This is a genomic window from Sunxiuqinia dokdonensis, from assembly GCF_001270965.1.
Taxonomy (GTDB): domain Bacteria; phylum Bacteroidota; class Bacteroidia; order Bacteroidales; family Prolixibacteraceae; genus Sunxiuqinia; species Sunxiuqinia dokdonensis.
This window is the reverse complement of record NZ_LGIA01000145.1, coordinates 1-42,532: the sequence shown is the minus strand read 5'-3', so window position 1 is coordinate 42,532 and position 42,532 is coordinate 1. Positions and strand designations below refer to the sequence as shown.

The window sequence follows — 42,532 nt, the reverse complement described above, 5'->3', positions numbered from 1 at the left end:
GACCAAAGCGTTATCTGCAATTCTCTTTTCTCCATTTTCGTGATAAAGAATTCCATTTCTTTCGAGGAAGTACAGAAATAAGAAAGCAGCAATTCTTTTATTTCCATCTGAAAATGAATGGTTTTTTGTCACCAAATAAAGAAGGTTTGCAGCTTTTTCTTCAATACTTGGATATAAATCTTTTCCGTCGAAAGTTTGGTAAATTGTTGAAACTGAACTTTTAAATGAATTGTCTTTTTCGCGACCAAACAATTCACTGTTCCCATATTTTTGTTTTACCAGTCGAATTTGTTTAATTGCTTCGTCGTAAGTGAGTTGGTATTTTTCTTTTCCTGAGGTTCCCTCAATTTTTAAAGTTTGGTAGTCATATTGGTCTAGAATGTCGAGCGCAAAAGCATAATCCGAAATTATTTTTAGTAATCCAATACTTTCTCCACTTGATAATTCCTTTTGGTTTACAATATTCCCTAAAATTTTTACGGATTCCTTTAATTCCCGTAATTGCTCATTTTGTTTGGACAACCGTTTTTCATTTATTGAAAATCCTTTTATTAAAAAGTCTTTTAAAATTTTGTTTGCCCAGATTCTAAACTCGGTTCCTCTTTTTGAATTTACTCGATATCCGACTGCAATTATTATGTCAAGATTGTAGTATTTGATTTTTCGTTTAATTTCTCTGTCACCTTCTTTTTGAACTTGTGCAATTTTTGCACAAGTTGACTTTTCCTCAAGTTCTTGGGTTTTATAAATATTCGAAATGTGTCGGTTAATAGAAGTCCTGTCGGTTTCAAACAATGATTCAAGTTGATATTGATTTAACCAAACTGTCTCATTTTCAAGCTGAACTTCAATTTCAGTCTTTCCGTCTTTGGTCGTAAATATTTGAATTTCGGAATTATTCATATTTGATTTTTCTCAAATATAGCCAATCTTTAAGTGACTTTTTTGTCTTTTTCCATAATGCACGTTAACGGTCACTTGTAAGTTGTCGGGCGGGATTTCTAAGAGAAATCCTGTCAGACCTGCAGAAGGCAACACTGGTCGGACTTGTCAGACCGCTAAAACCCCCGCCTGCCATATACAATTTATTAGGCAAAGTACTTTATTACCATAGTTTCAATTCTTTTATTTCATTAAAATCGGAATAATCAACATTCTTAGTATATCCATCACTTGAGAATCCCTCTACGTATTTTTCATTTGTTTCCTTTATCCTGAATCCAACCTTACCATCTTTTTCTTCTGACGACAACTCAACTTTGAATCCTAAAATTCGAGAGTAGCCAGTTTCGAAGATATCAAGCCAATGGCGATGTGTCGATTCATCCAATGTAGCTACCCAAGAGAGCAACCACCAAATTCGTTCGTGAGCATGTTCCCATGGTTCTAATGCACAATGAGTCCAAAAACATTTCATTTTCTTCGCTCGTGATTCACGACCAAGTTGTACAATATATTGGAGTGCTAACTTTCCAGTTGAAACATCATTGTTTTTTACTCCTGTACATCCTAAATAACCCAACTCTTCCAAACATCTATAAAGAAAATCTGAATCGTTTACAACGACAGCCTTTGAACCTAATTCCTTAATGTATCCAGATAGGAATGGTAAATGGACCATGAAAAAATCATTCTCCTTTTTAGGAGGAGGATTAATAATCCCATTCTGAACTAAATATCTACATGTTGAAGTAAAAATCATGGCACCCGAGATATTCCCATTTTCAACAATTTTCATTGAAAATTTAAACTGTGACCCAAGAAGATTTCTGACTAATTCATGAGTCTGAAGGAACTTTTCAGAAGATTTCTTAAAAAAGATTGTTGCTGTTTCGATTAACTTATTTTGAAAGTCTGTTTTTTCATTTGTTCCGATAGCCTTGTTAAAAATTGAGCTAAGATTATTCTCAATGTGCTGATATAATTTGAATCGACTATCTTTTTTCTCTTTGAGTTCATAGTCTAAATATTTTTCGATGAGCTCAAAAAAGCTTTCAATTGCTTGAATAAAAACACTTATATCACCATTTTCTAATGATAGTATGCAAATGTTTCTAATCCTGAAAAATGGGTCATTCTTTACAGAAATTGTTGCAAATTTTGAGCTTCCAAAATCATGCATTGGTGTTTCTGTTGGAATAGTTGAATCATACTTTTTTAGGAAAAGTTGTTTTTCTTGATTGGCTTTATCAAAGCGTCTTAAAAATCGTTTTAGTTTTCTTTCCTTGTTATTTCTGTTTATTAAGAATATAGGATTTATAGTATCATAGGATATTTGCCATAATAAAATACTGCTATACGCAAGTATCGGGATTGCGATAAAACTAACTGTTGGCACATAAGTTTCATTTATTGCTAAGGTGATTAGTGGAGCAAGAGAAACAAACAAAGTTATTATCGAAAAGGTAAGTTGTTGCCCAGATATCTTATTCTGTAACTGTTTATACTTATTGTTTTGAAGTTGCAAAAATGAAAAGTTAATTGCAAAAATAGCGATTGTTATACTCGCAGTTATAAAAGCTCGATTATAGGTTTGGAAATTGCCATCTTGAATAATAAAATATAAAGCTCCTGATAAAATCAAGAAAGGGAGCATCAGTATTATTTTCAATATTATCCTCATATTTTAGTCATTAGTTCGGTTCATTAGTATTTTCCCCAACGTCTCTGTATATTAACCAACTAAATATATTCCGCTATTATACTCGACGATAATTTTCTGGTTTTCTGGTTTTAATGTCGGGGTTTAAAATTGATTAAGGTCTATCATCTGGTAAATTTTTGAATTGAAATTTGCTTGCTAAAAGTAAGGATTTATTGTTTTAAAGACCGCATTTGATCGAACGGATTTCGGTAATAGGCCTTTAGTTCCTGAAATTCGGAATTTGAAATGAACCCCCGGCCATCACCCAAATAGACCGGGGGTTTTTTAATTAAGATGGTTCTATGATTCCCAGAATTTCGAGCAACTGCGGACGTTCTTGCAGCGCAAGGCGGGCAATGGCCTTAAAATCGGAGTACCACTCATGCAATACGTCCACCGCTTCGTCGCGGGCCTTGGTAGCGTCCTGCGATTCGCCGGTTTCCTTCGTATAAATGGCCAGTTGATTTTCCACTTCCTCTACCAGTGCCAATCCGGCCTGTAGTTTCTCCGTGGTCACACCAAACTCGCTCACTTTAGTCATGGCTGCTTCGTCGGCCATCAGGTTAACGTAAAACATCCGCGCCTGGCTAATCCTGCCAGAGTAGCTTTGTTTACGCCTGCCGCCGATCTGCAGCTTGGTCCACATGCCCGGTTCGTTTTTAAAGGTAATTCGGGCAATTGTTACGTAGGTCATGTAAATATGATGAGCTTCCGACCATTTTCGTTGGAGCTCATTGCTGGCACCATCCTGTTCGCCTGCCTCTTTCACCTGCAGCGCCTGCAGATTTTGAGCGTGGGTCAAAATGGCTTTGCCGGCGGTCAACTTCTCGGACGTATAGCCGAACGGACTCATCAGTCCGGACACATCCGGGTGGCTCAACGCATTGTTGATGCCAGTGTTCGCTTTCAATAATAATTCATCAATCTCTTTGTTCATGATGTTTTTATTTAAGTTAGAGGGTGATCAGAAACAAGAATTTTCTCCCACCACTCCTTAAGCAAAGCCTCATTTTTCAGCGTTCCCAAAATCCGGCAAGGCCCCCCGGTTTTGATTTTGCCCATACCGGCTGGAATTGGAAGCTACCACCCGGAACTGCTCTATACCATCCGGAACTGCTCCATACCATCTGGAACTGCAAGCTACCGCCTGGAACTGCCCCATACCATCCAGAACTGCTCCATACCGGCTGGAATTACTCCATACCGGCTGGATTTGCAAGCTACCGCCTGGAAAAGCGACAATACCGGCCAGAATTGGAAAATTCCGCCTGGTTTTGCGACACGACCGCTCAGAATTACGAGCTACCATCCAGAATTGCGACAATACCGCCTGGAATTGGAAAATTCCGTCTGGAATTGTGACACGACCGCCTGGAATTGCAACAAGACCGTACTTCTTCCATTTCCGGCAGGTATGCACCGATTCGGGCGACGGCTTGCAGCGCTGCCCCGTGGTTTGCGCTGTTCTTCTGGGGCCTTCACCGTGTTCCCGGTCATCCGCCCGTTCTGGCTTCCTTGTTTTTTGCCAACTGTTCCGTTGCATCCAGATGTTTGATTTAATTTTTTGGTTTGACCACAGCAGCTACAATATGTTGAGCAATTGCACACGGTTGCCATCAATCCGTCTGCACCGCTCGATGCCACCTCCCCGCCCCATCCTTTGTTCTTTCGATCTGCGCTGCTCACTTGGCAATGCCTGCCCAAGGGTATCAATTCGTTCCGCTTGGTCTGCCAAAACAGGCATTCTATCAAGTCCTCCTATTGAATGGTCTCTTTCCCCGGCCGGGAATCGATTGTTCAGAATTGCAATGGTTAAACAAAACTATCATTTTAATGGTACTGACCTATGAAATAGCTTAAAAAAGTGGGTAGCCCTATTGTATTTGGAATGAGTTTAAATAATAACGCAGATGGTCGTAAACAGCAACGAGCCAGGCTGGACCGGGATTTGTTTTTCCAGCGTACAAAGCCCGACGAGCAAATGCCAACACGGGCGCACAAGCCGGGCAGCAGGAGTTTGTCGATTATCGAATCCTTTGGTTGAATCAGGAATTTCTGTTTCAAACGGGCAGGTCTGCCTGGTGGATTTCGGCGAGCATGATACACTAGCCTGCATCGGCTGTGGTTAGACCATAGGAAGAAGAGCAGATTCAACAGGCCATGCCAGATTGATTATTTGATAAAATATTCGGAATTTTGTTTGTGATTCAACCATTCCTAATAACCGAATGTTTCCAATCTGGCTACTTACCAACAAATAGAACCAAATTGATGAATGCTGAAAAATACTCCCCTCCTTCAACAGAAGTAAAATCGATAGCAGTGCTTCCTTTTGTGAATATGAGTGCCGATGTTGAAAACGAATATTTTAGCGATGGAATAACGGAAGAAATAATCAATGCATTAACACGTATTGAAGGTTTGAAAGTAATTGCGCGCACTTCGTCGTTCTCGTTTAAGGGGAAAAATATCGATGTGCGCGAGATTGGCCGTCAGCTGGTTGTTTCGGCTGTGTTAGAAGGCAGCGTGAGGAAAGTTCAAAACCGGGTGCGTATAACCGCTCAGTTAATTAATGCGGCAGACGGCACACATTTTTGGTCAAAAAACTTTGACCGTAACCTGGAAGATATTTTCGAACTTCAGGATGAAATCAGTCTGCTGATTGCCAACCAGATTCGCGAAAACTTCGGCCACTTTAATATCCAGGAACATTTGGTGGGCAAACCAACCAAAAACATGCAAGCCTATGAGTTGTACCTGAAGGGGCATTTTTACCAGCTAAAATGGGACGCTGATTCCATCCGTGAAGCCACAAAATACTACGAAGCCTCGGTAGCACTTGATCCCGGGTTTGCTCGAGCATATTACGGACTGGTGCAGAGTTACGGTTTGTTGGCGGCCTGGGGCTACATGCCCGCAGAGGAGGGTTTTTCCAAAGCCACTCATAATTTTATGATTGCTGCCGATATCGATAAGTCTTTACCCGAATACGGAATGTCGTTTGTTGGCCGTACTTTTTGGAAGAATTGGGATTTTCAGCCTACCTACACGCAGTTGTGCGAAACACTCGAACTTTATCCAAAATATACCGATGCCCTGGAAGCGATGGCCGAGCTTTTCCTGGCGCATGGCTATTGGCCGCAGGCCGAAGAGTATATTCGAAGAGCGATGGACGTGGATCCGCTTTCGGCGAACCATTATTATACACTGGCGAACATTAATTATTACCAACGGAAATTTGAGCTTGCCTTGGAGCTGGTGGAAAAAGCCTTATACATCAATCCTGAATTTGTGTTGGCCTACGAACTGAAAACCCTGTGCCTGATTTGGCTCAACCAAAAGGATATTTTTGAAGCGTTTATTTCCGATCATGAAAATGCGGCTACCAAACGTTTGCTTTTCAAGGTAATTAATGGCAGTAAGAAAGTTTTACCTTCAGCAACAATAGAAGAATGGCGAGAGGTGGCAAAAGACGAACGCCAGATGGTTCCCTATGAATTGTTTATTCTTGCCAATGCCAATCACAAAGAAGAAGCTTTTGAGCTGCTGAAAGAATATATTGAACAGAAAAGGGGGCAAATTATCAACTTCCGGCAAGATCCCTCGTTGGAGCCTTTGCGCGAATTTGATGGATTTGCCAAGCTTCATTGTTCCAATTTCGAATATCAGGAAGTGGAGAAAGTATCAACCGATAAAACGGCAGATTCAAAACCCAGCCGATCGGAGCTTGATGTTCAGATGAAAAAACTGATGGATTTTATTGATGCTGAAAAACCATTTCTCGATGCGCAGCTTAACCTCAGTCGTTTGGCCGGAAGTGTACAGTTGCACCCAAACCGGCTTTCTTTCCTGATTAACGAAAAAACGGGCATGAATTTTAACGAGTTTGTCAACCAATTCAGATTGGCACATTTTAAAGAAATTGCTGTTGATGATAAAAACGCTCATATAACTATTTTAGGATTGGCCTACGAAAGTGGTTTTAATTCGAAGACAGTTTTTAATGCTTACTTCAAAAAGATTGAAAATACCACTCCCGGGATCTGGTTAAAGCAGGCCAGGCAGTAATCTTTTTTAGCTTCTCTTTTTCTCGCAGTTCGAAACCTCATCCAAGTTCGGATTCTCACCAATACGTCCCGAATTACAATTTCGGACGATCTACTCTTTTTTGTGCTGCATCTTTGCATCATCAATGAAATAATCTAAAACTCTTTAAAATGAAAAATTCTATAGAACCACGGATGTTAGGAAAATTTCTACTAATTCTTGTTTTAACATCAAGCACATTTGGTGCTTTTGCACAAAAAAAGCCAACCTCGGGCAAAGAGACAGAAGTAGCTCATAAGTACAGTGTAAGCTTACCTTATTTTATTATAACAGATCCTATTGAAGGGGGCTGGAACGATCGAACAAGTACACAAATGATAGAGCTTCATGTAAAGCGTAACCTGGATAATAAGAATATCATAGGATTGAAGCTTGCCTCCTGGCGATTGTTTCAACCTATGGGAATTCTATGGTGGGATGGTCTTTTGGATAAGTTAGAAACAGAAAGTGAATTTTATCCGGGGCATGTACGAGAATCAGGAATTGGTATAACGTACCAACGTATGCTATGGAAAGGGCTATTTGCAACGATTGAAGTTTTACCGCAATTTCAAACCTACATGGATCTTGACGGTAATAAGCTTGGAAATGGTTTTAAAGTTTATAATTCCTTTCACGTAGGCTACCATTTCGAATTTGGCAAGAAAAAACGATTTTTCATAGAACCTCAGGTCCATTCGCAATTTTGGGCGTTCGAAACTAAAGCACCGGAAGGTTTCAAAGAATTGGATGACAAATGGAGAAACTATTTCCTTCTTGAGCCAAATATATATATCGGAATAAATTTCTAAAACAGCGATTGTAAGTTCTCAATAAACAATTTTTATTGAATGAAAACAAGAATCAGGAAAAACAACATGTTCAGAAGAGTAAAAAGAATGTCTTACTCAGCAGTATTTTTATTCGCTGTTTTATTAGCGGGAAATGCAAGTGCCCAAAGCCATGAAAAAAATGAATCAGAACGATGGATAAGTCCTGCCAAAACAGCAATCAATGTTTGTCCGGGAGGAGTTGCTTTCGGGTTTTACTCGGCCAACATCGAGCATCTGTTTGGCGAAAATCATGGGCTTGTATTACGAGGCGATTTGGAAACCATTCCGAAAACCTATTCCGACGCAAAAATCGATGCCAGTGGAAAAGCTATGATCCTGAATTACCGCTATCACATTGGCGGAGGTTTAAATTCGTTTTATGCCGGTGCTTTTGCACGCTATCGAAAAATAAAAGGCGACGGAACTTTGGAATCGGGCGATTTCGATTTCAAACTGCCCGAATGTACCGTTGGTTTGAATGTGGGAAAACGCTGGATTTGGAAGAGTGGATTTACCTTGAACTTTGCGCTTGGTTATGGTTATGCTTATGATGAGCTGAAAGTGAATAAGTCGAGCCAGGCTGCGATTGATGCAATCGATGTGTTCCGCGATGATTATGCTTTTATGAATGGTTTCCTGGGAGAATTCTCGATTGGCTATACTTTTTAAAAATAAACTTGCCCTGGGTTTCTGAAAAGGGAATTTTCGGGGAAAAAATTCATCAACAATGAAAACAATAAGTCCAAAACACCAATTAATTGCAAAAGCAGGTTCAGTTTACCTGACATTGATATTAACCGGTATTTTTGCCCACTTTTTTGTTCGGGCAGGGATTATCGAACCCGGAAATGCAGCAGCTACCGCTCAAAATATTCTGAATAGAGATTTCTTTTTCAGACTGGGGCTGGTTTCTGATCTGATGTTTATAGTGAGTTTTATTTTTCTTGGTTTGATTTTTTACCGAATGTTTCAAACAACCAATAAACACTACGCTCGCGCATTGCTTGCAGTAGTTCTGGTTTCAGGCGCCATGATGGGGGTTAATGTACTGAATCAGTTTGCCGCTCAGTTTGTTTTAGGTGGAAACGAATATTTAGCGGTGTTTTCAGAACAGCAGTTGCAAGCGCTGTCGTTATTTTTCCTCGATTTACACACGCACGGAGTACACATTGGGCACTTGTTTTATGGACTTTGGTTGTTCGCTTTAGGCTATTTGGTAATGAAATCGGACTTGTTCCCGGGCGTTTGGGCGAAAATTTTCGGTGGTTTGTTAATTGCCGGGGCCGTTGGTTACGAGATCGATTTTCTGAGCTATTTCCTTTTTCCCGCTTACTTCGGAGCAATATCAGAATTTGCTACCATTCCTGCCAATTTGGGCGAACTCTCACTTTGTATCTGGCTGATTTTTAAAGGAGCAATCCGAAAAGACAAACACAGAGTAGTTTATACCGCAATTAACTCAGAAAAATAACATGAAACAGCTTTATTTGGCAACAGTTATTCTTTTTGTGCTTTTATTTCTAAGCGGATGTTCTTCTGACCTAAACAGGGATAAAGCCCGCAAGAGAACGGAAAAGCTATTTCTAAAAGAACTGGCAAAAGACGATGTACACAACGCATTTTTGCAGGTTTACTCGCCTTCGCAGAAAATCGACTGGAATTTTGTTGGTGGACAATTTCAAAACGGGGAAGCTGTTACGGCAGTCAACCCGTTTTATACCGCCAGCATTGGAAAAACTTTTACAGCCACGGCTATTGCTGTTTTGGCAGAAGAAGGCCGTTTAAAGCTCAACGATAAAATCGCACTATTTCTTCCCGATTCAGTTATGGAGAACTTGCATGTTTTTGAAGGAAAAGATTATTCGAACGAAATTACCATTGCCCAATTGTTGCAGCACACATCGGGTTTGCCCGATTATTTTGAAGGTGAAACCATTGATGGCAGTAAAAACGTGATGGAGCTTTTGTTCGCCAATCCCGAAAAGTTCTGGAATCCGAACGAAACAGTTCGCTTTGCTAAAGAAAAGATGCAGCCCTTGTTTGTGCCTGATACCAATTATAACTATACCGATACCGAGTATGTTTTGCTGGGTTTGATTATTGAAAAGCTCAGTGAAGTTTCATTGCACGAATTTTTCAGGACGCATTTTTTTGAGCCGCTTGGCATGAAAAACAGCTTCATGTTTTTACGTTCCGAACCAGCAGCTGAAACAGCTAGAATGGCCGAAGTCTATGCAGGAGAAACAGAAGTTAGCAGCATGAAAAGCCTGAGTGCCGACTGGGCGGGTGGAGGTTTGGTTTCTACCGCCGGTGATTTGAATAGATTTCAGCAGGCTTTGTTTACGGGAGAAATTATTTCAGAAGCAACATTAGAAGAAATGCAAAACTGGATTCCCGAAACCCGTGGGATGGAATACGGCTATGGCCTGCGAAAAATTTCGTTCAAAAAACTATTTCCCGTTTTACCCGACTTAGCAGTGGTTGGCCACTCCGGAATCACCGGCTCGTTTATGTATTATTGCCCGGAACTGGATGTTTTTCTGGCGGGTACACTCAATCAAACAGAGCAGGTGAAAAACTCGGCTGTGCTAATGGCGAAAGTGCTTTCGTTTATAAATGACTTGGGAAGAATAGAAAAACGAAACTAAAAACAATTACAATGAATAGACTTTTCTATCTGCTTGCTTTAGTCATGTTTGCCAAAATAGCAGATGCAACAGCAATAGACACAACTCAGATCGTTGAAATCGGCGGAATAAAACAATACCTAAGAATAAACGGAAATGATTTGAACAAGCCGATTTTACTTTATTTGCACGGCGGGCCTGGTGCCGCGGTTTCGGCACATAAAGATTTTGTTACCGGAAAACTTGAAGACCACTTTGTCGTGGTTCACTGGGACCAACGCGGTTCAGGGGAAACACAGCGCTTAAACACTCCGGCAATTCCGCCAACTTTAGCTCAAATGAAAAAAGATGCTGAAGAAGTTATGTACTACCTTTTGAGTCATTTTAAACGCGATAAACTGATGGTGTTGGGCAACTCCTGGGGAACGGTTTTAGGTTTTCATCTGGCACAGAAATATCCCCGCAAAATAAGCGCGTATATTGCTTTGAGCCCGGTTGTTAGCAACCTAAGAAGCCAGCAGGCAACCTTGCAGATTCTTAAAAACCACTTTCAGCTAGAAGGAAATACAAAGGCGGTTCAGCAGCTTTCGGAAGTAAAAATTCCGTACGATGATGTAAAACAGATGCTTGTTCAATACCGTTGGGAAACCGCGTTTGGCGGCGAAGAAATGTCGGAGGAACAGTTTGAGCAGTTGCTTTCATTCTTCAAAGGCTGGGGAAAAATGTGGATGCCACTTTACCAGGAACTTTATTCAATTGATCTCAAAGAAACGGTAACAGCTATTGATTGTCCGGTGTATTTTATTTTGGGTGAAAACGATTACACCACATATTTCAAACTCACCGAAGAATATTTCGGGCAGCTAAAAGCACCTTCAAAAAGACTTTCCCGGATTGAGGGAGTGGGGCACAATATTCCGGCTTTTGCAGCAACACAAATGCAGGATATCGTAATCCAGAATATAGCGTCGGAAATAAAACAGTAAAAAAGTGGAATTGCCTGCTAAAATCAGAAAACACAAAGCCATGAACACTTTTTTTAACGGCCTCGATACGCGGAAGGAAATGATCAGAATGTACTATCAAAAACTGGACAAACTACCCATTAGTTACGAACAGAAAATGATTGAAACCACTTTCGGAGATACCAACCTTGTAATTACCGGACCAGAGGGGAAACCACCCCTTGTTTTGCTGCACGACACTAATAGTTGTGCTCCGCTCGCGCTCGAATCAATGGTAGAACTTACATATCATTTCAGGGTTTATGCCATTGATGTGTTGGGACAACCCAACCTCAGCGAAGAATTAAGGTTAAACATGAAGGACAACACCTATGGAAAATGGATGTACGAAATTCTTTCAAGATTTGGGCTTCAAAACACCTCTTTGGTTGGAATTTCCAGGGGCGGCTTTATAGCATTGAAGACTTTAATATTTGACGAAAAACGAATTGCCCGAACGTTTTTAATTACTCCCGAAGGAATTGTAAACGGAAACCCACTTCAGCTTTTTATGAAAGTAATTCTTCCGCTGAAAATGTACCGGGCAACGAAGAGTACGAAGTACCTAAACTGGTTTCTGGAAGAATTTTACACCGAAGAAAATGAATTTTCAAAAGCATTTTTATCCAATGTGTATTTGCACTACAAAATAGATTTGTCAAAAGCTCCTTTAATCAGAAAGAAGGAAGCCCTGCAAATAAAAACACCTGTACACATTATTGCCGCAGAAAAAGATTTACTGTTCCCCGGAAAGAAATTAATTAAACGTGCCAATACGATTTTTCCATTGCTAAGCGAAGTGGTTTTGCTCCGCAATTCGAAGCACATATTATCAAAACAAGACAACAGAAAAACAACAGAATTAATTCGTAACAGTATCTGGCTTTAATCCCTTGACAAAAACAATTTTAATCATGAAAAAAAGACTTTACACACTTATCCTTTTTCTCTCTGTATTAACGCTTTTTTCTGCATGTAGCGACGATGAAAATCCGCTGCCAAACCCCGGAGATTATACCGATGCACTTACCTTTTTTGAAGACATTGACTTTAACGGCTCGGTATTGATCTCGAAAAACGGCGATGATATATTGCGACGAGGTTTTGGAGAAGCCAACAAAAGTGGCGGGGTTTTAAATAATGCGGATACAAAGTTCAGGATTGGATCGGTAAGTAAAACACTAACCGGAATGGGCGTTGTTCAGTTAAAACGCGATGGACTAATAACAGGGTTCGACCAGCCGTTAAGCGATTTAGATGCTGACTTTCCGCATGGAGAAGAGATTACGATCCGGCATTTGTTGAGCCACCAGTCTGGAGTTCCGGATTATTTACCTTTTGTAGAAACCAAAGCTAAAAGTGGCGAGCAGATTTCTCCTGAAGATATTTATACTTTGATAAAAACTTATTTGTCGGATACTGATTTGGATTTTGAACCCGGAAGTTCGATGGCGTATTCAAACACTAATTTTCTGATTGCGGCTTTGCTTATCGAAGAGTTATCGGGCGAAACTTACGAAGACTACATAAAAGCGAATGTGCTGACTCCGCTGGACATGACCGACACCGAAATGGGAACTGACGAAATATCGGGCGAGCAGTATGCACAAGGATACAACGGCAATGCAAATGTTTCGGCGTATCCGATAGAAATTACTTTAGGGGCGGGTTGTTGGACCAGTACCGTTGGCGACCTCGAAAAATGGTGCAAAGCAGCCATGGGCGACGAATGGTTTTCTGCCGATGAAAAAGAGCTTATCTTTGGAGGAGAGGTGCCTGCAGAGAGTACAGTTTTTGGACTGGCCTGGTTCAAAAGTAAAATTAGTGGAAAGACGTTTCTCTGGCACGGTGGCGATATCGATGGCTTTGCATCGCTTATTGGTTTTGTTCCAGAAAGTAGTGGAGTGGTAATTGCCTTAAGTAATCAGCAAGATGATACCGCGGCAAAACGAAATTCGATTATAGAAACCATTGTAACGAAAGAATTGTAAATCGATGTTTTTATATCTTAACACACAAATTAATGATTCGATAGATGAATATCCCGGATAAAAATAAAACCTTTCCACTAGCGCACCACAACAAGTTGTGTTTTCTGAAGAACATGATTACAAATCCCAACATTATTGTAGGCGATTACACCTATTACGATGATTTTGATGACGTTCATAATTTCGAAAAGAATGTAAAGTATCATTTCGATTTTGTAGGAGATAAACTAATTATCGGAAAATTTTGCATGATAGCTTCCGGCGCTACTTTTATTATGAATGGCGGCAACCATTTAACCGATTCCATCTCGTCGTATCCATTTTCAATTTTTGGTGGCGACTGGGCCAATGCCATGGAAGGGAAAAGCTTTCCATTTAAAGGCGATACGGTTGTTGGTAATGATGTTTGGATTGGGCACAACGCCGTGATAATGCCCGGAGTGAAAATCGGAGATGGAGCTATAATTGCAACAAATTCAACAGTAACAAAAGATGTCGAACCATATACAATTGTTGGAGGCAATCCTGCCAAGCCAATTCGAAAACGTTTTTCTGCTGAGCAAATTGAGATACTTCTGCAATTAAAATGGTGGAACTGGGATATTGAGAAAATTACCCGATCGGCACAAATTCTTACTGGAAATGATGTAGCAGCACTTCGTCGGTTAAAAAACGAGTAGAAAATGAAGACAATTTTGATGACGTTAATGATCCTGCTTTCGGTTGCAGGAGTTTCGCAAGAATTGAGCAGAGAAGCCTGGCTCGAAGATTTGGCGGCATATAAAGGCGGCCTGGAAGAAAAGCATATTGATGTGTACAACCAGATAAAAAGGGCGGAATTCGAGGCTGAGTTGGAAAGAATAAAAGCTGCTGTTGGAGAAAAAACGGATTTCGAAACCGTGATCGATCTAATGCGGCTTACCCGCAAGATAGGCGATGGGCATACCGCTGTTTCAACCCGGAATCTTGATCTGCATAATTTTCCGCTGGAACTGCAAAATTTTGACGGGAGTTGGCGGGTTGTAGCAATTTCAGAAAGCCACAAACATATACTCGGTCAGAAGGTGGTTGAAATCAATGGCCTGCCGATTGATTCTGTTGCTGAAAAAATTGGTGAAGTAGCTCAGTTTGTAGAGAACGAATATTCGCAGGTAGTTAGAACAGCACAATATCTTACAAATGCCGGATTGTTGCATGGTTTGGGAATCGCTCATCAAAATGCAGCTACTGTTTTTACTTTTCAATATGACAACGGAAAGCGAATCAGAGAAGAATTGCGTCCGCTAAGTTGGGAAGACTATGATAAAACAGCATTCAGCAAAATAGAAATTGGTGTTCCTGAAATTTCGGCTCCTGAAAATCCGGCAATCGAAAATTTTTGGTATGCTCCTATAGTTGAAACCAACGGTCTTTATATTCATTTTGAAAGTTACCCCAAATTTGAAGACATGATGACTGTTGCAGAAGAGATGGTAGCTTACATTTATCAGCAGAATATTCAAAAATTAGTGATCGACTTAAGAAATAACGGTGGCGGCGATTTGTATGTTGGGTTGGTGTTGGCCAATGCGCTGAATATTGCCGATCCGATAGACTGGAAGTCGGGCGTTTACGTTTTGTGCGATAAGGTAACATTTTCGGCAGGGGCCAGCAATACTGCCTTGTTTCGCGAGCTGCTGAATGCAACAGTTGTTGGCGAACCCACAGGATCAAACCCCACTGGTTACCAGGACATGGATACTTTTGAGCTACCCAACTCAAAACTGGTGATTTGTTATTCGAAGCGCCTGTTTCGTATTCAGGAAACCACAACCTCCGGCGTTCAGCCCGATGTTCCTTTAAAATACGAATGGGAAAGTTTTTTAAAGGGAAATGACAATATGCTGGAGTGGGTAATCGAAGAAATAAATTTTAAATAGGACGTAACGGCATTCTGATTGGTGATAAGACACGCGTAGGCAGGTACTTTTTTTGATTTGAAGACATTGAAAAATGTTGCTCAATGCAATAGGTCTGCGTATTGCCGCTACAAACAGCCTACCCCGATAGCATCGGGGTCCGGCAGCGCCCCCTTCCAGAAATTCTCCGGGGCAAGTTGTTATCGCAGCACTCAGACGAGGCGAGTTTGGGAGTTGAACACCAAACGTTGCCACTTCAGGTGCATCAGTTTTTAATCAACGATTACATGCATGCGTAATTCAAAATTACGCCAGCCTGAATAATTATTTTGAATCTTATCAGCCAACTGACAAACAGAACTTGATCCGGCAGCTGCCGGATGGAATTTGTTTTTTTGGATTTTGGAGTTTGTTCTTTTTTTTGGAATTTGAAATTTGATCTATCAGCTTCCCGGTTTTTCTTACCTTTGAAAGCATTTTTAAAATTGCACAACATGACAACCCTATTCTGGATTATTCTGGGTATCCTGATCTTGGATTTTGTGGTTGAACGGGTACTCGATTACCTGAACACCACACGCTGGACAAGCCAGCTACCCGACGAAGTAAAAGGCATTTACGACGAAGATAAATACCGCCGCCAGCAAGCTTACTCGAAAACCAACCACCGCTTTGGCATGCTCACCAGCTCGTTCAGCTTTGTGCTGATTGTGCTAATGCTTTTCTTCGAAGGCTTTGCCCTGGTTAACCAGTGGGCGCTTTCCGTGTCGGCCAGCCCGGTGTGGTCGGCTCTAGTTTTCTTCGGAATTTTGCTGCTGGCCTCCGATCTGCTCAGCACGCCATTCGACTTGTACAGCACTTTTGTGATTGAAGAAAGATACGGATTCAACAAAACCACCCCCAAAACCTATGTGCTCGACAAGCTGAAAGGCTGGTTGCTGGGTGCACTGATTGGCGGCGGTTTGCTGGCGTTGATCATTTTCATTTACCTGAAAACGGGCGAATGGTTCTGGCTGTACGTGTGGCTGGTGGTCAGCGGCTTTTCCATTTTCATGGCCATGTTTTACTCCTCGCTCATCGTACCGCTGTTCAACAAGCAAACGCCGCTGGAAGACGGTGAGCTGAAGCAGGCCATCCAAAGCTTTGCCTCCAAGGTGGGCTTCAAGCTCGACAATATTTATGTGATTGACGGCAGCAAACGCTCCACCAAAGCCAACGCCTATTTCTCGGGATTGGGCCCGAAAAAACGCATTGTCCTTTACGACACGCTGATCAAGGACATGGAAATACCGGAACTGGTAGCGGTGCTGGCACACGAAATCGGGCATTACAAGAAAAAACATGTCTTGTGGAGTTTGCTCATCGGCATCATCCAAACCGGGCTGATGTTGTACATTTTCTCCCTGCTGATTGACAGTCCGGCCCTTTCGGCAGCCCTGGGCGTCAGCGAACCCAGCTTCCACATCGGGCTGATTGCCTTTGGCATCTTGTACTCGCCGCTGTCCTCCGTGATCGGCATCGGCATGAATCTTTTTTCGCGTAAGAATGAGTACGAAGCTGACGCTTTTGCCGCGCAACATTACAATGGCCAGCCCCTGGCCTCGGCCCTGAAAAAACTCTCGGTGAAAAACCTCAGCAACCTGCGCCCCCACCCGGCCTATGTGTTTGTGCACTATTCGCACCCACCGCTGCTGGAGCGCCTGGCGGCGATGAGAGGGTGAGATGGAGAGAGAGAGAGAGAGAGAGAGAGAGAGAGTGGGAAGATGGGATGATGAGAAAGTGGGAAATAGAGATGGGGAGAGGGTGAGATTTAAAAAAGACAATAACCATTCAATAATAAAACTATGGAACGAATCAAAACGCATCGGGAACTAAAGGTTTATAAGAAATCCTTCGAAGTAGCCATGAAGATTTTTGTTTTATCAAGATCTTTCCCTAAAGATGAAACTTACTCGCTGACAGATCAGATCCGAAGATCATCGCGTTCAGTTTCCAGCAATATTTCAGAAGCTTTTCGCCGAAGAAAATACCCAAAATCATTTGTCAACAAATTAAATGAAAGCGAAGCGGAAGCGGCCGAGACTCAAAATTGGCTCGATTTTGCAGTAGCATGTCAATATATCTCACAGGATCAGTATAAAGAATTCGATGAGGAATACGAAAACATTATTGGAATGTTGGTGAACATGCAACGATCTCCTGAAAAATGGAGCATCTGAATGAGAGAGGGTGAGAGAGAGAGAGAGAGAGAGATGGAGAGATGGAGAGATGTTGAAAAGCCAATGATCTCGTGTTCTCACACTCCCACACTCCCACTCTCTCATATTCTCACATTCTCACCCTCTCACACTCTCAAATCATGAAGGCAGAAATTATCACCATAGGCGACGAAATATTAATCGGTCAAATCGTTGACACGAACTCAGCATGGATGGGCGAACAGCTCAACCTGCACGGCATTGAAGTTTTTCAAATCACCTCGGTACACGACCAGCACGAGCACATTTTGGAAGCGCTGGCCAACGCCGAAAAACACGCCGACCTGGTGCTCATCACCGGCGGACTGGGCCCAACCAAGGACGACATCACCAAAAAAGTACTGTGCGATTACTTTGATTGCGAATTGGTGCTGAATGAGCAGGTGCTGGCGAATGTGACCGAGCGGCTGACCAAACGCAAGGTCAGCATGAACCAGCTCAACAAGGACCAGGCGCTGGTTCCATCGAAATGCACCGTTTTAAACAATTCAACCGGAACAGCCCCCGGCATGTGGTTCGAAAAGAACGACACGCTCTTTGTTTCCATGCCCGGCGTGCCTTTCGAAATGAAAAGCATCATGAGCGAGGAAGTGCTGCCCCGCCTGGCGAAAAGCGGGAAAGCCAAATCCATCTACCACCAAACGGTGTTGGTTTACGGCATTCCTGAATCCATGCTGGCCGAAAAGATTGAAGCCTGGGAGACCGCCCTGCCCGACTTTATCAAGCTGGCGTATTTGCCCAGCCAACTCATGATTCGCCTGCGCTTAAGCGCGTACGGCGAGCAAATGGAAAGCTTGCAAGAGGAAGTCAGCCGGCAAATTGATCAACTCAAGCTGCTCATTCCCGAGCATATTTTTGGCTACAACGGCGATTCGCTGGCGGGTGTCACCGGTCGTTTGCTGGTCAAAGCCGGCGCCACACTGGGCATTGCCGAAAGTTGCACCGGCGGCATGATTGCCCACATGTTTACCGCCAACGCCGGAAGCTCAGTCTATCTGAAGGGCGGAGTTGTGGCTTATTCCAACGAAGTAAAAATGGCGATCCTGGGCGTGAAATCCGAAACGCTGGAAGCCCATGGTGCCGTGAGCAAGGAAGTGGCCCTGGAAATGGCGCAGGGCGTTCAACAAGCGCTGCATACCGACTACGCCGTGGCTACCACCGGCATTGCGGGGCCTGATGGTGGCACTGACGAAAAACCGGTCGGCACGGTTTGGATTGCGGTAATCAGTAAACAGAACATCAAACTGGAACGTTATACCTTCGCACACAACCGCGAACGTAATATTATGCGGTCCTCACAAGCGACCATTAACCTGCTGCGCCAATTATTGTTGACAGAAAATCCGCATTTGGCATGATTCTTTCATAACTTAGAGGAACAAAAAAATAGACGGAAAATAAGGCCCGGTGGTAAGTAAATCGGGCCATTTGACTGTAATAAGTAGAGGACACGAGTTGAATTTTAAAAAAAAGTCTGATCCAATGAAAAAAGTACTGATTACCATAGGGACCATCCTGGTCCTGTTAATGGCAGCGATGATTGTTTTACCGGTTGTTTTCAAAGGCCCGCTGCTAAACAAGGTGAAAACAACGATCAATGACAATGTGAACGCGAAAGTTGAATTTGCCGATTTCAAGCTCAACCTGTGGAGAAGTTTTCCCAACGTGATGATGGAACTGAAAGGTTTAACCGTAGTTGGCCTGGGTGAGTTTGAAAACGACACGCTGGTGTCCATGCAATCGCTGGCGACTGATATTTCCCTCAGCGATTTGTTCAAGGGAGAAGATTTTACCATTCAAAGCCTGCGATTGAGCCAGGCACAGGTCAACTTGCTTTCGAACAGCTCGGAACAAGTGAACTGGGACATTGCCAAAGAAAGTACAGCAACACAGGAGGATGAGTCGGGCGAAAGCATGGCCATTTCGCTTCAGGATATCGAAGTGCGCGATTTAAGCCTGATTTACAAAGACGCGGCAACCGCAACGGTTGTGGCCTTGCTGAATTCGAACCTGGATGCCAGCGGACGGATGGAGGGCACCATTACCCACTTTGATCTCGATGCCGAAATTGGCGAATTCAAACTCGAATACGATTCCACCCAATACATTGCGAATACGGTGCTGAAGGTGAACAGCCAGCTGATGGCCGACTACAACAAAATGGTTTTTGAGTTTGGCGAATCGACCCTGCACCTGAATGAGCTGCCGCTGGATTTGAGCGGACGTTTTGAAATGCCATCCGACAGCATGTATTTCGACTTGCAGTTTAAGCAGCCGCAAAGCGATTTTGCAACCTTGCTGGCCCTGGTACCGCAAAGCTATCAATCGTATTTGGAAGACATTGAAACCACCGGCGAAGCTGGTTTCGAAGGGAATGTGAAAGGCTGGTTCTACGAAGAAACCTATCCGGAAATCAACACGCGAATCTATGTGAACAATGCGACCCTGCAATATGCCGGATCGCCCGAAAAGATCGAACAAATATCGCTGGATGGACAAATTACCAAACCCGAGGGCGATTTCGACCTGCTAACCGTGAATGTCTCGAACGCCCACATTCAGATTCGTGAAAATCCGGTGGATGCGCGTCTGACCCTCACCCACCCGATGAGTGACCCGCAGTTTGACGCCTATTTTAACGGGAAAATTGATTTCACACAACTGGCTGAGATCATTCCAATGGACAGCATCGAACTGCAAGGATTTATGGATGGAAACCTGTCCGTTAAAGGCAGAATGTCGGCTATAGAAAACGAAGATTACGAAAAGATTGCCTCGTCGGGTGCCTTCAACTTCCGCAATTTCAAAGTGAAGACACCGCAAATCACCCAAGCTGTTGAGATTAATTCCGGCGCTGTAAAAGTGGACAATACCGCCATTACGCTGACTTCGTTTGACGGAAAGACCGGACAAAGTGATTTTCAGCTGAAAGGAAAACTGTCGAACTACCTCCCTTACTTTTTGATGGATAAAACGTTGAAAGGTGATTTTACGCTCAACTCAAACTACCTGAACTTTAACGAGCTGGCCAACCTGATGGCTGAAGACACCGTGGCCACAACAGCCACTGACAGCGTGATTGCCTTCCAGGTTCCGGCCAACCTGAACCTGGCTTTCAACTCGAAAATTAACCGGGCCAGCTTCGACAAAATGGACATCAAAAACATCGTTGGTTCTATTGTGGTGAAAGACCGCATGCTTGAACTGAAGCAACTGAACATGGATATTTTGCAAGGAAAACTGGCCATAGACGGCTCGTATAAAAGTAACGATGCCAACCAGCCACTTTTCGATTTTGATATTGACCTGAGCACCGTTCAAATTCCGGCTTTCTATCGTTCTTTTGGATTGGTGCAGCAGTACCTCCCCATTGCAGCGCGCAGCCAGGGCGAGATTTCGACCAAGCTGAAATTTAACGGGCAACTGAGCGAAACACTCGACATCATTCCGTCGAGCCTGGACGGCAGTGGCTTGTTCAACACCCAAAATCTACAGATTGTTGATTCGCCAACTTTCGATCAAATCAAAAATTTCATCAAAAAGGAAAAATTGCAAAATGTGCGGGTCGATGACTTCACGGCTCATTTTAGCCTGAATGACGGCAATGTGGAAATGAAGCCTTTCCAGACGAAAATAGCCGACCAGGAAGTGTCCATTTACGGAAACCTTTCGGTAGCCCAAATGCTGGATCTGAAGATGGATTTCAAAGTCAATCGCGAAGACATCAGCGATGATATTAACAGTGCGCTCGGATTTTTACCCGGATCGCAAAACATCACGGTCCTACCAATTACCGTGGGCATATCAGGCAATTTAAAAGAGCCCAAAGTGTCGATGGACATGAGCGAAGCCAAAAAGCAAATTCAGGACGAAGTGAAGAAGTCCACCAAGGAAGAACTGGATAAGTCGATCAAAAACGTGGGAGACAAGTTGAAGAAACTGTTTAATTAAACAAACAAGCTTTATACAAATACCTAAATCACAATTACGAATGAAGAACTCAATTTTACTGCTGACCATGGCAGCGCTGATGGCCTGTGGCCAAACGAAAGAGAAACAAAATGAGCAAACCGCGGAAGCCGAAACCTCGGGCAACCCCATTTCCGAAGAATGGTACGCTGATCCGGAAGTGGCCATTCTGGATGGAAAATATTGGATTTTCCCGACTTACTCGGCCCGATACGAAGACCAGGTGTTCCTGGATGCCTTTTCGTCGGATGATTTGGTGAACTGGACCAAACACAAACGCGTGATTGATACCACCACCGTCAAGTGGGTGAACAAAGCCATGTGGGCGCCCTCAATCATTGAAAAGGATGGCAATTACTACCTGTTTTTTGCCGGCAACGACATTCAAAATGAAAGTGGCCCAATGTACGATGCCAGCCTGGGTGACAAAAACAAGCAGGGAGGTATTGGCGTATGTGTGGCCAAAAATCCCGAAGGACCGTACGTCGATCTGCTCGGCCGCCCGCTGATTCAGGAGTTTTACAACGGAGCCCAACCCATCGATCAGTACGTGTTTAAAGCCTTGGATGGCAAGTATTACATCGTTTACGGCGGCTGGGGCCATTGCAACATCGGACAAATCAGCGATGATTTTACCCACCTGATTCCATTTGAAGATGGCGATATGGTGAAGGAGATTACCCCTGAAGGTTATGTGGAAGGTCCTACTTTTTTTATCCGCGACGGAAAGTATTATTTCATGTGGTCGGAAGGCGGCTGGGGCAATTCGACCTACAAAGTGGCCTATGCCATTGCTGACAGTCCGTTTGGGCCGTTTGAGCGCCTCGCAACCGTTCTGGAACAAGATCCGGACATTGCTACCGGCGCGGGTCACCACTCGGTGATGAATATTCCAGGAACCGACGACTGGTACATCATTTACCATCGCCGTCCCATTCCGAATCAGGATCGCGATCATCGCGTGGTCTGTATCGACCGCATGTATTTTAACGAAGATGGAACGATTAAACCCATAAAAATGACTTTCGAAGGCGTTGAAAAGCGCCACCTGCCCAATTAGAAATGAACTTCAAACAAAGGATTTTAACCCGTATCCACCATTTTCGCGCGGTTAAAATCCTTTTTTTCTGCTTTTTTCTTTCCATATGCATGCGCGCTTATTCTTGTTTTAACTAGCTTTGCGCCGCAATAAAATAACAAATACATGGACGAAGGCCCGAGTCATATAAAAATGAATTATTAACCTCGCTGTAGGGGCCCGTCGCCTCCTGCAGTTAATGAAAGGAGGCAAAATCATGCTAAAAATTTTTAAGAGCTTTGGTGGTTATGTTGAAACACCAAAAGCAGCGGAAGGCTGCTGGATCAACGTGGTTCAACCCACACCGGAGGAAACCGATCGTTTACAAACCGAATTTGACGTTCCGGCAGACATCATTCAGGACATTTTGGACGTTGACGAACGCCCGCGTTATGAAGTGGACGATGACTGGTCACTCATTATTTTACGTATCCCGGTGGAAAGCCCAAACAATGGCGTACCCTATTATACCGTGCCGCTTGGCATTTTTCGAGTCAGTAACATCACAATCACCATCTGCTCGACCATCAACGAGGTTTTGCCATTTGAAAAGCCGGCGCTTTTCCGCGGTCAAAACCATTTGATTCATGATGAGCTGAGTTTCACCATTAAATTATTCCTCAAATCGGGCAGCATCTACCTGAGCTACCTGAAACAAATTAACCAGCAAACCGCTCGCATTGAGGAAGAGCTTGAAAAATCGATTCGAAATAAAGAGCTCAACAAACTTTTGAAGATGGAAAAATGCCTGGTGTTTTTCATTACGTCACTGAAGGCCAATGAAATTGTATTGGCCAAAATTCGGAATGCCCTCAAGAAAACCATGACAGAATTGAATGAGGATTTGTTGGAGGATGCCATCATTGAGAACAAGCAGGCCCTGGAAATGTCACAGATTTACTCCGACATTCAAAGTGGCATGATGGATGCCTTTGCCTCGGTCATTTCCAATAACCTGAACGTGGTGATGAAGCAGCTGGCTTCCATTTCCATTATCCTGATGATCCCGACTTTGATTGCGAGTTTGTACGGCATGAACGTTCCGAATAATTTGGAAGATAAGAGCTGGGCGTTTTTCGCCATTGTTGTTTTCTCGGGCCTAATGTCGGTTACCGGAATTATTATCTTCCGCAAGAAAGACTTGTTCTAGCCAAAGCAACCGGAAGCGAACTGCCGAGGCTGGAGCTTATTCCAGTCTGGGCAGTTCGTTCGGTTTACAGCGAACCCCGCATAATCAACCTGCTCGGGAGCGTTTCAAAGATTTTTTGCTTGCTTTCAACGAAGTGGGCAGCTTGTTGTCCCATCGCTTCAAAATCAACTGAAATCACGGTAATGCCGTTGCCCACAATCTCTTTCATCGGCGAATCGTTGTAGGAAATAATTCCAACATCTTCGCCTGGCAACAAGCCTTTCTTTTTGCACTGTTTGATGATATGGACCAAATCGTCGTCTTTAATCACCAGGTAAGCCTGACCTTTTTTGATGCTTTTGTTTTTGATTGTTGAAACAAGCCCGTGCCTGAATTGCTGCTGTTCACAAAACTGCTTAAATACCTCCATGGTAATTTTCGGATGCGGGGTGGATTCCGGGAACACCAGGTTAAATTCATCGTAGTTTGCAATCCGGTGGCTCCCCTCCTTCAGGCAATCAAGAAAAGCCTGCTCAAAATCCTGAACAATGTAGGCTATATCGGGGCTGCCGGGTTTACCCATATCCAAAACAAGCAGTTTGTTGGGGTCGATTTTCTTCAACACAGGCTCCATGCCTTCGTTACGAATATTCATGACCACATACATGCTGTAACGCCCGAGGCTATTCAATACCAGCTGCTCAAAAACAGCCGGGTTGTAATGATGGAAAAGCAAATCAACCGAATAATTTTCGGGCAAGCTGTTTCGAAAACTTCCGTAAAGCTGCTCTTTAAATGCGCTGAAGTCGTCGAGCAGCACCATCACTTTAAATGATTCATTGCTCACAAAATATCCCTTTGTTGGGGTTGAAGCAATGACGCTGCGTTGTTTGAGCGTGGTGTAGGCTTTGAAAATGGTATCGCGCGACAAGCCACTGCTTTTGCTCAACTTATTGACGGAGGGCAGAAAGTCTCCTTCCTTCAGAGTCCCATTGCTGATGGCCTCATTGATGGCATGAATGAGTTGCTGCAACTTGGTTTGAGAAGACGAATTGTCCAGTTCAAAAGTAAATTCCATAGTCCTTATTTTTTATTGCTCCCCGCTTTTCTTTCCAACCATAAACCACATCAGCCAAGGTCTATTCCCTGTGTACTTTCAAAGTGCGGTAGCCGTAAATGGCAATGGCCACAAAACAAATAAAGGGCAAAATAAAGGAGAAATTAACTGCCGGTAACCAGCCAATGGTTCCCTGATCGATGATTAAACCTTGCAATGGCGGCATGAGTGCGCCTCCAACAATGGCCATCACCAGGCCGGCAGCACCAATGGTTGAGTCTTCACCCAGCCCTTCAAGCGCGATTCCGTAAATGGTTGGAAACATCAGCGACATAAAAGCGGAAGTTGCGATCAGTAAATACAGTCCGGGCATTCCTTCAATCAAAATAACACCTGTTGTGGTCAGCACGCCACCCAAGGCAAACATCGTGAGCATCAGTCGGGCATTGAGGTACTTCATCAAAAAAGTACTTACAAATCGACTTCCAATAAAAATGGCCATGGCCACAATATTGTAGCGCTGGGCTTCGGCTTTGGCAATACCCAGATTATCGGCATACTGAATGATGAACGTCCAGCACATAATTTGTGCCCCAACATAGAACACCTGAGCAATGACTCCTTCGCGGTATTTTTCATTTTTAAATAGTCGCCGGAAGGTATCCTTTGTTTTGATGGAATGATCTGCCTTTCCTCGTTTGGGCATTTTTGAAAGGGCGATAATCACCAGCATCAGGATGACAAAAAAGCCAAGGATGACGTATGGATTGCGAATCACGCCCAAGTCATGGGTTCGGACGGCAGCTTTTTCTGCAGCGCTTAGCGTATCAAATATCAGATTTCCTGCAGCATCGCGTTTGTCTGATTCCAGCGCTGTTAAGATCACGTTGGAAGCGATAAACATGCCGAAAATTGAACCCATGGGATTGAATGACTGCGCCAGATTCAACCGGCGTGTAGCGGTTTCGGCAGGTCCCATCGACAAAATATAGGGGTTGGCCGTGGTTTCGAGAAACGCCAAACCGAAGGTGAGAATGTACAAAGACACCAGGAAGAACCCGAAAAGTTCAAATTGTGCTGCCGGAAAAAACAACAACGCCCCCGTGGCATATAAGGCTAAACCGATGATAATTCCCAATTTATAGCTGTATCGTTTGATAATCAGCGCTGCCGGAATGGCCATGGTGGCATAACCGCCATAAAATGCAAACTGAACCAGAGCAGCTTTGGCATTTGAAATCTCCATCACGGTTTTGAAAGCCGCAACCATGGGGTTTGTAATATCATTGGCGAACCCCCACAAGGCGAAAAGGCTGGTGATTAAAATAAATGGGAACAGGTATTCCCTTGGTACAATTTTTTCTTTCGTTTTCACGTCGTTAAGTTTAGGTACGTTTAGTGTATTTGTTTTACAAATTTGATTTTATTTGATTGATCGACACGCCCAAAAGCTTTTCCGCAATCGCATTCAAGCTGGTTTCGTCTCCTTCAAAATGAAAAGTTTGCTGAAAATGCATCTTCACTTCGCCAGCCTTTAGTACGGCAGCCGACGAAGAGGACTCCAGCTCGTAAAATGGTCCCAGCTGACCGCCATCAGCCAAAGGTCCATCGTTGTAGGCATTGATGGCATCGCCTTTAAATGGCTCCTTCTGAAATTCATTCCACGAGGAATTGACAAAATCAGTCGATGCTGAATCCAGCGAACAGATTAGAATGGTCAGGCATTTATTTTGGGCATCGTAACTTCCCAGGGTTGGCAATGCCCGCTGTGGAGACACCCCAATCTTGCTTCGAAACTTGCCATCAGCCTTAAAAAAGATCACACCGTCGTCCACCTTGAGTCGATCCGAAGGAACTTTACCAAAGTAATCGTCAGTAAGTACGGGCCCTTCGCCCTCTTTTCTGAAAGGGATAACAATGGTCACTTCCGGCGAGGGTTGGTACATGGAAAGCATCCAGATGGAGGGCGCCCCGGTTTCTTTGGTCCAATCGCTGGCGCCGGTATTTTTAAGCTGATTTAGCGATTCGTAAGCGACTACCCGAACGGATTCATCCATTTTGATGGGAAGATATTCTTCGATCTCGATTGGATCGATGATGCTGACCCGCCGGGTGGCTTCCATGTGAAAGTTAGTACCTGAGTAATTTTTCAGTCGAAAAGCTTTTTGAAAAGTGGCGGTTTCCTGGTTGGCTTCAATCACCTCCCACGGCATGGTGTCAATCGCTTCTGGAACACGCCAGTTATGCATCTCCATGGCTTTTCCCATTTCAAAATAAAATGAAAACTGCCCGCCTTCGGGACCAATCCAAAACCGCTCCTCCCCACCAAACGGATTAAATTGTTCGGATAGTTGCGTGGTTCCCAACAGTTCATGGTTGATCCATCCAAATGAAAAACCTTCTGCGCCCAAGGTCGAGCTCGTCATCACCCTCCCTTGAAGTTCAGGAACCAGCACCACACGCGACGATCCCGCCACCAGTTCAATGGTTGAATAATATTTCTGAAGCTGCTCTAAATCATGGCCATACTGGCCTTTTTTTGAGTTCATCGATTCTTTTTTATTCTTATCGGTAGTGGCACAGGCCGCTACCGATAAGATAATTAGGAGACTGAATATTATTTTAAACTGAAATTGATTCAGGATGATTCGGCCTGCCAAAATAGTTGAAAATTTGCGATTAACCATATAACGGACCGTAGTTTTCACAGGCCCGGTAATCGGCACCTTCTTTATTGGTTCCGTATGAAGCCCAGGCGCTGGGCCGGAAAATCTGCTGCTCATCAACATTGTGCATGGACACCGGAATGCGGAGGATGGAAGCCAGCGTGATCAAATCAGCTCCAATGTGGCCATAGGATATGGCGCCGTGATTGGCTCCCCAATTGGCCATCACACTGTACACATCCTTGAAGGCTCCACAGTCATTCAAACGCGGAACAAACCAAGTGGTTGGCCAGGTTGGATTGGTTCGTGCATCAAGCTTTTGGTGGATATCATCCGGAAGTTCAACAGTCCAGCCTTCAGCAATTTGCAACACAGGCCCCTGTCCTTTCACCAGGTTGATGCGCGACATGGTCACGGGCATTTTGCCAGCCGTTTTAAATTGTGAAGAATAGCCACCGCCACGGAAGTAACCTAAATCAGCGGGACACCAGCGTGTGTTGTCCAAGCAGGCCTGGGCTTCCGATTCAGAAATATCCCAGTACGGTTTCATTACCGCATTTCCTGCCGAATCTTTTTGTTGCGCGGTGGCATCGAGCGTGGTTGAGCCCGAATTAATCAGGTGAATAACGCCATCTCGCGCCAGTCCGATCAGCTCTTTACCCGTCACACGTTTCACAGCTTCCGGGCTCCAGAAGGTTCGAACATCTGAAAAAATCTGTGCCGTATTGGTTAACAGGTGGCCGAACAGCATCGGAACTGCATTCAGGCTGTCATTTTCAGTCGCAAAAACGAAGGCTTCGCGCAGGCCGTTCCAATCGAATGAGGAATTCAAAATGGCTTCCGTAAAATCGGCATTCGGATAATAGTCAGTCCATTGGCGTTGCCCCTGGAAACCTCCGGCAATGGCATTGTGACCCCGGGCTTCTTCTCCAAAACCCATTTCGGCCAACTTCGGGTTACCAATCATCAGGTCGCGGCAAATCAAGGTCATTTTCACCACGGTTTCCCACTCCCAGTCTTTACGTTTCCGATCGTGCTGCTTCTGCTGGTCATTCGGGTCCTCCCCTTCCTGGCAATTCGCTTTAGCCCAAGCCAATGCTTTTTCATACTCTTCATGGTCGTAAATGCCTTCTTCCATCCGGCGAATCAGTTCAATCGATTCAACGAACTCGGTTCTCATACCCAGGTAGTCCTGAAAAAAGTTGGCATCGACCATGGAGCCAGCGATTCCCATGGACGTGTAGCCGATGGACAGATAAGATTTGCCTTTGATTTGAGCCGAAGCCAATGCCGCTTTTGTAAAGCGTAGAATCTTTTCGCGCACATCATCCGGGATGGATGTATCGCCGGCATCCTGCACATCGCGACCATAAATACCAAAAGCTGGTAAGCCTTTCTGCGTGTATCCGGCCAGGGCCGCCGCCAGGTAGACCGCACCGGGACGCTCGGTTCCATTGAATCCCCAAACGGCTTTAGGCATCAACGGGTCGCTGTCCATGACTTCGGTTCCGTAACACCAGCAAGGGGTAACGGTCAGTGAAACACCGACACCTTCGCGTTGAAACTTGTCGGCACAAAGCGCTGCATCAGCCACGCCGCCAATTGTTGTATCCGCAATCACACATTCCACTTGTTCCCCCGACGGGAATCGCAGGTTTTCCTCAATGAGTCTGGCCGCAGCTTTGGCCAAATTCATGGTTTGAACTTCCAATGATTCGCGGACTCCCCGCTCCCGGCCATCAATTACTGGCCGAATCCCAACTTTAGGCAAACGCCCGATTAATCTGCTATTCATAGTTTTATCATTTATTTTGAGAGTTTTTGTATTGTCCTGTACTGTGCTGCTAAAATAGCAAGTTTTAGATATAAAAAGGATGTTGCAGAGCATGGTATAAAAAGTTAGTTTTGTAGAAATCTCAATAATTACCCATGCGTTTATTCAAACTGGAGCTCCACTGGCAAATTTTGATCGCACTCGTTCTGTCGGTTATCTACGGTATTCTTTTTCCTACAAACTACACGTTCGATCAGGGAACGCTGAACGAGCTGGCCAAGAAAAAACTTCCGGCTCAGGTGATTGAAAAGCTTGAAGTGTATGACGGAAGGCAGTTTTCGACCATGAAGGATTTTCAAACTAACTTACGCCAGGCGCTCACGCAGGAAGAATATGATACCTACCAGGCAGGTATTCGAAAATCGAGCTACAACAATCCTGAAGTAAACGCCATCAGCTGGATGGGCGATCTATTTCTTCGTTCGTTGAAAATGCTCATTATACCGTTGATATTAAGCTCTTTGATTTCAGGAATTACCAACATTGGCACAGGCAAAAATTTAGGGAGACTGGGTTTGAAAACGATGGGGTATTATTTGTTGACCTCGATGTTGGCTATTGTCACCGGCTTGTTTTTTGTCAATTTGTTTAAGCCGGGGCTCGGAGCCGATTTGAACTTTCAGGAAGAAGTGGAGGGCTTGGTGGAAAAGCAGCGTTCCTTTCGTGAAATCTTAATTGAGATTGTTCCGGAGAATATCTTTCAGGCTTTTACCAATAGTGATATGCTCTCCATCATCTTTTTTGCCGTGCTGTTTGGCTTCTTCATCACCAAGATCGATGTTGTAAACCGGGAAGTCCTGAAAAAAGCGTTCAACGCCATATTCGATGTCATGATGAAAATCACGCTGTTCATCATTCGCTTCACCCCACTGGGGATTTTTGGAATTGTAGCCAAAGTGATTGCCGATCAGGATGATTTGACCGGGCTGATGTCGCGCATGGGAATCTATATGGGAACCGTGATTCTGGCGTTGGGCGTGCATTTCTTCGTCACACTCCCACTTTTGTTAAAATTTACAGGAAAAATTAATCCACGAAAGCATTTCAAAAATATGACCACTCCCCTGCTCACGGCTTTTTCCACTTCATCGTCGGGCGCTACCTTGCCTTTGACCATCGATGCAGTAGAATCTAAGTCCGGGGTGTCTAATAAAATCAGCAGTTTTACGCTGCCGCTTGGCGCGACAATCAACATGGATGGTACGGCGCTTTACGAATGTGTTGCGGCTATTTTTATCGCGCAAGCTTATGGGCACGATTTAAGTATTGTTCAGCAAGCCATCATTGTGGCTACTGCGTTGTTGGCATCTATTGGTGCAGCGGCAATTCCAATGGCCGGTCTGGTGATGATCACCGTCATATTAACAGCCGTGGGACTTCCGCTGGAAGGCATTGGATTGATCCTGGCGGTTGACCGGATTTTAGACATGTTCCGCACGGCAACCAACGTTTGGAGCGACAGTTGCGGTGCGGTCATCATTGCAAAAAGTGAAGGAGAATCGCTGCAAGTTTAATTTTCCTGGTAATATGCGTTCAATGAAATAATTTTCTTTGAATGGCATACCGGACAATTTTCATCGGCTTTGGCCATATTAAACTTGGCACTACAATCGTTGCAACGATACCAGTTCTCGTCGAATTGGAAATTACCACCACGAATGAGCAAGTCCTTGCCTTCAACCATGGCTTTGGCTACTTTATTACGGGCAGCTTCATAAATCCTGGTTAATGTTGGGCGAGAAACCTCCATACACACCGCAGCTTCCTCTTGGGTTAGATTATCGAAATCCAGCAACTTAATGGCCTCATACTCTTCGAAGAATAGAACGACTTGCTCAGCTCTGTTTTTCGGTCCAAATACGGAAAAACCTTTTACGGAAGGTGGCGCCAAAAGGCGTCTTTGTCTTTTTTTGCGAGGCATTTAACTTTGATTTATTTTATTCAGTAAATAATGATCAGCAATAACCAGAGCTGCCATGGCTTCAACAATAGGGACAGCACGTGGTAACACACAGGGATCGTGACGTCCTTTGGGATTAATCGTCACTTCATTTTCTTCTTTATCGACGGTTTGCTGCTCCTTCAGCAAGGTCGCAATGGGCTTGAATGCCACATTGAAATAAATATCTTCACCATTGGATATTCCGCCTTGAATACCTCCGGAGTGGTTGGTTTTTGTACGAATACCGCTATCCGATTTGATAAACACATCGTTGTGTTCCGAACCACTTAGCCGGGTTCCTTCAAATCCTGATCCGTATTCAAATCCTTTTACTGCGTTAATTCCCAACATGGCATGTCCCAAATCGGCATGTAATTTATTAAACACAGGTTCTCCCAATCCAACCGGCACACCTTGAATGACTCCTTGAACAATGCCGCCAACCGTATCGTGGTTTTTTCCGGCCACTTCGATCCGGGCAATCATCTTTTCAGCCGTCTCAGGATCTGGACAACGCACAATGTTGCTGTCGGTCTGGTTCAAATCCAGCTCTTTGTAGCTCTTGGCAAGCTCCACGTCGCCCACTCGCTGAACAAATGCATGAACGCTGACATCAAACTGCTTCAACATCAGTTTGGCGATTGACCCGGCCACAACACGGGCAATGGTTTCGCGGGCCGAAGAACGACCACCTCCGCGATGATCGCGGCTTCCGTACTTCTTCAGGTAAGTATAGTCGGCATGCGACGGACGAAACACATCTTTCAGGTTATTGTAATCGTTCGAATGTTGATCTTTATTTCTGATCAGAAAACCAATGGGTGTTCCCTGGGTTTTCCCTTCAAAAATACCTGATAAAAATTCAACCTGGTCGGATTCTTGTCGTTGGGTTGTGATTTTTGATTGGCCGGGTTTCCGCCGATCCAATTCATTTTGAATGAAATCAAGATCGATTTCGACACCTGCCGGGCAGCCATCGATGATTCCTCCAATTCCAACACCGTGCGATTCACCAAAAGAGGTTAACCTGAAAATTTGTCCGAAGCTATTCATGCCTGTCGATTAAAAAAGTATTGCTTCCGATTGCTCAGAAGCAATAATGAGCATTCGTATCCTGATTCTTAACAACCGCAGCCACAACCACCAGCGTTAGCGCCTTCAGTTGCACACGATTCATCTTCGCAACCGCAGCCGCCATCGTTACAACTGCCACCGCTTCCGCAGCCGCATCCACCTTGAACAGTTGCTGCAATTTCTTCGTCCGTTGCATCACGAACTTCCAGCACTTTACCTTTGAAGAACAAATCTTCGCCAGCCAGCGGATGATTAAAATCCATTTTTACAATGTCGTCGGTAATTTCAAGTACCAAGCCATTCATACGCTGTCCGCTGGCACTCATCATTGGAACCGTGTTGCCTACTTTTATGATTTCATCATCAAATTTTCCTTCCACCAAAAACAGGTGTTTGGGAAGATCTACGATGGCGTTTTCATCGATTTGGCCATATGCTTCGTCGCATGAAAGATTTATATTGAAGTCGTTGCCTTGTTCCAGCCCTTCCAAAAGCGCTTCAAATTTTGGCATCATCAAGCCAGCACCATAAACAAAGTTTAGTGGTTTCTCGGCCGTTGCCTGTTCAATCATTTCTCCATTCGCTCCTTCGATTCTCAAATCGTAAGTCAAAGAAACCATCTTGTTTTTAGTAATTGCCATTTTAAACTATTTAGATTGATTTTGAATAATAATTTGCAAAGAAATAAAAAACATCGATATAATGAAAAACACACCTATGCTTCAAATCTCACATTTAATGATAACATCATAAAATTCTGTTGGTTTAATATAAAACAACCAAAATCCATCTTTTAACATTTTTATGCAAACTGTTATGCTTGGATTAAATTTGTCAAATCGACTTTATTTTCAAAAACATTTGCAGCAAATTCTGGTTTGAGTGGATTAATCCAACAGTTAAATATCATGAAACGTATTGTATTGTTATTTTCTATAACCTTCCTTTTAAATCCATTCAACCTGGCCGCACAAAAAACCGATGCCAATGTTTTTGGCGATGTGCAGTCGGACGGTGAACATATTCCTTTTGTCAACATTTACCTGGATGGCACCAATTATGGCACGGTAACCGACGAAACCGGTCACTACTTGCTGGTGAACCTTCCGATAGGACAACACACGCTGGTGGCCAAAATGATTGGTTACAAGCCTGTAAAGAAATCCGTCAACCTTGTCAAGGGGCAAAGTATTGAGCTGAACTTTGAGCTCGAGAAACAAAGCCTGGCTGTTGACGAAGTGGTGGTTACCGGAACAAAGACCTTCAAGCGCCAAACCGAATCGGCGGTCATTGTCAACGTCATCGACTCAAAAATATTTGATTACGTGCAGGCCAATACGATTTCGGAAGGACTCAGTTTTCAACCGGGGCTTCGGATGGAAACCGACTGTCAAACCTGCAACTATACCCAGTTGCGTATGAATGGACTGGGCGGAGCCTATTCGCAGATTTTAATTAACAGCCGGCCCATTTTCAGCCCATTGACCGGTTTGTACGGGCTGGAGCAAATCCCCACGGAAATGGTTGAGCGGATTGAGGTCGTCCGAGGTGGCGCATCGGCTTTGTATGGCTCAAGTGCCATTGGAGGAACGGTCAATGTGATCACCAAGTTTCCGTCGCGTAATGCCTACGATTTATCCATGAGCAACGCCACCATCAATGGGCAGGCCAACGACAACAACATCAATGGAAACATCACCCTGCTGAGCACGCAGCGCAATGCGGGGGCAACCATTTTCGTGTCGCGAAGAGACCGTCAATCCTACGATCACAACGACGATGGCTATTCAGAGATGCCGGCATTGCAGAACAATTCGTTTGGGTTTAACTCTTATTTCAGGCTCAACCAAAACCAAAAACTGGAAGTCAACATGGCCAGTTTGCATGAATACCGGCGGGGCGGAAACCGGAATGATGACCCCGCCTACCTGGCCGATCAGTCGGAAGAACGCACCCACGACATTTTGATGGGTGGTGCGGACTATACGCTCGATTTTGAGAATAACAGAACCAGCCTGGCAGCTTTTTTTGCGGGGCAGTACACCAAGCGCAAGCACTACACCGGCATTTTGCCCGACGACCCGACAGAGCTGGCTGCCCATTACGCCTTGCCGCCTTATGGGAATACCAAAAACAATACGTTCATGGGAGGAATTCAGTTGAACCACACCCTCTATGATTTTTTGGGCGGGCTCAACGTCATCACAACCGGTTTGGAATACAACTACGATGACGTGATGGATGAAATTGAAACCTACGATTATTTGCTGGATCAGACCTCGAAAAACACCGGGTTCTACCTTCAAAGTGATTGGTCGGTCAATTCAAAATTAACCTTGCTTAGCGGCGTGCGGGGCGATCAGCACAACTATGTGGACCGGATTATTTTGAATCCGCGCTTGTCGGCCTTGTATAAGTTCAACCAGGAAAGCCAGTTCCGCCTGTCCTGGTCAACCGGCTTTCGGGCGCCCCAGGCTTTCGACACCGACATGCACATTGCCTTTTCCGGAGGCGGCATTCAGCAGGTGCAACTGGCCGACAATTTAAAAGAGGAACGTTCGCAAAGCTTGAGCAGCTCGCTGAATTGGGACCGCGCTACAGAAACGCACATTTATGGCTTTACCATCGAAGGGTTTTATACCGTACTCAACGATGCGTTTATTTTGGAGGAGCTGGACAACACCCCTGACGGAAATTCAATTCTTGAAAAACGAAACGGAGGAAAATCGGAAGTGCTTGGAGGAACGTTTGAGGCTCGCGCCAACTTCAATCAGCAACTCCAGCTGGAAGCGGGACTGACCCTTCAAAAAAGCCAATACGAACAAACGGTGGCCTGGTCAACGGAAATTGACGGAACCAGAGATTTTCTGCGCAGTCCCAATGCCTATGGGTATTATACCATCGCGTTTACGCCCGAAAGCCCGCTTACTGCAACTTTATCGGGCTTGTACACGGGCACGATGCTCATTCCGCATTACGGACTGCCCGGTGACGCCGGCACTCCGGAACAAGATCTGCTGTTTGAATCGGATCCGTTTTGGGAAACCAATTTGAAATTGTCCTACGATTTCAATTTGCCTCACCTCGATTCGAAACTGCAATTTTTTGGCGGAGTCAGCAACCTCTTCAACCAATATCAGGATGATTTTGACCAGGGAAAATATCGCGACAGCAACTATGTTTACGGACCTTCGAAACCACGAACCATCTATTTTGGACTGAAGCTGTTTAACTAGCCAGTGTCAACCATTTCGATTTGACATCGAGAGGTGTCGATGCCATGCTTAGACATATCGATGAGTCGTCGAGAGGTGTAGATATGACATCCAGATGCATCGATGAGGTATCGATAGGTGTCGATGTCACATCGAGATGTATCGATGAGGCATCGAGAGATGTCGATATCACAACTAGATGTATCGATGAGGCATCGAGAGATGTCGATGTCACACTTAGACGTATCGGAACTGGCATTAAAGTTTGCCTGAACTGTTGATCAACGGTTATCAAACCAGCTGCGTTGCTTGTCAATCTTGAGGTCTTTCAGCATGGCCGATGAGGCATTGATTGTGAAGCTGTAGCTTTTTCGCTGTCCGAACGGCACGAAGTTAAAACTCATGTTCCAGCAGTGCAGCCGCCGGTTTACATTGAAAGTGGTGAAGGAGAATTCGCGGGCCTGCACATCAAAGTTGGTGGTCAGCGACATGTTCCATTCGCGGGTCAGGTTCAGACGTCCGCTAAAGTTTAAACTCTGGTTAATCTGCGCATCGTGGTAGGGGCTTCGCTTGGAATAGCTTAAACTGTAGTCGAAGCGGAAATCCCAGGGAATATCAAAATCGTAATACTCAATGTAGCCATCCGGATGAACGATTTGCTCCACATTCTCGCCTTCGCCTTCCGTTTGTTCGTCTTCCTTCTTTTTTGATTTGAAAGACATTCCAAACGACAGGTTGGCATTGGTTAAGCGCCCGAGCTTCGATAATCCGGAAGCTTCATTCCACATGTACTTATTGATTTTGTTACCGTTTAAATCCGTCGCATAAGGATCCAGCGTTCCACCAAAATTCAGGTTGACTCCTTTAATGGTCGTCCGCCCGTTAATCCGGATATTACTCAGGTTCAACGAATCCGCAATGAGGTTATAGGAACCGCTAAAACCGAGGTTGTCGATAATTTTTACTTTCTGAAATTTATCTTCGTCCGAGGCAATCGTGTCACTTTTAGCCGCGACTTTGGCTTCCAGGTTGTTGGTCAACCCAAAATTGATCGAACCACTTTCTCGTCCGGTGGCCGAACCAAAAATACCGTCGCGAAACCGGTTGTAGGCAACTTCTCTTCCATTCTCATCAATATAAGTATCCCAAAAGCCGTATTTAGGATCGGTAAAATCGGGATTGTAGCTCAGGCTCACCGAGGGCGACATTTTATGCCGGATGGCTTTCACCCGCGAGTTGGGGTTCTTAACCAGATACATCCCATAAATATTGGTTTGCGAACTCAGCGAGAACGAATAATTGTAGTTCCGCTTAAACGCGTAAATGGTATCCTCCCACAAAGTTCCCTTTTGAGCGATATGATCGTAGGCATAATTTTGCTCAATATAATTGGTGTACCAGCGCTCCGAGTAACTGATGCTTGGACTGATGTTGATGTGTTTCAGCAAATTGAAATTGGGCAGCGAGATGGGAATGGAGTGTTTCCAGCCGTTGCGCCAGTCTGTGATCAACGACTTTTTCAGAATTTCTTCTTCATGCGCCGTAATCGAGTTTTTAATGTTTCCCGTGTAGCTAAAACCAATTTTTTCGTACCACTTGGCAGCGCCGATCCTGCCCTTTTGCTTAAACGGATAAATCTTCGACATGGAGAACGTCAGTTCCGGAAAACTCAATGAAATGGTCGAATCACGCGAGTTTTGTGAGTGCCTGAAACTTGATGACATATTGAAAGGCGAATTTTCCCACTTTTTAGAATAGGAAATACTCGACGACTTGGTCGTTTGCAGGTAGCTTTGCACATCATTCGAGTTCTGCTTGTCGTAACTTGTTGTTGACAGGTTGACGTTGGCCGAAAACGTTTGAAACGGGTTGGCCTTGGCATCCTGCGAATGTGACCACTGCAGTGAGAATCCCGGAGTCCGGCTATAGTCGGGCAATCCCGGATCGCTGCGCCGGTTTACATTGTAACGAAAATCAAAACTTCCTGAGAATTTGTACCGCTTCTTATAGTTGGTGTGCAGGTTACTTCCCCACGAGCCTTTCGAATAAATATCTCCTTTTACAGTCAGATCGAAATATTGACTGGCCGCCCAATAATAACCACCTTCTCGCAAAAAGAAGCCCCGGTTTTGTTCTTCACCATAGGTCGGAATAATGATTCCTGACGAATAACTGGGCGAGTTTGGGAAAAAACCAAATGGAATCATGGGAAAGTAGATCGGAAAGTCTTCCAACACCAGATAAGCCGGACCAGTGATGATTTTTTTATTTGAAATGACCTTGGCCTTGGTCATCCGCAAGTAAAAGTGCGGATGGTCTGCATCGCAGGTCGTGTATTTTCCTCTTTTCAGAATAAACGATTCGGCGTCAATCTTTTTTGTCCGGTCGCTGTGCACATAACCGTCACCCTGCTGGGTTTTCACATCGGTAATAATTCCCTTTTGCGTTTCGAAATTATAGCGCAGGGTTTTACTTTCAAACTCTTCGCTCCCATCTTTAAACACGGGGGTTCCCTGAACCACCTCTGCAGAATCCGGAACGCCTTCGGCGTACACCTCCTTGGTTTGCAAATCTAGCTCAATGTAGTCGGCTTTCAACTCAATGGTTTGATACGTGACGACTGCCTTATTGTATAGGAAAACCTTTTTCCCGTCCAGCGAAACCAAAATTGAATCTTCGGCACTATACGAAATGGGAGCCTCAAGAACAGTTTTCTGCCTCGGGGCAGCTGCTGTCAGGGTGTCCCGATTCGCTTCCATTTGTTCCAGCAGTATCGAATCAGGCTGCAATTCCACCTCAGGAGCAATCACAGGAATGGTGTCCGGTAATTCCTGCGCGTAGGAGCAGATACTGAAAAAAAGCAGCAGATATGTAATTCGAAATCTTATCAAATCGGGTATAATGTTAGCCATTGCGGTTACATTGGTTTGCAAAAATATAAATTCAACGCAGACAAACGGGCGAACAAATGCAAAATAATTTTAATATTTCTATTTTTGTTTCGTTCTACAATTATGAATATGAATATTAGCCAAAAGTTGATTTTTGTTTTTGCCGGTTTTGTTTTTCTCTTTTCCCAGGTTGCGCAAGGAACAAACACGCCGGACAAGCCATTCACCGTGATTATTGATCCTGGTCATGGCGGAAAAGATCCGGGTGCAGTATTTAAACAGATCAGGGAAAAAGATATTGTTTTGGGAATTGGATTAAAACTTGGAAACTACATGCGCGAAAATCTGCCCGATGTGAAAATCATTTACACCCGCGATCGCGATGTATTCGTGCCATTGCACGAACGGGCCGAAATAGCCAATAAAAACAAAGCCGACCTGTTTATTTCGCTTCACGCCAACTATTGCGGCACACCTTCAATTACCGGAACCGAGACCTTTGTATTAGGGTTACATAGAACAGAAGAAAACCTGGACGTGGCGAAAAAGGAAAATGCCGTTATCCTGATGGAGGATGATTACTCCACCACTTACCAGGGATTTGATCCGAATTCTTCGGAATCGTACATCATGTTTGAAATGGTGCAGGACGAACACCTGTACCAAAGCATCGACTTGGCGGCAGAAATTCAAAGTCAATTTAAGAACAGGGCTGGTCGAAAAGACCGCGGGGTAAAGCAAGCCGGTTTTTTGGTTTTGCGGCGTACCAGCATGCCCAGCGTACTGGTTGAAGCCGGATTTTTAAGCAACAACTACGAAGCCAACTACATGAACAGCGACGACGGACAAGCTTACCTGGCCTCCGCCATCTTCAGGGCTGTGCGAGATTATAAAAAAGCCATCGACAGCAAAAGCGACTATAAACTTCTGGCTTCAAACACGACAACAGCAGCCATCCCTGCCGCTCCGAAACAAGAAATGATCACAAGCGAAAGTCAGGTTGATGGCGTGTACTTCCGCATTCAACTGGCCGCCACCAGTAAAAAAATTGAGCCGGTAGCCGCGAACTTCAAAGGACTGAAGGACGTGGAACGAAAGCAAATGAATCCGGTGTACAAATATTTTTATGGCAAAACATCATCGTTTGAAGAGATACAAGCCATTAAGAATGAAATCGTCCCACTGTATCCGGATGCTTTCATTGTCGCCTTTGAACAGGATGAAACCATTCCGCTGAAAAAGGCACTCAGAAAATTAAAACCATAGTTCGCAGACCGATGTTTGTATACTATCGGAATGCTTACTAATATTGTATTAAACAAGCTGAAAACAACTATGAAACTTTCCAGGTACACCAAGTTAGGTCTGTTAATCGTCTTTAGTTTTGCCATTTTCATTTGGGGGATGAACTACCTCAAAGGCATCGATTTTTTCAAAAAGAACACGACCTACAGTGTGGTTTATGAGCGCATTGATGGATTGATCGAGTCCAGCGCCGTGATGATCAACGGATACCAGGTTGGACAAGTGAAAACAATTGATTTTTCAGATCAAAACGATGGCAGTTTGGTCGTCAGTTTTTCACTCGAAGGTGATTTCCAAATTCCCAAAGGTTCTGCCGCGCGGATTGTTTCTTCCGATATTATGGGGACCAAATCGATCAAACTTCAGATTGTCCCATCCAACGCATACTACCAACCCGGCGACACCATTCCCGGAAGTATTGAAGAGGATTTGAAAGAACAAGTCAGCATGCAGGTGCTTCCGCTGAAAAATAAAGCAGAGCAGCTTCTGGCTTCCCTCGATTCGGCCATCACCGTCATTACCTACGTGTTTAATGCCGAAGCCCGGAAAAACCTGTCAGAAAGCTTTACCCGAATCAACCAAACCATACTCAACCTCGAAACTGTTTCGAATGAGTTGAGCGACATCATGGTTTCAGAAAAGACAAACCTCAAAGGAATCATTCAGAACACCAATGAACTGACTGCAAATCTGAATGAAAATGCAGATGATTTTTCAAATATTGTCAGCAATTTTTCTTCCATCAGCGATAGTCTTGCCGCTGCCGATTTGGCCAATTTAATTGTTGAACTGCGTGGAACAGCCGACGGTATCAACAGCATCATTGAAAAGGTAAATGCAGGAGAAGGTTCGGCCGGCAAGCTGCTGAGTGATGAAGAACTGTACGCCAACCTAACCGAAATGAGCCAAAGCTTGGACTTCCTGCTAAAAGACGTCCGGAATAATCCAAAACGCTATGTACATTTTTCAGCTTTCGATTTGGGAAAAAATGTGTACGTCTCGCCACAAGCCGGCAAACCGAGCAACGACAGTGACTACGTGCTCAAAGTGCATCTGATTTCAAGCCCCACCAGGCTTTCTCCTGAAAGTTCTATTTTCAACGACTTTGACCAAGTTGAAGAGATTGAAGTATCGGGCGTCTACAGTTATCTTACTGGCAGTACATCGGATATCGCAAAAATTATGAAAACTCACACCAAGGCAAAAGTGATTTTTCCCGATGCGAGTATTGTAGCCTTTAAAAACGGACGAAACATAAGGCTGGAGAAGGCTTTAAAGAAATTAGGAAATTAGCATCTGAAATCTTTTTAAAGAAATTCAAAAAACGCAACCTCCTCTAAATTCAATGGTTTCAAATATCTGACGCTGTAATTGTCTAATATTCTGAATGTTATAAAGCATAAAAAAATTAAAATCTTTAACTACCTGACAACGAAGCAAGTTATATTGGTTTGGTAAAAGTCAAGTGAAATTCCATTTTTTTAATACTTTTTTTTTCACAAAATTTGCTTTCGGGAATTCAAATAGGGAAAATTTTTGTCGAATATATATTAATCCTGCTGTTCAAAATGAGTAACAATCATCTTGCTGTATGGAATCGCTGTCTTACTGTAATTAAAGATAATGTTCCTACAATTAGTTTTAAAACATGGTTTGAGCCAATCGTACCGGTAAAAATTAACGATCAAGTACTAACCATTCAAGTGCCAAGTCCATTCTTCTATGAATATTTGGAAGAGCAATACATAGACTTGCTGCGCAAAACCCTTCGAAAAGAAGTGGGAAACGACGCCAAACTTGAATACGTTGTGGTGATGGGAAACAACCAAAGCAATTCGCAGCCATACACGGTTAAGTACCCGACAACCAACAACAGCAAAATTCAAAATAAACCACTTAATATTCCGCTGAAAACAGAGGGGAAGGCTTCCATCAGGAATCCCTTTATCATTCCCGGGATTCAAAAACTTCAGGTTGATCCGCAGTTGAAAGCTGACAACACCTTCGAAAATTTTGTGGAAGGCGAATGCAACCGTCTGGCACGAAGTGCCGGCTATGCCGTGGCTCAAAATCCGGGGGGAACCGCTTTTAACCCACTGATGATTTACGGAAACTCAGGACTGGGAAAGACGCACCTGGCACACGCCATTGGTATTGAGGTAAAAGAACGGTTTGCCGACAAGATCGTTCTGTACGTCAACGCCAACAAGTTTCAAACCCAGTACACCGAAGCTATTCGCAACAATAACAGAAATGATTTTCTTCACTTTTACCAGATGATTGATGTGCTGATCCTTGACGATGTGCACGAATTTGCAGGAAAGGAAAAAACGCAGGAAACTTTCTTTCACATTTTCAATCATCTACACCAAAGCGGAAAGCAACTAATATTAACCTCGGACAAGCCGCCAATCGAACTGAAAGGAATGGAACAGCGCTTACTTTCGCGCTTTAAATGGGGCTTGACAGCAGATTTGCAAATGCCGGATTTTGAAACGCGTATGGAAATTCTGAAGCGCAAAACATACAAAGACGGTATTGAAATTAATGACGAAGTTTTGGAATACATTGCTTCCCATATTGGAAACAATGTGCGCGAACTGGAAGGAGCACTGGTGTCGTTGCTGGCCCAATCAACCTTAAACCGGAAAGAGGTCACCATTGAACTGGCCAGCGACATGGTTAACAAACTGGTTAAGAGTTCCAAACGCGAGTTATCCATCGATTATATCTCGAAAGTGGTGTGCGACTACTTCAACATGCCGGTTGATTCGCTGCAGGCCCGAACCCGCAAACGTGAGATTGTTCAGGCCCGGCAGTTGGCCATGTACTTCTCCAAAAGCCTGACCAAAACCTCGCTGGCTTCGATTGGAGCACAAATTGGCAATAAAGACCACGCCACAGTATTGCACGCCTGCAAAACGGTGAACAATTTGAAAGACACAGACAAAAATTTCAAGTTCTTTGTCGAAGAGATCGAAAAGAAACTGAAAATGTAAATTAACAAAAGCTGAGGCTGTCTAAAAAGAGG

General features: G+C 44.1%; 33 protein-coding genes. 21 read left to right on the top strand and 12 right to left on the bottom strand.

The annotated features are described in order from the left end of the window. The 4 genes from rhuM to NC99_RS08490 form a co-directional block, all read right to left on the bottom strand. The coding region (gene rhuM / locus NC99_RS08505) for a virulence protein RhuM/Fic/DOC family protein (protein ID WP_053182248.1) at positions 1–903 on the bottom strand (903 nt) is incomplete at its 3' end. Positions 904–1,105: 202 nt separating this feature from the next. Further along, positions 1,106–2,596, bottom strand: a complete 1,491-nt coding sequence (locus tag NC99_RS08500) for a hypothetical protein (RefSeq protein ID WP_157624699.1) — start codon at positions 2,594–2,596, stop codon at positions 1,106–1,108. A gap of 337 nt (positions 2,597–2,933) precedes the next feature. Next, the gene (locus NC99_RS08495; protein WP_053182242.1) at positions 2,934–3,581 is read right to left on the bottom strand and encodes a hypothetical protein; all 648 of its coding nucleotides are present in this window, start codon (positions 3,579–3,581) and stop codon (positions 2,934–2,936) included. Between the two features lie 69 nt (positions 3,582–3,650). Beyond that, the gene (locus NC99_RS08490; RefSeq protein ID WP_053182239.1) at positions 3,651–4,187 is read right to left on the bottom strand and encodes a hypothetical protein; all 537 of its coding nucleotides are present in this window, start codon (positions 4,185–4,187) and stop codon (positions 3,651–3,653) included. A 728-nt stretch (positions 4,188–4,915) separates the two neighbouring features. Here NC99_RS08490 and NC99_RS08485 point away from each other — a divergent pair. From NC99_RS08485 to NC99_RS08405, 16 genes are all read left to right on the top strand, one after another. Beyond that, positions 4,916–6,712 (top strand): helix-turn-helix domain-containing protein, encoded by a 1,797-nt coding sequence (locus NC99_RS08485; RefSeq protein WP_053182237.1) that lies wholly within the window; start codon positions 4,916–4,918, stop codon positions 6,710–6,712. 149 nt (positions 6,713–6,861) lie between these two features. Next, positions 6,862–7,542 carry a hypothetical protein gene (locus NC99_RS08480; protein ID WP_204374947.1) on the top strand — a complete coding sequence of 227 codons (681 nt, stop codon included), beginning with the start codon at positions 6,862–6,864 and terminating at the stop codon, positions 7,540–7,542. Positions 7,543–7,581: 39 nt separating this feature from the next. Beyond that, positions 7,582–8,232 carry a DUF3575 domain-containing protein gene (locus NC99_RS08475; protein WP_053182234.1) on the top strand — a complete coding sequence of 217 codons (651 nt, stop codon included), beginning with the start codon at positions 7,582–7,584 and terminating at the stop codon, positions 8,230–8,232. 58 nt (positions 8,233–8,290) lie between these two features. After that, positions 8,291–9,034: a DUF4386 domain-containing protein gene (locus NC99_RS08470; protein ID WP_053182231.1), complete on the top strand. Its 744-nt coding sequence runs from the start codon at positions 8,291–8,293 to the stop codon at positions 9,032–9,034. Position 9,035: 1 nt separating this feature from the next. Further along, positions 9,036–10,211 (top strand): serine hydrolase domain-containing protein, encoded by a 1,176-nt coding sequence (locus NC99_RS08465; RefSeq protein WP_082326382.1) that lies wholly within the window; start codon positions 9,036–9,038, stop codon positions 10,209–10,211. Between the two features lie 11 nt (positions 10,212–10,222). Then, positions 10,223–11,176 (top strand): alpha/beta fold hydrolase, encoded by a 954-nt coding sequence (locus NC99_RS08460; RefSeq protein ID WP_082326381.1) that lies wholly within the window; start codon positions 10,223–10,225, stop codon positions 11,174–11,176. Positions 11,177–11,216: 40 nt separating this feature from the next. Then, positions 11,217–12,083 carry an alpha/beta fold hydrolase gene (locus NC99_RS08455; protein ID WP_053182225.1) on the top strand — a complete coding sequence of 289 codons (867 nt, stop codon included), beginning with the start codon at positions 11,217–11,219 and terminating at the stop codon, positions 12,081–12,083. A 25-nt stretch (positions 12,084–12,108) separates the two neighbouring features. Further along, positions 12,109–13,185: a serine hydrolase domain-containing protein gene (locus tag NC99_RS08450; protein ID WP_053182223.1), complete on the top strand. Its 1,077-nt coding sequence runs from the start codon at positions 12,109–12,111 to the stop codon at positions 13,183–13,185. 44 nt (positions 13,186–13,229) lie between these two features. Then, the gene (locus NC99_RS08445; protein WP_053182220.1) at positions 13,230–13,865 is read left to right on the top strand and encodes a CatB-related O-acetyltransferase; all 636 of its coding nucleotides are present in this window, start codon (positions 13,230–13,232) and stop codon (positions 13,863–13,865) included. 3 nt (positions 13,866–13,868) lie between these two features. Next, on the top strand, positions 13,869–15,104 hold the full coding sequence (locus tag NC99_RS08440) for a S41 family peptidase (RefSeq protein WP_053182217.1): 1,236 nt from the start codon (positions 13,869–13,871) through the stop codon (positions 15,102–15,104). Positions 15,105–15,577: 473 nt separating this feature from the next. Further along, on the top strand, positions 15,578–16,804 hold the full coding sequence (locus NC99_RS08430; RefSeq protein WP_053182209.1) for a M48 family metallopeptidase: 1,227 nt from the start codon (positions 15,578–15,580) through the stop codon (positions 16,802–16,804). Positions 16,805–16,927: 123 nt separating this feature from the next. Beyond that, positions 16,928–17,302, top strand: coding sequence for a four helix bundle protein (locus tag NC99_RS08425; protein ID WP_053182205.1), 375 nt, complete (start codon positions 16,928–16,930; stop codon positions 17,300–17,302). Positions 17,303–17,442: 140 nt separating this feature from the next. Further along, entirely contained in the window at positions 17,443–18,699 is a 1,257-nt protein-coding gene (locus tag NC99_RS08420; RefSeq protein WP_053182203.1) for a competence/damage-inducible protein A, read from the top strand. Positions 18,700–18,823: 124 nt separating this feature from the next. After that, a complete protein-coding gene (locus NC99_RS08415) occupies positions 18,824–21,292 on the top strand; it encodes an AsmA family protein (RefSeq protein ID WP_053182200.1) in 2,469 nt (822 codons plus the stop codon). Positions 21,293–21,332: 40 nt separating this feature from the next. After that, positions 21,333–22,370 carry a glycoside hydrolase family 43 protein gene (locus tag NC99_RS08410; protein ID WP_053182197.1) on the top strand — a complete coding sequence of 346 codons (1,038 nt, stop codon included), beginning with the start codon at positions 21,333–21,335 and terminating at the stop codon, positions 22,368–22,370. Between the two features lie 235 nt (positions 22,371–22,605). Then, positions 22,606–23,538, top strand: a complete 933-nt coding sequence (locus NC99_RS08405) for a magnesium transporter CorA family protein (protein ID WP_053182272.1) — start codon at positions 22,606–22,608, stop codon at positions 23,536–23,538. Positions 23,539–23,602: 64 nt separating this feature from the next. On the opposite strand, the gene NC99_RS08400 is transcribed toward NC99_RS08405, so the two are convergent. From NC99_RS08400 to NC99_RS08385, 4 genes are all read right to left on the bottom strand, one after another. Continuing rightward, a complete protein-coding gene (locus NC99_RS08400; RefSeq protein WP_053182194.1) occupies positions 23,603–24,595 on the bottom strand; it encodes a GntR family transcriptional regulator in 993 nt (330 codons plus the stop codon). 61 nt (positions 24,596–24,656) lie between these two features. Then, complete coding sequence (gene fucP, locus NC99_RS08395; RefSeq protein WP_053182191.1) at positions 24,657–25,949, bottom strand: L-fucose:H+ symporter permease; 1,293 nt, start codon at positions 25,947–25,949, stop codon at positions 24,657–24,659. 34 nt (positions 25,950–25,983) lie between these two features. Further along, a complete protein-coding gene (locus NC99_RS08390) occupies positions 25,984–27,123 on the bottom strand; it encodes a DUF6786 family protein (RefSeq protein WP_082326383.1) in 1,140 nt (379 codons plus the stop codon). A 130-nt stretch (positions 27,124–27,253) separates the two neighbouring features. After that, positions 27,254–29,035, bottom strand: coding sequence for an L-fucose isomerase (locus NC99_RS08385; protein WP_082326380.1), 1,782 nt, complete (start codon positions 29,033–29,035; stop codon positions 27,254–27,256). 134 nt (positions 29,036–29,169) lie between these two features. Between NC99_RS08385 and NC99_RS08380 the strand changes: the two genes are divergently transcribed. Then, positions 29,170–30,588, top strand: coding sequence for a dicarboxylate/amino acid:cation symporter (locus tag NC99_RS08380; protein WP_053182184.1), 1,419 nt, complete (start codon positions 29,170–29,172; stop codon positions 30,586–30,588). Here NC99_RS08380 and NC99_RS08375 read toward each other — a convergent pair. The 3 genes from NC99_RS08375 to NC99_RS08365 all read right to left on the bottom strand — a co-directional run bounded on the left by NC99_RS08375 (position 30,585) and on the right by NC99_RS08365 (position 32,731). Continuing rightward, the gene (locus tag NC99_RS08375) at positions 30,585–30,995 is read right to left on the bottom strand and encodes a DUF134 domain-containing protein (RefSeq protein WP_053182180.1); all 411 of its coding nucleotides are present in this window, start codon (positions 30,993–30,995) and stop codon (positions 30,585–30,587) included. The genes NC99_RS08380 and NC99_RS08375 overlap by 4 nt on opposite strands. Beyond that, the gene (gene aroC, locus NC99_RS08370; RefSeq protein WP_053182177.1) at positions 30,996–32,069 is read right to left on the bottom strand and encodes a chorismate synthase; all 1,074 of its coding nucleotides are present in this window, start codon (positions 32,067–32,069) and stop codon (positions 30,996–30,998) included. It abuts the gene before it with no gap. A gap of 68 nt (positions 32,070–32,137) precedes the next feature. Further along, entirely contained in the window at positions 32,138–32,731 is a 594-nt protein-coding gene (locus NC99_RS08365) for an FKBP-type peptidyl-prolyl cis-trans isomerase (RefSeq protein WP_053182174.1), read from the bottom strand. 267 nt (positions 32,732–32,998) lie between these two features. Between NC99_RS08365 and NC99_RS08360 the strand changes: the two genes are divergently transcribed. Continuing rightward, entirely contained in the window at positions 32,999–35,326 is a 2,328-nt protein-coding gene (locus NC99_RS08360; RefSeq protein ID WP_053182171.1) for a TonB-dependent receptor, read from the top strand. 260 nt (positions 35,327–35,586) lie between these two features. Here NC99_RS08360 and NC99_RS08355 read toward each other — a convergent pair whose 3' ends face one another. Then, on the bottom strand, positions 35,587–38,217 hold the full coding sequence (locus NC99_RS08355; protein ID WP_053182168.1) for a putative LPS assembly protein LptD: 2,631 nt from the start codon (positions 38,215–38,217) through the stop codon (positions 35,587–35,589). Between the two features lie 102 nt (positions 38,218–38,319). On the opposite strand from NC99_RS08355, the gene NC99_RS08350 reads away from it, so the two are divergent. The 3 genes from NC99_RS08350 (at position 38,320) to dnaA (ending at position 42,500) form a co-directional block, all read left to right on the top strand. After that, positions 38,320–39,462 (top strand): N-acetylmuramoyl-L-alanine amidase family protein, encoded by a 1,143-nt coding sequence (locus NC99_RS08350; RefSeq protein ID WP_204374945.1) that lies wholly within the window; start codon positions 38,320–38,322, stop codon positions 39,460–39,462. A 69-nt stretch (positions 39,463–39,531) separates the two neighbouring features. Continuing rightward, on the top strand, positions 39,532–40,794 hold the full coding sequence (locus NC99_RS08345) for an MlaD family protein (protein ID WP_053182165.1): 1,263 nt from the start codon (positions 39,532–39,534) through the stop codon (positions 40,792–40,794). Between the two features lie 275 nt (positions 40,795–41,069). After that, entirely contained in the window at positions 41,070–42,500 is a 1,431-nt protein-coding gene (dnaA, locus tag NC99_RS08340; RefSeq protein WP_053182253.1) for a chromosomal replication initiator protein DnaA, read from the top strand. Positions 42,501–42,532: the final 32 nt, after the last annotated feature.

Bases quoted from the DNA above. Each gene is read 5' to 3' on its own strand.
- NC99_RS08500 (WP_157624699.1), bottom strand. From the start codon at position 2,596: ATGCTCCCTTTCTTGATTTTATCAGGAGCTTTATATTTTATTATTCAA.
- NC99_RS08495 (WP_053182242.1), bottom strand. From the start codon at position 3,581: ATGAACAAAGAGATTGATGAATTATTATTGAAAGCGAACACTGGCATC.
- NC99_RS08490 (WP_053182239.1), bottom strand. From the start codon at position 4,187: ATGCAACGGAACAGTTGGCAAAAAACAAGGAAGCCAGAACGGGCGGAT.
- NC99_RS08485 (WP_053182237.1), top strand. From the start codon at position 4,916: ATGAATGCTGAAAAATACTCCCCTCCTTCAACAGAAGTAAAATCGATA.
- NC99_RS08480 (WP_204374947.1), top strand. From the start codon at position 6,862: ATGAAAAATTCTATAGAACCACGGATGTTAGGAAAATTTCTACTAATT.
- NC99_RS08475 (WP_053182234.1), top strand. From the start codon at position 7,582: ATGAAAACAAGAATCAGGAAAAACAACATGTTCAGAAGAGTAAAAAGA.
- NC99_RS08470 (WP_053182231.1), top strand. From the start codon at position 8,291: ATGAAAACAATAAGTCCAAAACACCAATTAATTGCAAAAGCAGGTTCA.
- NC99_RS08465 (WP_082326382.1), top strand. From the start codon at position 9,036: ATGAAACAGCTTTATTTGGCAACAGTTATTCTTTTTGTGCTTTTATTT.
- NC99_RS08460 (WP_082326381.1), top strand. From the start codon at position 10,223: ATGAATAGACTTTTCTATCTGCTTGCTTTAGTCATGTTTGCCAAAATA.
- NC99_RS08455 (WP_053182225.1), top strand. From the start codon at position 11,217: ATGAACACTTTTTTTAACGGCCTCGATACGCGGAAGGAAATGATCAGA.
- NC99_RS08450 (WP_053182223.1), top strand. From the start codon at position 12,109: ATGAAAAAAAGACTTTACACACTTATCCTTTTTCTCTCTGTATTAACG.
- NC99_RS08445 (WP_053182220.1), top strand. From the start codon at position 13,230: ATGAATATCCCGGATAAAAATAAAACCTTTCCACTAGCGCACCACAAC.
- NC99_RS08440 (WP_053182217.1), top strand. From the start codon at position 13,869: ATGAAGACAATTTTGATGACGTTAATGATCCTGCTTTCGGTTGCAGGA.
- NC99_RS08430 (WP_053182209.1), top strand. From the start codon at position 15,578: ATGACAACCCTATTCTGGATTATTCTGGGTATCCTGATCTTGGATTTT.
- NC99_RS08425 (WP_053182205.1), top strand. From the start codon at position 16,928: ATGGAACGAATCAAAACGCATCGGGAACTAAAGGTTTATAAGAAATCC.
- NC99_RS08420 (WP_053182203.1), top strand. From the start codon at position 17,443: ATGAAGGCAGAAATTATCACCATAGGCGACGAAATATTAATCGGTCAA.
- NC99_RS08415 (WP_053182200.1), top strand. From the start codon at position 18,824: ATGAAAAAAGTACTGATTACCATAGGGACCATCCTGGTCCTGTTAATG.
- NC99_RS08410 (WP_053182197.1), top strand. From the start codon at position 21,333: ATGAAGAACTCAATTTTACTGCTGACCATGGCAGCGCTGATGGCCTGT.
- NC99_RS08405 (WP_053182272.1), top strand. From the start codon at position 22,606: ATGCTAAAAATTTTTAAGAGCTTTGGTGGTTATGTTGAAACACCAAAA.
- NC99_RS08400 (WP_053182194.1), bottom strand. From the start codon at position 24,595: ATGGAATTTACTTTTGAACTGGACAATTCGTCTTCTCAAACCAAGTTG.
- NC99_RS08390 (WP_082326383.1), bottom strand. From the start codon at position 27,123: ATGAACTCAAAAAAAGGCCAGTATGGCCATGATTTAGAGCAGCTTCAG.
- NC99_RS08385 (WP_082326380.1), bottom strand. From the start codon at position 29,035: ATGAATAGCAGATTAATCGGGCGTTTGCCTAAAGTTGGGATTCGGCCA.
- NC99_RS08380 (WP_053182184.1), top strand. From the start codon at position 29,170: ATGCGTTTATTCAAACTGGAGCTCCACTGGCAAATTTTGATCGCACTC.
- NC99_RS08375 (WP_053182180.1), bottom strand. From the start codon at position 30,995: ATGCCTCGCAAAAAAAGACAAAGACGCCTTTTGGCGCCACCTTCCGTA.
- aroC (WP_053182177.1), bottom strand. From the start codon at position 32,069: ATGAATAGCTTCGGACAAATTTTCAGGTTAACCTCTTTTGGTGAATCG.
- NC99_RS08365 (WP_053182174.1), bottom strand. From the start codon at position 32,731: ATGGCAATTACTAAAAACAAGATGGTTTCTTTGACTTACGATTTGAGA.
- NC99_RS08360 (WP_053182171.1), top strand. From the start codon at position 32,999: ATGAAACGTATTGTATTGTTATTTTCTATAACCTTCCTTTTAAATCCA.
- NC99_RS08355 (WP_053182168.1), bottom strand. From the start codon at position 38,217: ATGGCTAACATTATACCCGATTTGATAAGATTTCGAATTACATATCTG.
- NC99_RS08350 (WP_204374945.1), top strand. From the start codon at position 38,320: ATGAATATGAATATTAGCCAAAAGTTGATTTTTGTTTTTGCCGGTTTT.
- NC99_RS08345 (WP_053182165.1), top strand. From the start codon at position 39,532: ATGAAACTTTCCAGGTACACCAAGTTAGGTCTGTTAATCGTCTTTAGT.
- dnaA (WP_053182253.1), top strand. From the start codon at position 41,070: ATGAGTAACAATCATCTTGCTGTATGGAATCGCTGTCTTACTGTAATT.